This is a genomic window from Streptomyces sp. NPDC043878, from assembly GCF_056435735.1.
The window spans coordinates 1-49,447 of record NZ_JBWKDW010000030.1 but is presented as its reverse complement, the minus strand read 5'-3'; the positions used below and the strand labels follow the sequence as shown (position 1 = coordinate 49,447).

39 protein-coding genes, 3 tRNA genes and 2 pseudogenes are annotated in these 49,447 nt (G+C 70.7%); 24 read left to right on the top strand and 20 right to left on the bottom strand.

Annotated elements, in window-relative coordinates:
* On the bottom strand, positions 1 to 564 hold a 564-nt coding region (locus tag AC07AZ_RS32410), incomplete at its 3' end, for a TetR/AcrR family transcriptional regulator (protein ID WP_478854114.1).
* Positions 565 to 851: 287 nt separating this feature from the next.
* On the opposite strand from AC07AZ_RS32410, the gene AC07AZ_RS32405 reads away from it, so the two are divergent.
* From AC07AZ_RS32405 to AC07AZ_RS32380, 6 genes are all read left to right on the top strand, one after another.
* A complete protein-coding gene (locus AC07AZ_RS32405; protein ID WP_478854112.1) occupies positions 852 to 1,862 on the top strand; it encodes an alpha/beta fold hydrolase in 1,011 nt (336 codons plus the stop codon).
* Between the two features lie 335 nt (positions 1,863 to 2,197).
* A complete protein-coding gene (locus tag AC07AZ_RS32400; protein ID WP_478854110.1) occupies positions 2,198 to 3,013 on the top strand; it encodes an oxidoreductase in 816 nt (271 codons plus the stop codon).
* 52 nt (positions 3,014 to 3,065) lie between these two features.
* Entirely contained in the window at positions 3,066 to 3,917 is an 852-nt protein-coding gene (locus AC07AZ_RS32395) for an alpha/beta fold hydrolase (protein WP_478854108.1), read from the top strand.
* Between the two features lie 162 nt (positions 3,918 to 4,079).
* Positions 4,080 to 5,246 carry a low temperature requirement protein A gene (locus AC07AZ_RS32390; RefSeq protein WP_478854106.1) on the top strand — a complete coding sequence of 389 codons (1,167 nt, stop codon included), beginning with the start codon at positions 4,080 to 4,082 and terminating at the stop codon, positions 5,244 to 5,246.
* 205 nt (positions 5,247 to 5,451) lie between these two features.
* Positions 5,452 to 6,285 carry an enoyl-CoA hydratase/isomerase family protein gene (locus AC07AZ_RS32385; protein ID WP_478854104.1) on the top strand — a complete coding sequence of 278 codons (834 nt, stop codon included), beginning with the start codon at positions 5,452 to 5,454 and terminating at the stop codon, positions 6,283 to 6,285.
* A gap of 153 nt (positions 6,286 to 6,438) precedes the next feature.
* A complete protein-coding gene (locus AC07AZ_RS32380; RefSeq protein WP_478854102.1) occupies positions 6,439 to 7,137 on the top strand; it encodes an SDR family oxidoreductase in 699 nt (232 codons plus the stop codon).
* A gap of 47 nt (positions 7,138 to 7,184) precedes the next feature.
* Here AC07AZ_RS32380 and AC07AZ_RS32375 read toward each other — a convergent pair whose 3' ends face one another.
* Complete coding sequence (locus tag AC07AZ_RS32375) at positions 7,185 to 8,648, bottom strand: benzaldehyde dehydrogenase (RefSeq protein WP_478854100.1); 1,464 nt, start codon at positions 8,646 to 8,648, stop codon at positions 7,185 to 7,187.
* 137 nt (positions 8,649 to 8,785) lie between these two features.
* Here AC07AZ_RS32375 and AC07AZ_RS32370 point away from each other — a divergent pair, with 137 nt between their 5' ends.
* A complete protein-coding gene (locus AC07AZ_RS32370; RefSeq protein WP_478854098.1) occupies positions 8,786 to 11,230 on the top strand; it encodes a SpoIIE family protein phosphatase in 2,445 nt (814 codons plus the stop codon).
* A 178-nt stretch (positions 11,231 to 11,408) separates the two neighbouring features.
* On the opposite strand, the gene AC07AZ_RS32365 is transcribed toward AC07AZ_RS32370, so the two are convergent.
* The 5 genes from AC07AZ_RS32365 to AC07AZ_RS32345 form a co-directional block, all read right to left on the bottom strand.
* Positions 11,409 to 12,278: a helix-turn-helix domain-containing protein gene (locus AC07AZ_RS32365; protein WP_478854096.1), complete on the bottom strand. Its 870-nt coding sequence runs from the start codon at positions 12,276 to 12,278 to the stop codon at positions 11,409 to 11,411.
* Positions 12,279 to 12,381: 103 nt separating this feature from the next.
* Entirely contained in the window at positions 12,382 to 12,720 is a 339-nt protein-coding gene (locus AC07AZ_RS32360; RefSeq protein WP_478854094.1) for a MoaF-related domain-containing protein, read from the bottom strand.
* Between the two features lie 36 nt (positions 12,721 to 12,756).
* A complete protein-coding gene (locus AC07AZ_RS32355) occupies positions 12,757 to 13,458 on the bottom strand; it encodes a type 1 glutamine amidotransferase domain-containing protein (RefSeq protein WP_478854092.1) in 702 nt (233 codons plus the stop codon).
* A gap of 26 nt (positions 13,459 to 13,484) precedes the next feature.
* Positions 13,485 to 13,874: a nuclear transport factor 2 family protein gene (locus tag AC07AZ_RS32350; RefSeq protein WP_478854090.1), complete on the bottom strand. Its 390-nt coding sequence runs from the start codon at positions 13,872 to 13,874 to the stop codon at positions 13,485 to 13,487.
* 45 nt (positions 13,875 to 13,919) lie between these two features.
* Positions 13,920 to 14,519, bottom strand: coding sequence for a flavodoxin family protein (locus AC07AZ_RS32345; RefSeq protein ID WP_478854088.1), 600 nt, complete (start codon positions 14,517 to 14,519; stop codon positions 13,920 to 13,922).
* A 796-nt stretch (positions 14,520 to 15,315) separates the two neighbouring features.
* Between AC07AZ_RS32345 and AC07AZ_RS32340 the strand changes: the two are divergent.
* The 3 genes and pseudogenes from AC07AZ_RS32340 to AC07AZ_RS32330 form a co-directional block, all read left to right on the top strand.
* Positions 15,316 to 15,528 (top strand): annotated as a pseudogene (locus AC07AZ_RS32340) (IMP dehydrogenase); the annotation flags it as partial.
* 80 nt (positions 15,529 to 15,608) lie between these two features.
* Positions 15,609 to 15,980: a DUF2255 family protein gene (locus AC07AZ_RS32335; protein WP_478854086.1), complete on the top strand. Its 372-nt coding sequence runs from the start codon at positions 15,609 to 15,611 to the stop codon at positions 15,978 to 15,980.
* A gap of 34 nt (positions 15,981 to 16,014) precedes the next feature.
* On the top strand, positions 16,015 to 17,601 hold the full coding sequence (locus AC07AZ_RS32330; RefSeq protein ID WP_478854084.1) for a Na+/H+ antiporter: 1,587 nt from the start codon (positions 16,015 to 16,017) through the stop codon (positions 17,599 to 17,601).
* Positions 17,602 to 17,605: 4 nt separating this feature from the next.
* Here AC07AZ_RS32330 and AC07AZ_RS32325 read toward each other — a convergent pair whose 3' ends face one another.
* From AC07AZ_RS32325 to AC07AZ_RS32315, 3 genes are all read right to left on the bottom strand, one after another.
* On the bottom strand, positions 17,606 to 18,013 hold the full coding sequence (locus tag AC07AZ_RS32325; protein ID WP_478854082.1) for a PIN domain-containing protein: 408 nt from the start codon (positions 18,011 to 18,013) through the stop codon (positions 17,606 to 17,608).
* Complete coding sequence (locus AC07AZ_RS32320) at positions 18,010 to 18,243, bottom strand: type II toxin-antitoxin system VapB family antitoxin (RefSeq protein ID WP_175263413.1); 234 nt, start codon at positions 18,241 to 18,243, stop codon at positions 18,010 to 18,012. The genes AC07AZ_RS32325 and AC07AZ_RS32320 overlap by 4 nt, the downstream gene beginning before the upstream one ends.
* A 344-nt stretch (positions 18,244 to 18,587) precedes the next feature.
* The gene (locus AC07AZ_RS32315; RefSeq protein WP_478854079.1) at positions 18,588 to 20,165 is read right to left on the bottom strand and encodes a glycoside hydrolase family 32 protein; all 1,578 of its coding nucleotides are present in this window, start codon (positions 20,163 to 20,165) and stop codon (positions 18,588 to 18,590) included.
* A gap of 12 nt (positions 20,166 to 20,177) precedes the next feature.
* Here AC07AZ_RS32315 and AC07AZ_RS32310 point away from each other — a divergent pair.
* The 4 genes and pseudogenes from AC07AZ_RS32310 to AC07AZ_RS32295 form a co-directional block, all read left to right on the top strand.
* A pseudogene (locus tag AC07AZ_RS32310) lies at positions 20,178 to 21,047 on the top strand (extracellular solute-binding protein); the annotation flags it as partial.
* Positions 21,044 to 22,039 carry a carbohydrate ABC transporter permease gene (locus AC07AZ_RS32305; protein ID WP_478854077.1) on the top strand — a complete coding sequence of 332 codons (996 nt, stop codon included), beginning with the start codon at positions 21,044 to 21,046 and terminating at the stop codon, positions 22,037 to 22,039. The pseudogene AC07AZ_RS32310 and the gene AC07AZ_RS32305, both read left to right, overlap by 4 nt.
* 65 nt (positions 22,040 to 22,104) lie before the next feature.
* Positions 22,105 to 22,965: a carbohydrate ABC transporter permease gene (locus AC07AZ_RS32300; protein WP_478854075.1), complete on the top strand. Its 861-nt coding sequence runs from the start codon at positions 22,105 to 22,107 to the stop codon at positions 22,963 to 22,965.
* A 5-nt stretch (positions 22,966 to 22,970) separates the two neighbouring features.
* On the top strand, positions 22,971 to 24,371 hold the full coding sequence (locus tag AC07AZ_RS32295; protein ID WP_478854223.1) for a glycoside hydrolase family 32 protein: 1,401 nt from the start codon (positions 22,971 to 22,973) through the stop codon (positions 24,369 to 24,371).
* Here the strand turns inward: AC07AZ_RS32295 and AC07AZ_RS32290 are convergent.
* Positions 24,334 to 25,398, bottom strand: coding sequence for a LacI family DNA-binding transcriptional regulator (locus tag AC07AZ_RS32290; RefSeq protein WP_478854073.1), 1,065 nt, complete (start codon positions 25,396 to 25,398; stop codon positions 24,334 to 24,336). The two genes, AC07AZ_RS32295 and AC07AZ_RS32290, sit on opposite strands and share 38 nt — an antisense overlap.
* Positions 25,399 to 25,862: 464 nt before the next feature.
* Between AC07AZ_RS32290 and AC07AZ_RS32285 the strand changes: the two genes are divergently transcribed.
* From AC07AZ_RS32285 to AC07AZ_RS32270, 4 genes are all read left to right on the top strand, one after another.
* A complete protein-coding gene (locus AC07AZ_RS32285) occupies positions 25,863 to 26,768 on the top strand; it encodes an NADP-dependent oxidoreductase (RefSeq protein ID WP_478854071.1) in 906 nt (301 codons plus the stop codon).
* 79 nt (positions 26,769 to 26,847) lie between these two features.
* On the top strand, positions 26,848 to 27,909 hold the full coding sequence (locus tag AC07AZ_RS32280) for an alkene reductase (RefSeq protein ID WP_478854069.1): 1,062 nt from the start codon (positions 26,848 to 26,850) through the stop codon (positions 27,907 to 27,909).
* Between the two features lie 11 nt (positions 27,910 to 27,920).
* On the top strand, positions 27,921 to 28,400 hold the full coding sequence (locus tag AC07AZ_RS32275) for a MarR family winged helix-turn-helix transcriptional regulator (RefSeq protein WP_478854067.1): 480 nt from the start codon (positions 27,921 to 27,923) through the stop codon (positions 28,398 to 28,400).
* Between the two features lie 538 nt (positions 28,401 to 28,938).
* Positions 28,939 to 29,847 carry an SDR family oxidoreductase gene (locus AC07AZ_RS32270; RefSeq protein WP_478854065.1) on the top strand — a complete coding sequence of 303 codons (909 nt, stop codon included), beginning with the start codon at positions 28,939 to 28,941 and terminating at the stop codon, positions 29,845 to 29,847.
* A 1,218-nt stretch (positions 29,848 to 31,065) separates the two neighbouring features.
* Here the strand turns inward: AC07AZ_RS32270 and AC07AZ_RS32265 are convergent.
* Positions 31,066 to 32,130 carry a hypothetical protein gene (locus tag AC07AZ_RS32265; protein ID WP_478854063.1) on the bottom strand — a complete coding sequence of 355 codons (1,065 nt, stop codon included), beginning with the start codon at positions 32,128 to 32,130 and terminating at the stop codon, positions 31,066 to 31,068.
* 89 nt (positions 32,131 to 32,219) lie between these two features.
* Positions 32,220 to 32,399, bottom strand: a complete 180-nt coding sequence (locus tag AC07AZ_RS32260) for a hypothetical protein (RefSeq protein ID WP_478854061.1) — start codon at positions 32,397 to 32,399, stop codon at positions 32,220 to 32,222.
* Between the two features lie 202 nt (positions 32,400 to 32,601).
* On the opposite strand from AC07AZ_RS32260, the gene AC07AZ_RS32255 reads away from it, so the two are divergent.
* A complete protein-coding gene (locus tag AC07AZ_RS32255; RefSeq protein WP_478854059.1) occupies positions 32,602 to 35,283 on the top strand; it encodes a tetratricopeptide repeat protein in 2,682 nt (893 codons plus the stop codon).
* A 101-nt stretch (positions 35,284 to 35,384) separates the two neighbouring features.
* Complete coding sequence (locus tag AC07AZ_RS32250; RefSeq protein ID WP_478854057.1) at positions 35,385 to 35,516, top strand: hypothetical protein; 132 nt, start codon at positions 35,385 to 35,387, stop codon at positions 35,514 to 35,516.
* A gap of 778 nt (positions 35,517 to 36,294) precedes the next feature.
* Here AC07AZ_RS32250 and AC07AZ_RS32245 read toward each other — a convergent pair.
* The 3 genes from AC07AZ_RS32245 to AC07AZ_RS32235 form a co-directional block, all read right to left on the bottom strand.
* Positions 36,295 to 36,368: transfer RNA gene (locus AC07AZ_RS32245), tRNA-Ile, on the bottom strand.
* Between the two features lie 166 nt (positions 36,369 to 36,534).
* Positions 36,535 to 36,607: transfer RNA gene (locus tag AC07AZ_RS32240), tRNA-Asn, on the bottom strand.
* 5 nt (positions 36,608 to 36,612) lie between these two features.
* Positions 36,613 to 36,685, bottom strand: a tRNA-Asn gene (locus AC07AZ_RS32235).
* Between the two features lie 154 nt (positions 36,686 to 36,839).
* Between AC07AZ_RS32235 and AC07AZ_RS32230 the strand changes: the two genes are divergently transcribed.
* From AC07AZ_RS32230 to AC07AZ_RS32215, 4 genes are all read left to right on the top strand, one after another.
* Complete coding sequence (locus AC07AZ_RS32230) at positions 36,840 to 37,145, top strand: YtxH domain-containing protein (RefSeq protein ID WP_478854221.1); 306 nt, start codon at positions 36,840 to 36,842, stop codon at positions 37,143 to 37,145.
* A 193-nt stretch (positions 37,146 to 37,338) separates the two neighbouring features.
* Complete coding sequence (locus tag AC07AZ_RS32225) at positions 37,339 to 38,793, top strand: FGGY family carbohydrate kinase (RefSeq protein WP_478854055.1); 1,455 nt, start codon at positions 37,339 to 37,341, stop codon at positions 38,791 to 38,793.
* A 508-nt stretch (positions 38,794 to 39,301) separates the two neighbouring features.
* Positions 39,302 to 41,035 (top strand): ABC transporter ATP-binding protein, encoded by a 1,734-nt coding sequence (locus tag AC07AZ_RS32220; RefSeq protein WP_478854053.1) that lies wholly within the window; start codon positions 39,302 to 39,304, stop codon positions 41,033 to 41,035.
* On the top strand, positions 41,035 to 42,963 hold the full coding sequence (locus tag AC07AZ_RS32215; protein ID WP_478854051.1) for an ABC transporter ATP-binding protein: 1,929 nt from the start codon (positions 41,035 to 41,037) through the stop codon (positions 42,961 to 42,963). Before AC07AZ_RS32220 ends, AC07AZ_RS32215 begins: the two co-directional genes overlap by 1 nt.
* A 50-nt stretch (positions 42,964 to 43,013) precedes the next feature.
* On the opposite strand, the gene AC07AZ_RS32210 is transcribed toward AC07AZ_RS32215, so the two are convergent.
* From AC07AZ_RS32210 to AC07AZ_RS32195, 4 genes are all read right to left on the bottom strand, one after another.
* Positions 43,014 to 44,147, bottom strand: coding sequence for an RNA polymerase sigma factor (locus AC07AZ_RS32210; RefSeq protein ID WP_478854049.1), 1,134 nt, complete (start codon positions 44,145 to 44,147; stop codon positions 43,014 to 43,016).
* 311 nt (positions 44,148 to 44,458) lie between these two features.
* The gene (dnaG, locus tag AC07AZ_RS32205) at positions 44,459 to 46,360 is read right to left on the bottom strand and encodes a DNA primase (RefSeq protein ID WP_478854047.1); all 1,902 of its coding nucleotides are present in this window, start codon (positions 46,358 to 46,360) and stop codon (positions 44,459 to 44,461) included.
* Positions 46,361 to 46,398: 38 nt separating this feature from the next.
* The gene (locus AC07AZ_RS32200; protein ID WP_478854045.1) at positions 46,399 to 47,664 is read right to left on the bottom strand and encodes an NAD(P)/FAD-dependent oxidoreductase; all 1,266 of its coding nucleotides are present in this window, start codon (positions 47,662 to 47,664) and stop codon (positions 46,399 to 46,401) included.
* A 161-nt stretch (positions 47,665 to 47,825) separates the two neighbouring features.
* Positions 47,826 to 49,151, bottom strand: coding sequence for a deoxyguanosinetriphosphate triphosphohydrolase (locus AC07AZ_RS32195; RefSeq protein ID WP_478854043.1), 1,326 nt, complete (start codon positions 49,149 to 49,151; stop codon positions 47,826 to 47,828).
* Between the last annotated feature and the right edge of the window lie 296 nt (positions 49,152 to 49,447).

Here is a 49,447-nt window from a genome sequence, read left to right as displayed (position 1 = left end):
CGCGCCGTGCAGGAGTGTGTCGATGACGAGCGCGGCCAGCGCGTCCGGGTCCTGCGCGGCTGGATCCTGGTCGGCGCCCGGCCTGTCGAGGGCTTCGCTCAGGAGGGCGTAGTACACCTGCCGCGTCCAGTCCAGGTCCGCGTCCGGGGCGAGGAGTCCCTCGTTCCGTGCTCGTGTCAGGAGTTCGACGGTGTAGGTGTCGATCTCTTCCCAGAGGGCGGCCGCGGCGCTGGTGTGGGGCGTGGCGTGACTGAGGGTGAAGCGCCAGGTGTTCTTGACCCGCAGGACATTCGCGGTCACCCGGTACAGGGCCACGAGTGCGGGAGCGGCACTGGGTCGGGCTTCCTCGATGGCGTCGAGGAGCTGCTGCTTCGCGGAGACGGCGAGCGCCTCCAGCAGCGCCTGCCGGTTCGCGAACCGGCGGTGCACCGTGATCCTGGTCAGCCCCGCCGCCTCGGCGATCTGCTCCATGGAGGCGCCGGCGTCCTGGGCGAGGACCCGCTCGGCCGCCTCCAGAATCGCGCGCACACTGCGCTCGGCATCTGCCCGCAGTGCTCGGCCCATGTCTGTCTCCTGCCTCGTTCGCCATCTGGTCCCTAGTAGAGGATACGTGAACGCTACGGGTTCCTTATTACTTGATTCATAGGTGTTGCTTCTAAGCTCCAAGGTGATACTTTGATGATACGGATAAGGGGTCGCGCCGCACTGGCGAGCACGGGCACCGGTGTGGCCGCCGCTCGCGACCAGGGCTCCCCGATGTCCGACGCCACTGCCTGGCGGAGCCGTGTGAAGCGCACGGCAGGTTCGCCCCGCCGGAGCATCACTCCGGCACTGACACCCAAGGAATTGTCATGCCCTCGACCAAACTGCACACCCGTATCTCCCGGCGCACCGCCGTGGCGGTGGCGACCATGTCGGTCCTCGCTGCCGTCGCCGGCGCGACGCCGAGCGTGGCGACCGCCGTGAGTGACAGCTCGGGCGCCGCGCGTCCGGCGGTCACCCGGACACAGAGCCCCGGGAGCGCCAGCACCGCCCCCAACCTGCGCGTCAAGGCCGCCAACGGCGTCACCTACCAGTACCGCCGCTTCGGCCACCCCGGCACCGGCAGCGTGCCGCTGGTCTTCTTCCAGCACTTCCGCGGCACCCTCGACAGCTGGGACCCCAAGCTCATCGACACCATCGCCGCCGAGCGCGAGGTCATCCTCGTGGACAACGTCGGCGTCGGCGGCTCCACCGGCACCACCGCCAGCACCGTCCAGCAGATGGCCCTGGACGCCATCGACTTCATCGACGCCCTCAAGCTGCCCCGCTACGACGTGCTCGGCTTCTCCCTCGGCGGCGAGGTCGCCCAGGAGGTCGCCCTGCGCCGCCCCTGGCAGGTCCGCCGCGTCGTCCTGGCCGCCACCGGCCCCCAGGGCGGGGTGGACCAGCGCGCATCCGACCCCAAAATCCTCCAGCGGACCCTGAAGGACAACCCGGGCCCCGAGGACTACCTCTTCCTGTTCTTCAAGAACACCGCCTCCAGCCAGGCCGCGGGAGGCGAGTTCCTGCAGCGCCTCGGGCAGCGCACCACCGACCACGACGCCCCCTCCAGCCTCGCCACCCGCGACCGCCAGCTCACCGCGTGGTCCGAGTGGGGCATCCCCGACAAGGCCAAGTTCGTCCGCCTCCACGCCCTCTTCCAGCCCACCCTGGTCGCCGACGGCGAGAGCGACATCCTCATGCCCGCCAAGAACTCCCGCCTGCTGGCCAAGTACCTCCCCGACGCCCAGCTGCACATCTACCCGGACGCCGGTCACGGCTTCCTCTACCAGTACGCCGTCAAGTTCGGCACCGAGGTGAACACCTTCCTCGACCGCTGACAGCCCCTCCGCCGCGAGACGGTCGCCGACGCCGCCGGGAGCGGTGACTGCAGACCGGTCTCATGCCCGCTGCCCCGCCGGAGCCGAGCCCGGTGGGGCATCGGCGTGTGACGGGCCGCCGACGCCGTGACCCTCCGTAAGAGATACGTGAACGCTACGGATGCTTTTTTAATTGATGCTTCTATGTTGCCTCTTATCTAGAAGCTGATACATTGGTGAAACCGATTAAGGGTTGCAGGGACGGCGACGGACCTCAATGTGACCGGCGTCCGCGTCAGGCACCGCGACCCCCACACCCCCGTAAGACGAAGCAGTCCATGAGTCAGGAGCCCACAATGGCGACAACACGTCCGGTAGCCCTCGTGACGGGTGCGTCCTCCGGTATCGGAAAGGCGGCCGCCCTCGCACTGGTGGCGGCGGGATACGAGGTGGTCGGCACCAGCCGCAACACCGCGCACGTCACCCCCCTCAAGGGCGTGACCCTCCTCGACCTCGACGTGACCAGCGACGCGTCGGTGACCGCCGCGGTCGGCGAGGTGATCGAGAAGTTCGGGCGGATCGACGTCCTGGTCAACAACGCCGGCATCGGCTCGGCGGGCGCCGCCGAGGAGAGCTCCGCCGCGCAGGCGCAGGGCCTGTTCGACATCAACGTCTTCGGCGTCATCCGCATGACGAACGCCGTCCTGCCCCACATGCGTGCCCAGCGCAGCGGACGGATCGTCAACATCTCGTCCATCGTCGGCTTCATGCCGCAGCCCTACATGGCGGTCTACGCCGCCTCCAAGCACGCCGTCGAGGGCTACTCGGAGTCGGTCGACCACGAGCTCCGCGAGTACGGCGTGCGGTCCCTGCTCGTCGAACCCGCCTGGACCAACACGGCGTTCGACGCGGCCAGCGTGCGGCCCGACCGGCCTCTGGACGTCTACGCCAAGCAGCGCCACGTCTTCGAGGAGTACATGGCCGGCGCGGTCAAGGACGGCGACGACCCCGCCGTCGTGGCCAAGGAGATCGTCGCGGCGGCGACCGACGCCAAGCCGAAGCTGCGCTACACCGCCGGAGCCATGACCGGGCGCGTCCGCACCATGCGCCGCATCGTCCCCACCCGCATGTTCGACCAGCAGTTGCGCAAGATGAACCGGCTGCCCGCCTGACGACTCCCAGAAGACACCCACGAGACACATCGACAGGAAAGCGAAGCCCGCCATGAGCACCTATCTGGCAGACGCGGCCGAGGACCTCACCGTGGAAGGCCCCTCCGCGACGTTCACCTACCGGCGCGTCGGCCCCCGGGGCGGCATCCCGCTGGTCCTGCTGAACCGGGTCCGGGGCACCCTCGACTGGTGGGACCCGGAGTTCCTGGACCACCTCGCCGCAGCCCATGACGTGATCGTGTTCGACAACGTCGGCACCGGATACACCACCGGCACCCCGCGCGACTCCGTCGAGGGACTCGCCGACGGCACCGTCGAGTTCGTCGAGGCCCTCGGCCTCACGCAGGTCGACCTGCTCGGCTGGACGCTGGGCGGCACCGTCGCCCAGCACATCGCCCGCACCCGGCCCGACCTGGTCCGCAGGCTGGTCGTGGCCGCCGCCAACCCCGGCGGCACGGTGCCCGGCGCTCCCGACCCGGACCCGAAGGTGCGGGCCACCATGACCAAGCCCGAGGTCACCGGGGACGACCTGGTGTTCCTGTTCTTCCCGGAGACGGACACCGGGCGCGCCGCCGGGTACGCGCATCTCGCCAGGGTGGCCACGCGACCGGCCACCGGGCTCCCCGAGGTGTCCGAGGCGGCTGCCATGGGCCAGATCACCGCCATCGGGAAGGACGCGGCGATTCCCTTCGAGCAGGTGCGGGCGGACCTGGCGAGCATCAGGCAGCCCGTCCTGTACGCGACCGGCATGCGGGATGTGATGATCCCCCCGCTGGCCGCCTACACCGCCGTCCAGCACCTCCCCAACGCCACCCTCGTCGCCTACAGCGACGCCGGCCACGCCTTCCTCTTCCAGCACGCCAGGGATTTCGCCGCCCAGGTGACGGCCTTCCTCGCCGGCTGACCAGCGGCACGAAGCCCGGCAGCACGGACGCCGGAACGCCTGCCCGGTCATGGCCGAGGCTCCGTTCCGCATCCCCGGATGACGTATCCGTGCGCGGTTCCGTCGGCGGCCGGCCGGGAGCTGCGAGACCTCGCCCTGCAACCGTGAAACCGAGGAGACACCGTGGAGTTGACCAGCGATCCGGCGCGCCGGGAGGTCACGCCGCTGGAGTTGTTCTTCGACCTGGTCTACGTCTTCGCCATCGGTCAGCTGTCGCATCAGCTGCTGGCCCACCCGACGTGGACCGGTGCCGCCCAGACGCTCGTGCTCTACCTCGCCGTCTACGCGGCGTGGGCCTACACCACCTGGGCGGTCACCCTCGTCCCGGCCGAGGACCCGCGGACCCGGCGGATGCTGCTGACGGTCATGCTCGTCGGGCTGTTCATGAACGCCGCGATCCCGCGAGCCTTCGATGACGCCGGGTGGGTCTTCGTCGTCACGTTCCTGCTGATTCACCTCGGCCGGACGGTATGGCTGCTCAGGGTGGGCCTCGACGAGGTCAACCAGGAGCACTTCCGCCGCGTTCTGGTCTGGTTCGTGGCGGCCGCGCCTCTCTGGCTGACCGGCGCGGCGGTCGGTGGTGGCGCGCGGCTGGCGTGGTGGGCCGCTGCGACCCTGGTCGAGCTGGTGGGTACCTGGACGGCGCATCCCCTGCCCGGCCGCAGGCTGGAGTCCCGGCAGGTCGGCTTCGCCGGCGGGCACCTGCTGGAACGCGGCCGCCTGTTCATGATCATCGCGTTGGGCGAGACGGTCATGACCACCGGCACCGCGCTCACCGCGGCCCCCTACGAGCCGATGACCCTGCTGACCGCCGGTGTGGCGCTGACCGGCACGATCGCGTTGTTCTGGCTGTTCTTCGGCCGCTCCGAGCGCGTCGTGCGCCACTACGAGCGGACCGAGGACCCGATGCGGGCCGGGCGCAGCGGTGTCATCAGCCTCATGGTCTCCGTCGCCGGGTTGATCGCGGTCGCCGTGGCCGATGAACGCGTCATCGCGCACCCGGTGGAGCACGCCGGCATCACCACGAACCTGCTGCTGTTCGGGGGGCCTGCCCTCTTCATCGCCACGCAGACCTGGCACGGGGCGACCCTGTTCGACGACCTGCACTGGTCACGGCTGCTCGCGTTGTCCGCTCTCGTCGTCGCAGGCATGCTCACGCCGATGGCCCCGGCGTACCTGGCGGCCGTGGTCGCCGCCGCGATCGTCGTCGCACTGGCCGCGTTCGAGGGACGCCGTCCGGCCGGCGACGCGCGTGCGAAGCCGACCCTCCCAGGCCGCCCACACGGCTGACCCGGTCACCTGTCCTCGACGCGTGCGGCCGGTCTGCCGGTCGCCACAGCGCCTCGGCAGCCCGCCCGCCGAGGCCGGCATGCAGGCAGCAGCCGACTCCCTTGCCGACTGACGAAAACCGACCTGAAAACCGACTTGGAACAGATTTCCCCCTCCCCCCAATTCGCCCCTCAGCACTCTCAACACTTCAGCACTGGAGCACACCATGACGCAGCACAGCATGTTCAGCATCGAGGCCGTGGCGCCGAAGATCCGCAAGGTCACCTTCTCGAATCCGCCGGTGAACGTCGTCGGCGCGGACACCGTTACCCAACTGGTCGACGTCGTCGATGAGCTGAGGCGGGACGAGCAGGTCCAGGTCGTCATCTTCGACAGCGGTACGCCCGGATACTTCTTCAACCACGCCGATCTCGGCCAGGTGCCCGAACTCCTGGCGCTGAACAGCGCCGACGGGACTCCCACGTGGGTCGACCTGGTCACGAGCCTGACCAGTGCCCCGTTCATCAGCATCGCCTCCATCCGCGGGCGCACGCGGGGCGGCGGGGACGAGATCACCCTGGCCTTCGACCTGCGCTACGCCAGCCGCGAGGAGGCGTTCTTCTGCCAGCCCGAGGTCGCGATCGGCATCGTCCCCGGCGGTGGCGGCAGCGACCGTCTGGCCCGGCTGCTGGGGCGGGACCGCGCCCTCGAAGCGATCCTCACCAGCCAGGACTTCGACGCCGATACGGCCGAGCGGTACGGGTGGGTGACCCGGACCGTCGCCGACGCCGAACTCGACGACCTCGTGAGCGGCGTGGCGGCGCGCATCGCCTCGTTCGACAAGCAGTCCGTCCTGGCCGCCAAGGCACAGATCAACCGGTCGACCCTGCCGCCCGTGGCCGATCTGCGCGCGTCCTGGGCGGAGTTCGCGGAATCGGTCAACTGGCCGGGATTCCAGGCGCGCGTGCCGCAGCTGGGAAAGGCCATCGCCGAGGTCGGCCTTGAGGAGATCGAGCGGAACCTGGGCCACTACGCGGGTCTCATCAACGAACAGGCATAAGCACCGTTCCTCTCGCGATGACGCCCGTTTCACGTCGCCTCCCTCCGTACGGAGACCGGCGAGAAGCACGTCGGCGGAACACCGGCCTCCCGTCTCGACCGGCCCTTCTTTCCCCCCATTCACCACGCGCGCCAAAGCACCAGGAGCATTCTCATGGACCTCTCCGCCAGCACCGTTCTCGTCACCGGAGCCAACCGCGGCCTCGGCCGCGCCCTGGCCGCAGAGCTGCTCGGCCGCGGTGCCACCGTCTACGCCGGTGCCCGCAACCCCGACCAGGTGGACCTGCCCGGCGTCAGGCCGATCGCGCTCGACATCACCGACCCCGCCTCCGTGGCGGCCGCCGCCAAGGCCACCGGTGACGTCACCGTCCTGATCAACAACGCCGGCATATCCACCGGCGGCGACCTGCTCACCGGCGACCTGGACGACATCCGCCGGGACATGGACACCAACTTCTTCGGCACCCTCTCGGTGGTCCGGGCCTTCGCACCCCAGATCGCGGCGGGCGGCGGCGGTGCCGTCCTGAACATCCTGTCCGCCCTGTCCTGGTTCAGCTTCCCGGAGGCCGGCGCCTACTGCGCCGCCAAGTCCGCCCAGTGGTCGCTCACCAACGCCCTGCGCCTCCAGCTCGCCGACCAGGGAATCCGGGTGGCCGGACTGCACGTCGGCTACATGGACACCGACATGACCAGCACGGTCACCGCGCCCAAGACCGCCCCCGCCGACGTCGCCCGTCTCGCCGCCGACGGCATCGCCGAGGGCGCCTACGAGATCGTCGTGGACGACATCAGCCGCCAGGTGCAGGCCGGGCTGGCGGGAGGCGTCACCGCCCTGTACCCGCAGCTGCCCTGACGAGCAGTCGACGGGCACGCCGATGAGTGAGACCAACGTCCCCTCTTTCAGACCGCCTCGGGCACCGTCATCCAGCGCCACTGGGTGAACTGCTCCAGGTTGGCGGTGCCGCCGACGCGGGAGCCGTTGCCCGATGCCCCCATCCCGCCGAAGGGGGCGTTCGCGGCGTCCTTGGCGGAGACGTCGTTGAGGTGCACCATGCCGGTGCGCAACTGCTCGGCGATGGCCGCCGCCCGCGGCACCGAACGGGAGTGCACAGCCGCCGTCAGGCCGTATTCGGTGTCGTTGGCGATCTCGACGGCCTCCGTGTCGGTACGGAACGCGACGACGGGGGCGACGGGCCCGAAGATCTCCTCGGTGAAGGCGGGCATGGTCCGCTCGACGTGATCCAGGACGGTGGGCGGGTAGAACAGCCCGTCGCGGCGTCCGCCGGCCAGCACCCGTGCCCCTGCGGCCACGCTCTCGTCCACGATGCGTTCGATCCTCGCGGCCTGGCGCTCGTTGATCACGGGACCGAGGGCCACGCCCTCCTCTCGGGGGTCGCCGACCCGCAGCGCCTCGGCCTGCCCGACCAGTGCCTCGGTGTACGGCTCCACGAGGTCGGCGTGCACCAGATGACGTCCGGCGGCGACGCAGGCCTGCCCCTGATAGCCGAAGGAACTCATCGCCCCGGCTGCCGCGGCGGCGTCGACGTCCGCGTCGTCGAGCACGACGATCGAGTTCTTGCCGCCCAGTTCCAGAGCCACCCGCTTGAGCCCGTCGCCCGCGGCGCGGGCGACCGCCCGTCCTGCCTCGGTGGAGCCGGTGAACACGACCATGGCGACGTGGGGATCAGCCACGACCGCCTCACCGGTGCCGGGTCCCCCGGGCAGGACGTGGAGCAGCCCCTCGGGCAGTCCGGCGTCCTCGAACAGCCGCGCCACGACGACGCCGCCGGACACCGGTGTGTGGGGATCGGGCTTGAGCAGGACGGCGTTGCCCAGCACAAGCGCGGGCGCGAGGGCCCGCATGGCGAACAGCAGGGGGGCGTTCCAGGGGTTGATGACGCCGACTACCCCCAGCGGTACCCGCCATGCGTAACTGGCCTGACCGGGCATCGACGGGCTCAGGATCTCGCCCCGGGGCAGCGACGCGAGCCCGACGGCCTGCGCCAGCTGGCTGAGTCCGGCCGCGATCTCGTAGTCGCCCTTCGCCGGGACGCCTCCGGACTCCCTGACGATCCACTCGCGGATCGCCCCGCTGTTGTCGCGCAGTGTCCGGGCGGCGCGGAGCAGGACCTCGGCGCGCTCCTGGGGTGCCGTCTCGGCCCAGGCCCGCTGAGCCCGGGCGGCCAGGAGCCCGGCCCGGGCGACATCCGCGGGCGCCGCCACGCCCACCTCCGCCAGCCGCTTGCCCGTGGCGGGTTCGTTCACCGACTGGGCCCCGCCCTCGGACTGCCGCCAGCCGCCGCTGTAGATCTTCCCGGTCCACTCGGTCGCGTCCGGCCACGCTCCCTCGCCGGTGACAGTCATGGCACGCCCTTCCGTCATCGACACATTGATACCCCTTTTTTGTGCATATACCTTTATAAAGCGTATATGTTCAACCACTCTCCCGGTTGCTCCCGGCCAGCCAGGGACGCACGGTGGGAAGACCAAGGTGAGGGCGGATGAACGTGATGACGGGTTCGGAAGCCGCCGACGACGACGGGGCGGTGTGCCGGCCGGACGGCCTCATCGACGAGTCGGCCACGGCCAGAGCCACCGTGGGTCCGGACGGCGTCGTGACCGGGTGGAGCGAGGGTGCACGGCGGCTGCTCGGATACCGGCCCGCGGAGGTCGTCGGCCGGCCCGCTGCGCCGCTGCTCGCCGGGGAGCCGCCCGCCGAGACGCTGCGCTCCCTGCGAACGCTGCCGAGGTGGAACGGGACGGCGACCCTCCTGCACCGGGACGGCCACCGCCTCGCGGTGAACCTGCTGGCCCAGCGCCGGGCGCCCGACTCCGGGGACGACGGGGGCGGCGAGTGGCTCCTGGTCTCCCCGCTGGCCCGGCCGTCGTCGCCTCTCCAGGACGACGCACTGGTGATGTGGGCGTTCACCCGGTCGCCGTCCACGACGGCGCTCTACGACACCGGCCTGCGGCTGCGGCGCGCGAACGCGGACATGGAACGTGTGATCGGCCTGCCCGAAGCGGCGATGCAGGGGTTGCGTGTGTCGGAGATCGTGGTCGACCCGGAGGGCGACCGGACGGAACAGTGCATGCGGCGGGCGCTGGAGACCGGCGAACAGCAGCACCTGCAGCAGATCCTGCGCCTGGCGGGCCACGAGCGCGAGAGCATCTGGACGACGTCACTCACCCCTGTGCGGGACGCCGGGGGAACGGTACGGGGAGTGCTCCTCTCCGCACACGACATGACCGAGGAGCACCTGGCCCGGGGACGTCTGGCCCTGCTCAACGAAGCCAGCATCCGCATCGGCAGCACTCTGGACCTCGCCCGGACCGCTCAGGAACTCGCCGACGTGGCCATCCCCCAGCTCGCGGACTTCGTCACCGTCGACCTGCTCCCCGCCATCGAAGGCGGCGACGACCCGCGCGCCGGCTCACCGCCCAGCCCCGTCATGCTGCGCCGTGTCGCCTACCAGTCCGTCCTGGAGGGCTCCCCCGAGGTCGTGGTGGAGCGCGGAACGGTGGCCGCGTACCCGGACGATTCGACGGCGGCCAGGTGCCTGACCAGCGGCCGGCCGCTGATCGAGAACGTGACCGCTTCTTCGATGGACCGGGTGGCGAGCCAGACCCCGGACCGGGCCGAGCGGATGCGACAGTACGGCTTCCACTCGGTGCTGGCCGTGCCGATGCGCGCCCGGGGCATCACTCTCGGCGTGGCCACCTTCTCCCGCCACCGGCGCCCGGAACCCTTCGAGCAGGACGACCTGCTCCTGGGCGAGGAGATCACCGCGAGGGCCGCCGTCTGCATCGACAACGCCCGCCGCTACACCCGCGAGCGCCACACCTCCCTCACCTTGCAGAGCAGTCTCCTGCCGCAGCGGCTGCCCCCGCAGGCCGCCGTCGACGTCGCCTCCCGTTACCTGCCCTCCAGCACGCAGGCCGGCGTCGGCGGCGACTGGTTCGACGTGATCCCGTTGTCCGGCGCCCGGGTGGCGCTCGTCGTCGGCGACGTCGTCGGCCACGGCATCCAGGCCTCGGCCACCATGGGACGGCTGCGCACCGCCGTGCGCACCCTGGCCGATGTCGACCTCCCGCCCGACGAGCTGCTGACCCACCTGGACGACCTGGTCATCCACCTGTCCGCTGAGGCCGAAAGCGCGGCCGGCACCACCGCCGACCTCGGCGCGACCTGCCTGTACGCCGTCTACGACCCGGTCTCCCGGCGCTGCACCCTGGCTCGCGCGGGTCACCCCGTACCCGCGGTGGTGACCCCGGACGGCGCCGTGGAATTCCCCGACCTCCCCGCGGACCCGCCGCTGGGGCTGGGCGGCCTGCCCTTCGAAGCCACCGAGATCGAACTGCCCGAAGGCAGCCTCCTCGCGCTGTACACCGACGGTCTCATCGAGGACCGTGGCCGCGACATCGACGAAGGCCTCGACGCGCTGCGCGAGGTCCTGGCCCGGCCGGCTTCGTCCTTGGAGAGCACCTGCGACGCCGTACTCCGGACGCTTCTCCCGGACCGCCCCGCCGACGACGTGGCGCTGCTGATAGCCCGCACCCGCGCCCTGGACGCGGCCCATGTCGCCACCTGGGACGTGCCGCCCGATCCCTCAGCGGTCGCCGAGGCCCGTAAGAACACCTGCCGGCAGCTGGCCACCTGGGGCCTGGACGAGGCCGCCTTCGTCACCGAACTGGTCGTCAGCGAACTCGTCACCAACGCCATCCGCTACGGCGGCGCCCCCATCCAGCTCCGGCTCATCCGCGACCGCAACCTCATCTGCGAGGTCTCCGACGCCAGCAACACCGCCCCCCACCTGCGCCGCGCCCGCACCTTCGACGAAGGCGGCCGCGGCCTGCTCCTGGTCGCCCACCTCACCCAGGGCTGGGGGACCCGCCAGACGTACACCGGCAAAACAATCTGGGCCGAACAGGCCCTCCCCCTCACCTGACGGCGGAGCGGATCAGGTCCGCACGGTGCATCACGGGCGCGCGGGGGCGGGGCAGGCCGGCGTGCGGGGCAGCGCGCCGGTGAACGCTGTCGGTCCGGCTGCCTTGCCGGGCCCGGCGTGCCTGGCACGGCCACGTTGTCGAACATCCCCGTGCGCCCACGGCCGGCCCCGAACTCTCTCAGGCGGAGCTGCCGCTGGTCGTGTGGCTGGGCTCGGCGGCCCAGGACGCCAGCAGGCGCAGGCTGTCGTGGGTCGGCGTGCCGGATTCCGCGGTCCACACGATGATCTGCAGGTCAGGGCCTGCCGCCCAGGTGACGGCGTTCCAGTCGAGGTGCAGGTCTCCGACCACGGGGTGGCGCAGGTGCTTGCTCCCGGTGTCCCGGACGGCGACGTCGTGGGCGCCCCACCAGTGGCGGAACCGGTCGTCCCGGACCGAGAGTTCGCCGACCAGAGCGGCGAGCCGCGCGTCCCCGGGGTTGTTCGTGTTGTGCATCCGCAGCTGGGCGATGGCTAGCCGGGTGACGCCCTCCCAGTCCGCGTACAGCTCGCGCATCGCGGGATCGGTGATGAGGAGTCTCATGTAGTACCGCTGCTTCTCGGGGATCTTCGCGAAGTCGGTGATCAGGGCGGCGCCCATGGCGTTCCAGGCGACGATCTCGGTGCGCGGTCCGATCACGAAGGCGGGGGTGTGCGCCATGTCGTCGAGCATGCGCTGCAACTGGGGCTGGACCCTGGGCCGCGGCTGTCGGCGGGGCGGGCGGTATTCGTCCTTGGCCGCGAGCTCGTACAGGTAGACGCGCTGGTCGGCGTCCAGGTGCAGCACCCGGGCCAGGGACTCCAGCACGGACGGCGAGGGCTGGATACGGCCCTGTTCGAGGCGGGCGTAGTAGTCGGTGCTGATGGCCGCGAGTACGGCGATCTCCTCACGGCGCAGGCCCGCGACGCGACGCGGGCCGCCGTCGGGCAGGCCGACGGCGGCCGGGTCGAGCTCGGCACGGCGTGCCTTGAGGAATTCCCCCAGATCACGGCGGTGAGGATCTCGGTTCATGCCATCACCCTGACATCGCGGAGCAGTGTTGTCAGGGGGAGGGATCTGTCCCTGGAAGCCTCACCGCCCGGATGACGCGCGACCTGCGGCCGTCACCACGGGTTCAGCGGACGCGGCTCCACTTTCCGTGGAGCTGGACGAATTCGCCACCGATGACGGAGCTGGCCATGCAGGTCCCCTGGGTGTAGTCCTCGATGTGAGTGACGTGGTCACCGGCGTCGGGTTCGGTCCAGCGCACGACGTACAGGCCGTCGCGGAGCTGGGTGGTGGTGTACTCCATCGTCTGCTTCCGGCCCTCGATGGCACCGCCCGTCACCTCGAAGGTGACCTGGGTCGCCGAGTCGAAGGTGATCTCCACCGTGAAGTGGCCGAGCGGCGTGTCCGGACCGAGGTCCGCCAGCCAGGTCTGCCCCACGCTGGGCAGGGTCACGTTGCCGTCCATCCGTACTACCTCCTTCTTGAGCTGCGGTGCGGGGTGTCAGCCGAGGGCCTTGACGACTTCCTGGGCGAGCGGGACGGCCGAGGCGGGGTTCTGGCCGGTGATGAGGGTGCGGTCCACCTCGAGGTGGGGGGCGAAGTTCTCCTCGCCCTTGTGGTAGTCCGCGCCCACGTCCGCGACGAGACGGTCCTGGAGCAGCCACTTCGCCCGGTTGGCGAGACCGTTCTGGATCTCCTCGGAGTTGGACAGTCCGGTCAGGCGGTAACCGGCGAAGGGGGACCTGCCGTCGGCGTCCACGGTGGACAGCAGGGCGGCCGGGCCGTGGCACACGAGTGACACGATCCTGCCGGAGGCGAGCCAGTCGCTCAGCAGCGTGCCGGCCGCGGGGTCGTCGGACAGGTCCTCCATCGGGCCCCAGCCGCCGGGGACGAAGACGGCGTCGTAGTCGTCGATCCGGACGTCCTCGATGCGGATCGGGTTCGCCAGTTCGGTGGCCTCGCGCAGGGCGGTCCTCATCTGCTCGGCGCCCTCCTCGCCGCCGTTGAAGTCGGGCGTCAGGCTGAGCGCGTCGGCGGTCGGCGGAACGCCGCCCGGGGTGGCCACGGTGATCTCGTAGCCGGCTTCCTTGAAGACGCCGTACGGACCGATGGCCTCCTCGGCCCAGAAGCCGGACGGCTGCTCGAACCCGTCGGCCAGGGTCCAGTGGTCGGCTGCGGTGACGAGGAAGAGGATCTTCGCCATGGGTTTCTCCCTGGAAGTCAGTGCGGTCAGCGGTTCGCGGCCTGCTGGACGACGTGGCTGTCGGCGGCCTGGATCAGGCGGGTGAGCTTGCCGCCACCGACCGTCCACAGGTGGATGAAGCGCGCGTCCGACTCCAGGCCGGACTTGGACACGGCGTGGTAGTGGCCGCGGACGAAGACGTGGTCACCGGAGCCGTAGAACTCCTCGGCCACCGCGCCGAAGGAGCTGAATTCGGGCGCGAGCCGGCCGAAGAAGTCGGCCCCGGCACTCGCCCAGGTCTTGTAGACGCCGCCGTACGGGAAGCCGGGGGTGATGTCCCAGACGACGTCGGGGTCGATGACCTCGGCGGCCACGTCCGGAGCCATGCCGGAGTCGTAGAGCCGACGGACGAGAGCGACGTTCGGGGAGTCGGACATGATGCTGCTCCATTTCGGGTCGGGCTTGCGGGTCGGTTCTCGGGTTCAGGCGGCGAGGGTGGCGCGGCCGGCGCGGAAGAACGCGGTCTGCTGCGCGACGCGGGCACCGAGGCCCTCGGCGGTGGCGATGTCGGACTTGTGGACGGCCTCCGGGCCGGCGTCGACCGGGGTCTGGGCACCTGCGCCGACGAAGTAGCCGAGACGGTTGATGTCGTCCTCGCTGCCTTCGGTGGAGGCCCAGCCCGGCTGCACGCCGAGGCTGACCCAGTGCATGCCGTGCTGGGCGGCCATGGTGAAGAAGTAGCCCAGGGTCGAGGACTTGTCGCCGTTCTTGGCACCGGAGTTGGTGAAGCCGGCGGCTATCTTGTCGGCCCAGGTCTGGGTGTACCAGCGCTTACTGCTGGCCTCGGCGAAGGTGTGGAAGGCGGCGGAGGCGGTGCCCATGTAGGTGGGGGCACCGAAGATGATCGCGTCGGCGGCGTCCAACTGCGCCCACTGCTCGTCGGTGATCGTGTCCACGGGGATGGAGATCACCTCGGCACCGGCTGCCGCGGCACCGCGCGCCACGGCCTCGGCCATGACAGCGGTGTGGCCGTAGCCGGAGTGGAACGCGACGGCGACCGTGGGGCGGGAGGTGGAAGACATGGCGGTATTGCTCCTCGAAAAGGATTGCGCGAACCGTGCTCCGGAAGCATGGCACGCAATTCGGCTGCGAAGGTAGGAAGGATCTGTCCCTGGTCGGGTTCTGCCCCTGGTCGGATTCCGGTCCAGGCCGGGTTCTGCCCCTGGTCGGATTCCGTTCCAGGCCGGGAGGAAGAAGTGGGCGCCGGAAATGCCAGTGGATTTTCACACCGGGATCCCTCTGCCGTTTCTCTGTACTCGCGTGAAAGTAGACCGCACCCCTCAGCTGACGGTGTCGCACTCGGAGTCGTCATGCTGGGTCGCCGCCCAGGAACAGAGGAAGCGCAGGCCCCCCGTAGGCGCGCGAGTCGGGTTCGGGCAGACCGACCGTGCGGGGGCTGGGCTTCGGTGGGTAGGAGGGTTTTGTCCCTGGTTACTTCCGCCGCGGGGTGGGATTCTCCTGTGTGCGGGCCGCGGGCGGTGACAGAGCGAGAGACCGGCAATTGTCCTTCTCAGGCCGTCGACGCTTCTGTATACCCCCTTGGCCATCGTCGAGGAAGCGGGCGAATTCGGGTGACACCGCTGCCCTGGCAGCAGCGCCACAGCGACGCACGAAGAGAATCACGATGGAACTCCTGAAGCGGCCGCCGACCGGCAGGGGCCACCCACCGGCGCGAAGGTAAAAGGGGCGCCAAAGCCACCCCCACCCGAGAAACGCATCAGGAGAAAAGACATGCGAGCAACTGTGATTCACGCCCCCGGCGACATCCGGGTGGAGGACGTCCCCGAGCCCAATATGGTCAAGCCGACGGACGCGGTGATCGACGGCCAGGAACTGTTCTTCTCCCACGTCGGCCTGCGCGGCGGCCCCGCACCCGTGCGCCGCTACCTGCCCGACCTCATCGACCGCGTCCTGTCCGGCCGCATCAACCCCGGCAAGGTCTTCGACCGCACCCTCTCCCTCGACCAGGTCGCCGAAGGCTACAAGGCCTTGGACGAACGCCGCGCCGTCAAGACCCTCCTCACGCCCTGACCGCACCCCCCTGTGACCGGCCGCGCCTGTCGCGCTCACGAGAGCACACCCCACTGACCGTTCGCAGAGGAGGCAAGCCCATGACGACCTGGACGAACGACGAGCTGACCCGGATCGGGCACGCCGAGGAACTTCGGATCGCCCCCTCGCGCGGCGACGGAACGCCGCGCGCACCCGTGCCGGTCTGGGTCGTCCGCGACGGCGACGACCTCTACGTCCGCTCCTTCCGCGGCAGTGCCGGCGCCTGGTACCGCGCGGCCCGGTCCCGCCACGAGGGCCGTATCCGCTCGGGCGGCGTCGACAGGGAAGTCACTTTCGTCGAGGTCACCGACCCCGGCGTGAACGACCGCGTCGACACCGCCTACCGCACCAAGTACGGCCGGTACGGAGCAAGTTACGTCAATCCCATGGTGGCGTCGCGGGACACGACCCTGAAGCTCGTACCCCGCTGAACGGCAGCACTTTCACCCCTCCAGGAGAAGCACCTTGCTCGGTCTCGAACTCGTCGTGGTCCTGGGCGTGGCCGTGCTGGTGGGCAACGCCGTGGGGCAGCGCCTCAGCATCGCCCCGCCGGTCGTCCTACTCGTGACGGGTGTGCTCCTGGGGTTCGTCCCGGCTGTACGGGAGGCGCAACTACCCCCGGAAGTCGTGCTGTTGCTCTTCCTTCCGGTCCTGCTGTACTGGGAGAGCCTGACCACCTCCCTGCGGGAGATCCGCACCAACCTACGCGGCATCCTGCAGCTGAGCACCGTACTCGTCATCCTCACGGCCTGGGCCGTCGCCGCGGCCGGGCATGCCCTCGGCCTGCCACGGGGACCGGCGTGGGTGCTCGGCGCGGCCATGGCGCCCACGGACGCGACGGCGGTCGGTGTCCTGGCCCGCGCCCTGCCGCGCCGCCAGGTCACCGTCCTGCGCGCGGAGAGCCTGGTCAACGACGGCACGGCCCTGGTCGTCTACGGTCTCGCCGTCGGCATCACGGTCGGCGGGGAACACCTCAGCGTCCCGCACGTCGGCGGGCTGTTCCTGCTCGCCTACGGTGGCGGAGCCGCGGTAGGCGTGGCGGTCGCGTGGGTCAACACGAACCTGCGGCGCCGCCTGACCGATCCCCTGCTGGGCAACCTGGTCATGATCCTGGCGCCCTTCACCGCCTACCTGCTCGCCGAACTCGTCGAAGCCTCCGGCGTCCTCGCGGTGGTCGTCAGCGGCCTGATCATGTCCCAGGTCGCCCCGCACATCATCCAGGCCGAACACCGCACGCAGGCACTGGCGTTCTGGCCGCTGGCCACCTTCATCATCAATGGGGCGCTGTTCGTCCTGGTAGGGGTGGAACTGCAGTACGCCGTCCGCGACCTGGGCCGCGCCGACCTCCAGGACGCGCTGATCGCGGTCGGTGTCATCTGCGTGGTGCTCGTCGCCGTGCGCTTCGCGTTCCTGTACGCCTCCACGTACCTCGTCCGCGCGCTCGACCGCCGCCCCCAGCAGCGCAGGCTCCGCGTAGGTCACCGCACCCGGGTGGTCAACGGGCTGGCCGGCTTCCGGGGCGCGGTCTCGCTCGCGATGGTGCTCTCGGTGCCGCAGACACTCGACTCGGGCGAGCCGTTCCCCGACCGCAGCTTCATCGTCTTCGTCACCTCCGGCGTCATCCTCGTGACGCTGGTGGTGCAAGGCCTGCTGCTGCCGGTGGCGGTGCGCTGGGCGAAGCTGCCACCCGACACCGCGGTCGACGACGAACACGACCTCGCCGAGACCACCGCCATCGAAGAGGCGATCAAGGCGATGCCCCGACTCGCCGCCGACCTGCGGAGCGATCCGAAGATCGTCGAGTGGCTGCGGCAGGAGTACGAGGCCCACCTGGCGTCCGTCCGGGCCCGGAGCGCGGGCGCCCACGACGACCCCGCGGTGCTCCAGCACCAGGACTACCTCGCGCTGCGCCTGGCCCTCATCGCCAACAAACGCGCCACCGTCGTACGGCTGCGCGACGAGCGCCGGATCGACGACACCGTACTGCGCCGCCAGCAGGCCGCCCTCGACAGCGAAGAGATCCGCCTGTCGGGAGGCGCGGCGGTCGAATGACTGATCAGGCTCGTACGTCTCGCTGCTGAAGTTCCTTGAGTACTCCGGCGACCGTCGCGAAGTCGTTGTCCACATGGAGGACGGTGTGCCCGTGGTGGACCGCGGTCGCACACACCAACAGGTCGATCGCTCCTGCCGCACGATGCTGGCCCTGCTGAGTCAGCTTGTACTGGGCGGTATCGACCCAACGCCAGGCATTCCCCGGAACGGGAGAGAGCAGGCAGAGTGCGTCCAACTCCTCCGCGAGGTCGTCCCGGTGGGACGGACTGGTTGCCGAGTAGAGAAATTCGGCGCGTGTCGGCTCGCAGAGATGGAACACCCCCGCGGCGATGTGCCCCTCCCAGGGCGCCAAAGCCCCGGGGGTGCGGAACAGGTGCCACAGTGCGGAGGTGTCGAGCAGATACGTGATCACTCGAAGGCCTCGCGTCGGGCACGCTTGCCCGCGTCATGCGCCGCCGCAGCCTGCTCGAACTCGCCACGTGCACCGCGCGCGGCCAGTTTCTCGGCAGCATCGAGGCGCTTGATCCGGGCCACGTAGTCCCGCAGGGCCGCGTTGACCGTCTCCTTCTTCGTCGTGGCGCCCATCAGCCGCATAGCCTCAGCGAGCGCCTCGTCATCGAGATCAATTTGCGTGACGGACATCCGGCACCTCCAGCATCCACGATGTATGCCATCAAGATACATCGCCAACATCGAGGGCTGTCAGCACCCAAGAGCAGCCGCCGGAGGCGGCGTGCTTCCCCTCGTACCGTGGAGACCGCGACAGCGGGGGAAGCACAGGGCAGCGGGCTTCCCTCGCCATGCGATGATGCTCGACTCCGAGTACGGGGTGGAGCATCATCCCTGGCTGCAAGGGGCGAACGTGGCCACCAGACGGCGCGCCGACCTGATCCGCCGGACAGGCCCTGGCTCGCCTCGGTGCAGAAGGCCCTGGCGCGCCGGTCGTCGGCGGCCTCTCGGCCCGCCCCGGCCACCTCCCCGTCGGATCAGACCGTGAACTCCCGGATCACCACGTTCCGGAACACCGCCTGCCCGTCGATCGTGAACAGCGCCAGTGCGGTGTCGGACGGGTCGGGGAAGGCCTCGGTCGAGTGCACGTACCGGCCGTCGCCGACGAACATCTCGACGGACGTGCGGTCGACGAGGATCCGCAGGCGGACCGTGCCGGCGGACAGGTCGAACGGCGTGCGGCTCTCCTGCCAGCGGCCGGAGGTGTCGGGGCTCACGGTGTAACCGCGGTTGACGAAGGCGTAGTCGCCGTAGACCCCCGCGTCGATGTGCCGCCCACCGTCCGGCGACCGCCGCAACTGGAGTCCGGCGCCCACCAGTTGGTCCCAGGTGATCTCACAGGTCAGCTCGTAGGCGGTACCCGTGTAGTCGAGCGGTCGGATGCCGTCGACCGCGATGTCGCCGAGGTCCACCGTGCGCGACACATGGTCGTCCAGGGCCGCCACCGGCTGGGACACCAGGTAGTACGTACCCGACGCGTGCTTCAGTCGTACCTCGCGGACGATCGAGTCGGTGCCGTTGAAGCCGTCGCACTCGATGGTGGGCGTGGTGTTCGCGTAGTCCCAGTGGTTCATCCAGCCGATCGCATACCGCGCGTCAGGGTCCAGGACCCCGCGCGCGTCACGTTTGTCGAAGGTGACCGCCGCGTACCAGTCCCAGCCGTGGTCCAGCCACTGGGGATCGGACGCGTCGGCGGTGAAGGCCGTACCGTCGAAGGAACCCGTCCAGTACGCGAACGTGCTCGGCAGCCCGGAGCCCTTGCCGTTGGCGCTGACGCCCAGCACCCACTTCCAGGTCCCGTCGTCCGCCCTGATCCGGAACAGGTCGGGGCACTCCAGGACGCCGATGCCGCCCTTGACGAAGCCGCCGACGTACGTCCACGCCTTGAGGTCGGTGGAGTGGTAGAAACCCACTTTGTCGTTCTCGGCGAGCGCCATCACCCACCGCCCGCGCTCCTCGTCGCGGATCACCTTGGGGTCACGGAAGTCCCGTACGCCGGGGTTGGGGAGGACCGGAGCGGTGCCGTGGTTCGTGAAGGTGCGGCCGTCATCCGTCGAGTAGTACAGGTACTGGGCCTGGGTGACCTCGTCGGGCGCCATGGTGGCGAGGACGATCACCGCGCCCGCGCCGAAGCCCGCCGTGTCGTCCGTGTCGACCACCGCCGAGCCGGACCAGACATCGCCGTTCGGAGTCGTGTCCTTCGGCACGGCGATGCCCCGGTCGGTGAAGGAGACCAGGTCGGTGCTGGTGGCCAGGCGCCAGGCGGTGCCGGCCGTCGTGCCGCTCGTCGAGTAGTCGGGGTTGTAGAGGTAGTAGTAGTGGTACTCGCCGTCGATCCAGATCGGGCGCTGCGGGTCGTTCATCCACTGGTCGGGGACCGTGAAGTGGTACTCGGCGCGGTAGCTGCCCGTGCACGCGGCCGTCGCCTCGCGGGGCACCGCCACCGCCGGTCTCACGAGGTCCGGCAGCAGAACACCGGCGGCGCCGACGGCCGAGGCCGTCAGCAGCGACCGCCTGGACAGTGTCTCCCCCGGGCCGAGCGAACTCCTCTTCATGCCACGCATCGTGCCGGCCTCCCCGACGACGACTGGACCCACGACGACTTCACCGCGCTGCTGCGAGCGATGAAACGCAGCAACGGCGACCGGTTCACCCCGTACTTCTGGACCAACCGGCTGTGGGGCGGAGTGGTCCCCTGGCTCTTCGCCAACGACACCAACCTCCTCACCGAGTCCAAGGCCCCCGGCGGCGACTGGCTCTGGAACTCCTTCTATCCCGAGGCACAGCGGCTCGGCCGGGGCGGCGGCTACCGGTGGACGACACCCCTGGCCGACTCCGACCGCGTCGCGGAGGTCTACGACTACCTCTCCTCCCTCGTCCAGGAGGACCTGTGCACCCGGCCGGAGGGCGGCGACGGCCGCAACCTCGTCGGCGTCTTCTCCACCGGCCGCGTCGGTGCCACGCCCGCGGGCGGTTTCTGGGCGGGCGGCCTGCATCAGGCGGGCATGAAACGGACCGACTACGACGTGCGGTACTTCCCGCGCCGGCGTACCCGGCGTCACCAGTTCGGCGCCGCCGGGTACGCGATGCTGCGCACGTCGACGATGCGGGACGAGGCCTGGGAGTTCATCAAGTACACCGCCCGCAAGGACGTGATGACCCAGCTCTTCGCGGCCAACCAGACCACTCCGGCCCGCCGCTCCATGGTCGACGAGGCCCGCTACCGGGAGACCGGCCCGGCCCACTGGCGGGTCTTCTACGACACCCTCGACAAGATCCCCACCACCGGCCCGATCCCGGCCCCGCCGCAGGTCAACGAGGTCGAGCAGCTGCTGATCAAGCACACCGGAACCGCCCTGGCGAGCCCCGGCGCGGTGCGTCCCGCGCTGCGCCGGCTGCAGGGGGACCTGGAGCAGGCCATGGAGCGTGAAGTGTGACGAACACCGAGATCAGGCCCGTGGGGCCGGAGCCCGCCCGCACCCGCAGGAGCCGCAGGCACCGCGGGACCGGTCAGACCCGCGAGGCATCCGCGTCCACGGCCGCCACCACCATCCGCACCCGGGGCACCCGCCTCCTCGCCGTACTGTTCCTCGCGCCCACCGTCGTCGGCATCGTCGTCTTCACGGTCCTGCCGATCGTCGGCTCGGTCGTCCTCAGCTTCTTCCAGTGGGACGTGATCGACGACCCGCGGTGGGCCGGAGCGGCCAACTACCGGGAGATCCTGACCGATTCGACGGTCCTCGTCTCCTTCCGCAACACGCTCGTCTTCATGGTGCTAGCGGTCGCGCTCCAGTTGCTGATCGCGCTCGCGCTGGCGATCGCGGTGAACGGCCGGATGCCCAAGTGGCTGCGGTCCGTGTTCCGTTCGGCGTTCTTCTTCCCGCTGGTGCTGTCCGCCGCGTCCCTCTCGGTGGTGATGAAGTACCTGTTCAACCAGGACTTCGGCCCCGTGAACTGGCTGCTCGGCACGGTCGGAATCCCCTCGGTCCCCTGGCTGACCTCGGAGAACGGGGAGATGGCGGCCGTGGTCCTGGCGTACGTCTGGCAGCAGTTCGGCTTCTCGTTCCTGCTGTTCGTCGGCGGCCTGAACACCATCCCGAAAGAGGTGCACGAGGCGGCTTCGCTGGACGGCGCGAGCGGGGTGCGCAAACACCTCGCCATCACCCTGCCGCTGCTGTCGCCCACGCTCCTTGTGGCGTCCGTGGTCGGCATCATCAACGCCCTCCAGGTCTTCGAGCAGCCGTACGTCCTCACGGCGGGCGGTCCCGGCGACTCGACGCGCACGGTCGTGATGGCCATCTACGAGACGGCCTTCGAGCAGCTCCGCTTCGGCGAGGCGTCCGCCGTGGGCGTCCTGCTCTTCGCCCTGGTCATGGCGGTCACCGCACTCCAGTTCCGGCTCAGCCGGCGTTACGTCCACTACCAGTGAGCCGGGTGAGTCAGTTGAGTACGAGTTCCCTCCCGGGTTCGGCAACGGGTCCGGCATCGGCTTCGATGCCGGGTCCCCGCACGAGCCCCACCGCGTCACGCGTACGGCACGGCCTGGCGCCCTGGGGCCGGATCGCGGGCCTGGCGCTGTGCGCCCTGTTGACGCTCGGCCCGGTCATCTGGACGGTGTCGACGTCACTGCGCACGCCGGCGGAGTCCTTCGACCTGCCGCCGGAGATCATCCCCACGGACCCCACCGTCGACGCCTACCGCGGGGTCTTCGACCAGATCGACTTCTGGCTGTACGCACTGAACTCCACCCTGGTGACCGCGCTTATCGCGGTCGGCCAGATGATCACCGCGGGCCTGGCGGGCTATGCCTTCGCCCGCCTCGAATTCCGCTTCAAGAAGCCGCTGTTCGCGCTGGTCCTGGCCACGATGATGGTGCCGTTGCAGGTCACGATGGTCCCGGTCTTCCTGGAACTGAAGACGATGGGTCTGACCGACACCCTGCTCGGCCTCATCGTCCCGGCCTTCCCGACGGCGTTCGGCACCTTCCTGATGCGCCAGTACTTCCTGGGCATGCCGAAGGACCTGGGCGAGGCGGCGGTGATCGACGGCGCGGGTCCCTGGCGCGTCTTCCGGTCGGTCTACGCCCCCTTGGCGGCTCCCGGTCTCGCGATCGTCGGCGTGCTGGCCTTCAACTACCACTGGAACGAGTTCTTCCGGCCGCTGATCCTCGAAACCTCCACCGAGAACCTCACGCTGCCCCTGGGCCTGGTCTCCCTCCAGGGCAACCTCGGCACCGGCTCGATCTCCGTCGTCCTCGCCGGAGTCGTCCTCTCCATGATCCCCGCCGTCGTCGTGTTCGTCGTCGGCCAGCGCCCTCTGCGTGAGGGCATCACATCCGCAGGAGTCGATCGTTGAGTTCCGTGAGCCGGTCGACCGACGCCAACAGCCCGCGTTTCAGGGTCCGCCCGCCGGCCAACTGGATGAACGACCCGAACGGCCCGTTCCGCTGGGGCGATCGGTACCACCTCTTCTACCAGTACAACCCCGACGCCCCCGTGCACACGAACGTTCACTGGGGCCACGCCTCCAGCCCCGACCTCGCCCACTGGGACGACCACGGGATCGCCCTGCGCCCCACGCCCGACGGCCCGGACGAGGCGGGCTGCTGGTCCGGCTGCGTGGTGGACGACGGTGGTGTACCGACAGCGGTGTACTCCGGGATCGGCCACGACCACCAGGGCCTGAGCTCGATCTGTCTCGCCGTGACCGAGGACGACGGCCTCCGGAGGTGGAAGCAACTGCCGGTGCCGGTGGTCGCCGGCCCACCACCCGGCCTGGACGTGACGATGTTCCGGGACCCTTTTGTCTTCCGCTTCGCCGGACGCCGCTGGGCGCTGATGGGCGCCGGCCACGCCGACGGCACCCCGTCCGTCCTGGTGTACGACTGTGAGGACCTGTACGACTGGCGGTTCGCCGGGGTCCTGCTGGACGGCCGGGACCCGGCGGCGGCCCGCGCCTTCGGCAGGCGGGCTATCGGCTGGGAGTGCCCGCAGTTGTGGGCGACCCCCGGGGGCGACTGGGTGCTGGCGGTGGCCCTGTGGGACGGCGACCCGCTGAACACCGCGTACGTCACGGGCCGTCTGGTGGAGCGGGCGGACGGTGGACCGCGGTTCGCGGCCGGTACGGGCGGCGGCCCGCTGGACCTCGGCCGTGACTTCTACGCCCCCTCCGTCCTCCAGGACACGGAGTCCGGCCGCGCCCTGCTCTGGGGCTGGTCCTGGGAGTCACGCCCGCCCGAGGAGGTGGACCGCGCGGGCTGGTCCGGCGTCCTCACGGCACCCCGGGTGATGGACACCCACGAGGACGGCACGCTACGGGTCGTACCGGCTCCGGAGCTCGAACTACTGCGAGCGGCCGTCCCGTTCACGGCCGCACCAGGACCGCGCCGGCCACTCCCCCTCGCGTACGACCTGCTGGTGACCGCCCGTTCAGCGGCGACCGTGAGTCTGCTGCGGGCCGCGTCCGGGGCCGAACTGACCGTGCGACTCGACCCGGCGTCCGGCACGGTGACCCTGGACCGCACGGCCTGGCCACGCTCCCGCCCGGACGGCACGGCCCCCCTGGTCCTGCCGGCCCCACCGGGCGAGACCCTCACCGTACGGATCCTCGTGGACGGCTCCCTGCTGGAACTGTTCGCGGGTGACCGGGCGACGGCCACGGAACGGGTGTACCGACGGGACGACGACATCGCGGAGCTGGCCGTGCCGGGGACGGACGTCGAGGTCACGGGCTGGGAACTGGTCCCACCGAACCCCGCGTGACGACGGGGCACTCCAGCCGCCGGGTGGTGACCGGCGGCGCGGTCCCGCTGTCGATGGCGTCCAGGAGCAGGCGGACGGCCGTCTCTCCCATCGCGCGATGGGGCAGAGCGACCGTGGTGAGGGGCGGGCTGAGGAAAGCCGCCATGTGTTCCTGGTCGTCATAGCCGACGACGGACAGCTCGGCGGGCACGTCGAGGCCCAGGCGCGCGGCGGCGTGGAGGACGCCCGCGGCGACCCGGTCGTTGTAACAGACGATCCCCGTGGGCCGCCGGTGGGCGGGAACACCGTCCAGCAGCCGCAGCGCGCCCTGGTACCCGGCGGCGATCTCCCCTCCCGTCCGCACGATCCAGTCCTTCTCGGCGGTCAGCCCCACCGTCCGCAGCGCGTCCCGGAAGCCGCGCAGCCGTTCCGCGGTCGCGATGTCGTCCAGACCGCCCACCAGGGCGACACGGCGGTGGCCCGCGTCGAGAAGGACGCGCGCGGCGCTGCGGCCACCGGCCCGCTCGGCGGGGATGACGGCCGGGAGGGAGCCGTCCTCGGGGAGGCAGTTGGCGAACACGGCGAACGTGCGGTGCAGCCCTTCCGGGACTCGGGCGCGGCGCAACGACAGCGCGGCGTAGATGATCCCGTCGACCCTCCGGTCGAGCAGTTCGGCGACAGCCGCGTCCTCGGCGGCCGGGTCCTGCCCGGAGTCGACGGTGAGCACCAGGTGCTCACTGCTCCACGCCATGTCCATGGCCCCGCGCAGCAGCCGCCCGGCGAACGGCGAGGTGGCGATCTCGTCCGTGACCAGACCGATCACGGCGGTACGACGTCGGCGCAGGCCACGGGCGACCGCGTTCGGCCGGTAGCCGAGCTGTTCGGCCGCCTTGCGGATCTTCTCCTGCGTCTCGGCGGAGAGGTTGCCCTGGGCACGCCCGTTGAAGACGAAGGACACGGCCGTGTGCGACACCCCGGCAAGCCGGGCGACATCCCGCGAGGTCGCCCGCTCGGCCCCGCCACCCCGCGTCTTCTCGACCCCGCCCATGCCTCGTCCCCGCCGACTCTGCCTGATCAGGCAGAGCCTACCCGCGGGAGATGGTGCGGAGCCCGCCGCCGCAGACCAGACCGGGCCGTACGGGGCGCCAGGCCTCCTGCTGGAACAGCCGGACACCGAGCCGTCGGCTCGACTGGAGGAGAGGACGCGGAGCTGGAGGCCGTCCGGCGGCCAACCACGAGCCGGCCCGGGCTCCGGGCCGGAAAGAAGCCGCACACCGCCAGCCAGGGCCCGACCGGCCCGTCTTCCAGCTTCCAGTCGATGCAGCCCTTGGCCGCGCAAGGCGCGCTCCGGCGGGCGCCTCCCGCTCGACCGCCGCCCCGAGGAGACCGACACGACCGCGACCGATCCTGCGCAGCCCGAGCGACAGCAAATACTTGGCTAGCCACATGTTTGCTGTTACGTTGGTTATGTGTCCAGCCACCTAAATGGGTGGCGGCACGAGAGGAGTCGTCATGAAGGCCATCCTGTTCGACCGCTTCGGAGGCACGGACGTGCTGCACGAGGCGGACATCGAGGTCCCGCAGCCCGGCCCCGGGCAGATCCGCGTCCGCGTCAGGGCGGCCGGGCTGAACGCGCTGGACGGCAAGATCCGCTCCGGGGCGCTGGAAGCCGTGTTCCCCACGCCGCTGCCCTCCGTCCCCGGTGCCGAGCTCGCCGGCGTGGTGGACGCCCTGGGCGAGGGCGTGCGGGACGTGCAGGTGGGCGATGAGGTGCTGGGCTGGTCGGACACCGGCTCGTACGCCCAGTACGCGCTGGCCACCACCGTGGCTCCCAAGCCCGCCGGCCTCGACTGGCAGCACGCGGTCGCGCTGCCGGTGGCGGGCGAGACGGCCGAGCGGGTCCTGAACCTGCTGGGCGTCGCCGCCGGGGAGACCGTACTGATGCACGGCGCGGCCGGAGCGGTCGGCACCCTCGCGGTCCAGCTCGCCACGGCCCGCGGAGCGCGTGTCATCGGCACCGCCGGACCCGGCAATCAGGAATATCTCGCCTCGCTCGGCGCCACCGCGACCGTTTACGGCGAGGGCCTGGTCGAGCGGGTCCGGGCGCTCGCCCCCGACGGCGTGGACGCGGTGTTCGACCTGGCCGGGAAGGGAGCCCTGGAGGACTCCATCACCCTGCGCGGCGGCACCGAGCGCATCGTCACCATCGCCGACTTCCGCGCGCAGCAGCTCGGCATCACCTTCGCCAGCGGTGGCCAGGAACGCTCGGCCGCCCGCCTGGCCGCCCTGGCCCAGGACGCCGCGACCGGCAAGGTCGTCACCACCGTCACCGCCTACCCGCTCGCCCAGGCCGCCACGGCCCAGCAGGTCAGCGACGCCGGGCATGTCCGGGGCAAGCTCGTCCTCACCCTCGACTGATCACGCCCGCCTCTCCTTCCACCACGCCCCCGCTTTCCCGGTCACCACCTGTTCATCAGCTGCACCGAAGGGCCCCTTCATGCTGAACTCCCTGTGGACACCGACCACCGTCGGTGCCATTTCCCTCCCGCACCGCCTGGTCATGGCCCCGATGACCCGTGACCGCTCCACACCTGAAGGCGTACCGACCGAGCTGAACGCCGAGTACTACGCTCAGCGGGCCTCGCACGCGCTCATCATCACCGAGGGAACCCAGCCCTCCGCCGACGGCCAGGGCTACCTCCTCACCCCCGGCATCCACCATGACGAGCAGATCGCCGGATGGCGCAAGGTCACCGACGCCGTGCACGCTGCCGACGGCCGGATCGTCATCCAGCTGATGCACACCGGACGTATCGCCCACCCCGACAACACCCCCCACGGGCGCCGGCCGGTCGCTCCTTCGGCGATCCGGCCACAGGGCGTGATGTTCACGGCGTCCGGGCCCCAGGAGATGCCGACACCCCGCGCTCTGTCGACGCGGGAGGTCGCGGCGACCGTCGAGGACTTCCGCCGTGCCGCCGCGGCTGCCGTAGCGGCAGGCGCCGACGGCGTGGAGATCCACGGCGCCAACGGCTACCTGGTGCACCAGTTCCTGTCCGACAACACCAACCAGCGCACTGATGGCTACGGCGGCTCGATCGAGGGCCGCATCCGCTTCGCCGTCGAGGTCGCCGCTGCCGTGGCCGACGAGATCGGCGCCGACCGCACCGGCCTGCGCATCTCCCCCGGCAACCCCTACAACGACATCGCCGAGTCCGACACCGCCAAGCTGTATCCGGCGCTCCTGCGCGCCCTCAGCCCGCTCGGCCTCGCCTACCTCCACGTGCTGCACGCGGGCGACGAGGAGCTGCTGGGCACCCTGCGCGCACTGTGGCCGACCACGCTGATCCTCAACCGGGCCGGCACCGACCTGCCCACCCGCGCCAGGGACATCGACCACGGCACGGCCGACCTCGTCTCCGTCGGCGCCCTCGCGCTCGCCAACCCGGACCTGGTCGAGCGGCTACGCTCTGACGCGCCGCTGAACACCCCCGACCCGGCGACCTTCTACGGCGGCGGAGTGGCCGGCTACACCGACTACCCCACCCACACCGTCTGAGGAACCGCATCATGCCCGCCCCCACACCCCGCACCCCCAGCACGGCCAGCGAGGGGCCGATGAGCTACGCGATCTTCCAGCTCGCCCGCGCTCACCGCGCCCGCGCCGCCGCCATGCTCCGCGAGATGGACCTGCACCCCGGACAGGAACTGCTGCTGATGCAACTCCTCGACCGGGACGGCCAGACCCAGTCCGAACTGCTCGAAAGCGTCGGCCTGGACCACTCCACCGTCTCCAAGTCCCTACGCCGCATGCAGGACGCCGGCCTGCTCAACCGCGCGCCGGCCGAACACGACCGGCGCGTCATGGTCGTCCACCTCACCGACAAGGGCCGTGCCATGCGCGAGCCCCTGGCAGCCATGTGGCGGGCCCTGGAGGAGACCTCCGCGCTGAACCTGTCGGCGCAGCAGGCAGAGTCCTTCGTCCGCACCGCCTACGCCATCGCCGACGCGATCAACAGCCGTGCCGTTCCGCGGGAAGAGTCCGAGTAACTCCCCTCGGCTCGCACCCCGGTTCCGGCCTGGAGTGCGCATCGTTTCCGGCGTTCCTGCGAAGCGGCCACTACGGCAGGGCACTCGGCTCACGAAGGCCCGTGCTGAACGGAGCCGGGCTCCCCGCCTGTCGCAAGAAGCACCGTGAGCCGAGCCGTCGGATGTGGCGGAACCCGCCCACTGCCCCCGTACATCAGGGAGAACGGGGTGAGTGGGGCCCCAGCGCCCGGGGCAAGCGCGAGCTGTCCGGGTTGTAAGCAGGACGGAACTCATTCGGGGGCAGGGCAACACCCCGCGAGGCCGGCGAGCCCTTCCCCGCCGCCGGCCGGCCACACATCGAGGACGGCCGCATCAGCCGCGTCCGGGCCGCCTTCGACCTCCGCAAGCTCCGGCAGGCGCCGGTGACCCGCGCCGCGGAACAGCCCACCACAGGCCTGCCCCCTGAGCGACCCGGGCAGGACGTCGCCCACGTCCGCGGCCACCACTGCCCCGCCCGCCCCATCCCCCCGCTACTGACCTGATGGAAAGTGAGACCCCCATGACCACCACCCTCCCCGTCCTCGTCGTCGGCGCCACCGGCTCCCTCGGGGGCAAGGTCGTCGACGAACTGCTCAAGCGCGGTAAGAACGTCCGCGCCCTGGTCCGGCCGACCACCGACGCGAGCAGGCTCGAAAGCCAGGGTGTCGAGATCGCCCGCGGCGACATGCTCGACCTCGACTCGCTCGTCGCCGCCATGAACGGCGCCGATGCCGTCATCACCACCGCTGCCGGCTACACCCGCGGCGGCAAGAACGCGCACGACATCGACACCGTCGGCAACGCCAACCTCGCCGAGGCCGCCCACCGCACCGGCATCCGGCGGTTCGTCCTGACCAGCATCCTCACCAGCGACCAGACGCCCCAGGTCCCGCACTTCTGGCACAAGAAGCTCGCCGAGGACAAGCTCGAACAGCTCGGCGTCCCGTTCGTCGCACTGCGGCCGGGGGCCTTCCTCGACCAGATCGCGACCATGGCGGGCAACCCGATCGACAAGGGCCGCCTGACGTGGATCGGCAAGACCACCGTCCCGCTGACCTTCGTCCACACCTCCGACCTCGGGGCGTACCTGGCGGCCGCCGTTGACGCCGAGGCAGACAACGGTGAGCGCATCGACATCGGCTGGGACCGTCCGGTCAGCATGCGCGAGATGGCCGACCTGATGGGCAACCGGACCGGAAAGGAGATCAGGGTACGGGCCGTCCCCTCCGTCGTCGCCCGCGCCGCAGGAGCCGTCGCCGGACGTTTCATGCCCCTGGTCAAGGACATGGCCGCGATGTTCAGCTGGTTCGACAGCGGCCGCTACGTCGCCGACCCCCGCCGCCAGGAGCAGCTGTTCGGCCCCGCCCCCACCGCCGAGGACGTCCTCGGCCGGTACACCGACGAGCTGGGCACGGCGCAGCACCGGTGACCGGCCCGCATGCCGGTCCGGCCGCCCGAGCGGGGCCCGACAGATGAGTGGGAGGAGGAACCGCTCTGACGGATCGCCGTACATTCCTGCCGCACCCGGAAGGGGACCTGCCGGGCCGACTCCAGCCTGGCTTCACCTGAACTGGCAAACCCACGGCACCTGCTGCGGTGGCAACGGTTGACGACCAGGAGTTCTCCAGAGGGGCGACTGTGGCGCGAGGCCAGCCGAGAGGGTCGAGTGACCCATCGGGGCCGTTTCCCCTTCGGGCCGCCCGCCGCGCCGGTATCAGCACTGCCTCCGCCGCCGGCCCGGTACTCAACTGTCCGCCCTGTGGATGGCTGCCCCAGCCGCGCAACCATCGAATGGGGCAACGAACCGACCCCGAGACACCGTCGGCCCTCACACGCCTGCGCCGTCCCGGCCCCTGTACGGCCCCTGGGTCCTGGCATCGGCCCTCAAGGCATTCGCCCAGGCCGCGAGCGACACCCTCGATCATCTACTCAGCCGCAGGTCAGAGGGGTTGGAGCTGCCCCGAGCACCGCCCGACTCCAAACCCGCGAGCAACGGATCCGGTCCGTTCAGGCAAAGTTGACGATCCGACACCCAAAAAAAGAACGTTTCCGCAGGTCAGAAGCCTGCACAGGTGGGGCGGGTGGGACTCGAACCCACGGCCGACGGGTTATGAGTCCTTTGAGGATCTTGGCGGGCCTTGCCGCTCAATGCCGATCCTTGGCATTTTACCAGGTCAGATGAGGTGAGCGGTGTCCGCGCTTCTCGGCCCTTGTCAGTCTGTTCCCGTCCTTGCGTCCTCAACGCGTCCCCACAGGACGGGGCCGGAGACACTGGACGGTCATTGCGCCGGCTCAGGAGCGGGGCTCGAACCCACCCGCAGCGGATTCCTTTTCCCACGTGCAGAGACTCCGCCCCGGGTATCAGGGTGAAGCCTCCATGACCGTTCTTGTCCAGGTCCGGCCCCAGAAGTGGCGCTGGGACCGGGACCGGAACAGTGCCCGGGGGCTACTGGCCCCTGCTGCCGACTCAGACCGGGACGGCCAGGAGGACCAAGCCCAGGCCGAGGACGGCCAGCCCGCACCAGGAGGCGGCCGCCTCACCTTGCTGCTCGACAGACGACCGGCTGCGGACCAGCAGACTCCACCGACGCCCACACCATCAGGGGACAACAGAACAGGATCGGTTGAATACTCATGAACCGCCCTCTCAATGCTCCAGGGGCAGGCCCGACAGGGCGCCGTCAGCCCACGGGGCGAGATTGGTGGGCAGCCCGGCGATGAGGGCGGTGAGCCGCTCGATCACGCGGACGGCATCGAGGTCGTAGTCCGGCTGACCCCCGGTTCCGCCGTCCTGTGTGTCGGCCGGCTGGTCCCTGAGCACAGTGAGGACGTCCCGTCCCTGGATCGACCACTCCATCACCTCTGCGGCCAGCATCGCCTCGATGGTCTGCTCGGTGACCAGTGCCTCGGCGAAGTCCGGCCGCAGCGTTTCGACTTCGAGGGCGTATCGAGTGCGCCGGCCGCGCCTGCTGCGCAGCGCGACCCGAATGGACGGGAAGGCGGTGTCCAGGTGCACGGCACAGACGGTCACATGGTGCTGCTGCCAGGCTCGGAAGGGCGCGAAAGGTTCGGGCTCGAAGGCGTCTGCGATCGTGAATCTCACGCCTCCATGGGTGCCGGACATCACGGCGAAGTGGTCGCGGAGTCCGGCCTGGGGCGGGCTGTTCAAGACCTCGGCCGGGGTGGTGGACAGCTGTTGCAGGGGCCCGGGCTTCCAGCGCCCGGCGAGAGCCGGCAGACGGTCTCGGAAGGCCCAGCCACGAGCACGCGCGAACGTGCCACGCTCGGCGACGGTGACGGCCTTGGCCGGGCGTCGCCGGAAGCCCGGCACGGCGTAGTAGACGGCGGTCAGAGCGCCGTACTCGGCCACGGCGACCAGCCAGTGCACCCATTGGACCGTCCAACCTGCGCAGAAGAGACCGGCCGCCGCCAGGAAGTACGGAGAGAAGCACTGCAGAGGTGTCCCGCCTGCCCGATGCCGGGAGGTCCATACGGTGTCATCGCCCCCCGGCAGCCGGCCCGGGGCCGGTGCGCGGTTGAGGGACACGGCCGCCACCAGGTTGACCAGACCGAACGCCAGGGCGATCGGAACGGCGGCAAGGCAGGCGGTCGCCCAGTCGCCTCCTCGCGCGTCGATGATACGGAACCAGATGGCCAACAAAGCGCCCAGCAGCGCGACGGGCAGACACCCCAGACCCGAGTACGCAAGCATCGTCTTCCCCCTTCGGGCCGGATGTGCGGGACACCAGCGTGGTGATCAACCAGAATCGCCCGCCCGGTTCTCCGCTACGGCTTTGCTCGTTACGACCGCTGCTTGCGCCGTGCCGACATCAGACCGATCACTCCGACGATCGCGAGAGGGGCCGCGACGAGGGTGATGACCGGTGCCCCGCCGATGAGGCCGACGGCGTTGCCGAGGACCCCGATGAGGACCAGTGCCCTCCATCCGGCGAGGTTGCCGCCTGTCTGTTCCTGCGCCATGTCGCTTCCTCCGCCTTGCCGGATCCGATGGGTGGGCAACGTACTTCGCCACCGACCCGCCCCGCTGCGCGCAGACCTCCCCCAGGTGACATCAGGGCAGGTCGGACGGGGCGGGAGAACGGTACGGGAAGTCCCCGGACCGGGCCGGACCGGGGGACGGAACCGGTCCCGTAATCCGGGCGTTCCGCCTAGAGTTGCTGAGATGGAAGAGCCGGAGCCCCCGGAGTCGGAGGAGTCACCGAGAGCGGCGTTCGCTGCTGCGCTGAAGCGGCTTCGACGCCAAGTGCCGGATCTGTCGGACGAGGTGCTGGCCCGGCGAGCGAGCCGTACGGCGCTGCCGTCCGGGCGCCGCGCCAGCGTCAACGCCCGCAGGCTCGGTGAGTGGCTGAGCGGGCGGTCGGTGCCCCGTGACTTCCATGCCGTCCTCGCCCTCGTGCGCGCCGTCGAGTCGTTGGCAGGCCTGGCTGATCCGCGGTCCTCGATCGCCGGCTGGGAGCGGCTGTGGCGCGCGGCGTACGACGACCGCGCCCCTGCGGTGCCCGCGCCGCGTATCGCCGCCGACCGGGCCGGAGGCACTGCGGACGAGGTGGTCATCGGTCGGCCGCCGAGCGACGCGGCCTCGTTGCGGGAGCGGGCGGCCCTGTCGAGTGCGATCGACGTGGCGCTGCGGGACGACGCAGTCCGGGAGGTCATCCTCACGGGGGCGGGCGGAGTGGGGAAGTCGCAACTCGCCGCAGCCGCCTTCCACCGGTCCAGGCAGCCCGGCGGGGTACGAGTGTGGGTGCCCGCCTCATCCCGTCAGTCCGTGCTCACGGCGTACGCGCGCGCGTGGCGGGTGGTCTCGGGCGGGGAAGGCGGAAATGGGTGGGACGACGAGACGCAGGCCGACCTCTTCGTCGCATGGCTGCGTACGACGACGCGGCCATGGCTTGTCGTACTGGACGACGTCGACGAACCGGTGGACCTGCGGGGCCTTAGGCCGGTTGGCGACCACGGCAAGAGCATGGTGACAACCCGTCGGCGGGACGCGGCGGTGATCCGTTCGTCCTCCCGGATCGTGCAGGTCGGAACCTTCGCGCCCAAAGAGGCCGTCGACTACCTCCGCTCACGGCTCGCGGCCGACGAAGGCGGGGACGACGAAGGGGAGCTGCACGCGCTGGCGGAAAGGCTCGGCCGCTTCCCGCTCGCGCTGTCCCAGGCGGCGGCGTTCCTCATCGACACCGGCATGCCCCTGACCACGTACCGTCAACTCCTGGAGGACCAACGGCAGACGCTCTCCGATCTGCTGCCGGCAACCTCGCCGGCCGACGAACACGGCGAAACCGTGGCCACCGCCTGGCAGCTCGCCCTGGACCGGGCGCAGACTCTCGCGCCCGCCGGAAGCGCCAAGGCCACCCTGGAACTTCTGTCGATGCTCGCACCGGACGGCATCACGGAGGCGGTGTTGCACACGACGGCGGCCCGCCGGTGGATCGTCCAAGGAGCGGACGACCACCGTGACACAGGCTGCGGACCGGCAGAGCCCGGCGAACGGGCCGTGCTCCTGTCGCTGCGCGCTCTGCACCGGCTCAGCCTGGTGACGCACGACCCGTCCCGCACGCCCGCGTCGGTCGAGGTGCACGCCCTCGTGCAGCGCGCGGCCCGTGAGAGCGTGCCGGAGCAGGTTCTGTCGCGCCTTGCCGTGGCAGCCGCCGACGCCGTCGAGGAGCTCTGGTCGTCCACGGCGGAGAGCGCATACGAGCCCGAGACGGAGGCAGCCCTGTACCGCAGCGTCGAAGTCCTGCGCCGGACGACGGGCGGCGACCTGTTGTGGGACGGCCGCATGCACCCTGTCCTGCGCCGGATCGGCCCCTATCTGGCCGGACTCGGCCGCGACGCGGCGGCGCGGGACGTCTGCCAGGAGCTGCTGGACTTGGCGCGGCCCCGCCTCGGGGACGAGCACCGCGATGTGCTGTACCTGCGCTGCCGGGCCGCCCTGGCCGCCGGCGAGCTGGGCGACGCGGCGTCGGCACGCACATCACTGGAGCACATCCGGCGGGACGCCGAGCGGATCCTGGGCCCGAGGGACCCGGACACCCTGACGGTACGGCTGCACGAGGCCCGCTTCCGGATGGAAGAGGGCGCGGTGGCCGCCGCCCTGAACGACTTCACCGAACTCGCCGACCAGGCAGCCGAAGGCCTCGGCACGGGCCATCCCCTGGTACTCGACGCGCGAAGCCACGCTGCGCTCTGCCGTGGCCTGGCGGGCGACGCCGTCGGCGCGCGGGACGCCTGCGCCGCCCTCGTCGAGATGCTGGGACAGCGGCACGGCCCCGGCCATCTGCTCACGCTGAGCGCCCTCACCGATCTGGGCAGGTGGACCGGCGAGGCGGGCGACACGCATGCGGCGGTCGACATCTACCTGCGGGCGGTGGCACGGTTGGAGTCCGCCGTCGGCCGCCTTCACCAGGACACCCTCATCGCCCGGCACAACCTCGCGTACTGGCGGGGACTGGCGGGCCAACACGAGCCCGCGGTCGAGGAGTTCACCGCCGCGGCCGAGGACGCCGAGCGCGCGCTCGGCGCCGACCATCCGACCACTCTCACCTACCGCGTCAACCTGAGCTTCTGGCGCGGCCTCGCCGGCGAGCCTGCCATGGCGCTCGCAGAGTTGGCCGAACTGCAGCCCAGGGTCGACAGCGTGCTCGGCGCCGACCACCCACGTGCGCTGCGGACCCGCCAGCAACGCGCCGAACTCCTGGAACGCTCGGGCGACAGGGGCGGGGCTGCCACCCTGCTCACCTCGCTGCTGGCCGACATGATCCGTGTCCAGGGCAGCGGCCACCCGCGTACACGCGAGGCCGCGGAGGCGCTGGCCCGCTGCGGGGAGCGGGAGATCCGGTGAGGTTCGTCGGTCTCCGTCAAGTCCTCGTATCCGCCTCGCCGAGACAGCCGGCGGGGAGGAACCGCAGGGCGTCCACCTTCCTGCCGAGGAAGGAGGTCGACGTGCAGGAGAAGCGCAGCGGACTGTTCATCGCCGCTTTCCTGACCGCCATCGCCTGCCTGGCGACCGGGGGCATCCTGTTGTGGCTCTTCGTGGACCGGGTGCTCGCCTTGCACCCCTGCTCATCGCCGTAGTCAGCGGTACCTTGCGTCGGGAGCTTGCCCATGAGCTTTCTGACGGAGCCGTGGTGTCACCCCGGGGACCTTGCTGCCTCCCTCCTGGGCAGTCGCCGGAGACGGGCCCGAGCCTCCATCAGGCCCGGAGCCGTTCAGGGCAGCACACGAGAGACCGAGTGCCCTTCTGGGGGCCACTGCACATGCGGGGCCGTTTTCAGAGGCCCACACGACCGGTTCCACAGAAAGGCCATCGCCGCGTTCATGGGGCGACCGGGCGTGTTGCCCGGCACGGACGTGCCCCGACGACACACCCTGGACGGGTCCCTTCCAGATGGATGCCAGTCGCCACGCTTGCAGGTGAGTGAGTTCGGCGGTTCCATCGGGCCGTTTTCAGTCCGGGCAGTTTCCGCCTGATGCGCACCAGCCCCTCACTCCCCGGTGCCGATGCGATCGGGCTCCTCCAAGGCGAGGTCGAACCCGGTCAGCAGTCCCGCACGGAAGCCTCTCGGCCGGCCGGACAGGAGCCCGCGGGCAGTGCTCCGTAGACCTCGCCGAAACCTTGTGTCCCCAGCACGTCCCCAGGGATCACGAAACGAAGCCGAGCAGCTGCTGTCGGCTCGTCTGCCCGAACCCTGATCATCGGCATTACCGCAGGTCAGCACAGTGCCTGCCCGGCGGGGCAGCAAGAGCCTCACCGCGCTCCGAAGCCACGAGCAGCGGATTCAGTCCGTTGAGCGACAGTTGACGCCCCGACACCCAAAAATGAACGTTTCCGCAGGTCAGAAGCCTGCACAGGTGGGGCGGGTGGGACTCGAACCCACGGCCGACGGATTATGAGTCCGCTGCTCTAACCGGCTGAGCTACCGCCCCATAGCGGCGTGTCGCGTACATGTGTGCGCGCCGTCTGCCGCAGCATAGCCGCTCATACGATCTCCTGCTTCGGATGGTCGACTTCGCACGCCCAGGAGGACTGCCCTGCACAGCGGGCGGTTCCAGGGATATGAAAAAGGACCCCGACGGGGTCCCCTTCACCATGCTCCCCCGACTGGACTCGAACCAGTAACCTGCCGGTTAACAGCCGGCTGCTCTGCCAATTGAGCTACGGAGGACCGAGCTCCCCCGACTGGACTCGAACCAGTAACCTGCCGGTTAACAGCCGGCTGCTCTGCCAATTGAGCTACGGAGGAATGCTTGGCTGCATCGAACGTACCTACCTGGGTATTCGCCAGGGGGCGGACGCTCGCTGCGACACATACATTAGCGCAAGCAGGGGGGTGCTCCGCCAATCGGTTCCCCCGGCACCAGCCGCACCGAAGACCTACGAAGGGAAGGGTGGCCGCCATGCGCTACCGGCTCACGTTCGTCGCCGGACTCGCTCTGGGTTACGTGCTCGGCACGAAGGCCGGACGCGAGCGCTACGAGCAGCTGAAGAAGTCCGCACGTCAGGTCGCGCAGAATCCCGCCGTCCGCAACAGCGCGGAGACGGCGGCGCAGCAGGGCCGCCAGTACGCCGGCAAGGCGTACCACGCGGTCAGCGAGAAGGTCGGTGACCGCGTCCCCGCCTCGGTCGCCGACCGGGTCCGGTCCCTGCGGCGCCACAACGGCAACGCCGGCGTCGAGGACGACTGGGGCACCAGCAACACGTAAAGCCCTTCAGCGGTAGCGCTCGTACCGTCGCGACACCCGCACTCCCCATGCCCCGCATGGCATGGGGAGTGCTCCGTTTCGCCGCGCCGGAGGTCCCGCCGCGGCGGGCGGACGCGGTGTGCGGGGGCGCCTGTGTGCCCGTGCGGTGCCGTCCCGGCGCGGTCACTGCCGTTCGTGCGGCAGAATTTTGGCCATGGGGATAGTCGCCGGGTTGGACAGTTCGCCCGAATTCACTCGTATCGTCGTTTGTGACGCGGACACCGGAGCCGTGCTCCGGCAGGGATACGCGCCGCATCCGCTCGAGGGCGCCGAGGCCGGTGGGCGGCCTGCCGATGTCGATCCGCAGGCCTGGCTGCTGTCCCTCGGTGAGGCCGCCGGGGGCGGGCTCCTCGAAGGCGTGCAGGCCATCGGGGTGTCCGCGCAGCAGAACGCGGTCGTACCGCTGGACTCGCAGGGCAACACCGTGCGGCCGGCGATGGTCGGCGGGGACCGGCGGGCGCAGGTCGCGGCGGCCGATCTGGTCGACGCGCTCGGCGGGCGTGAGGCGTGGGCGCAGGCGGTGGGCTGCGTACCGCAGGCCGCGCAGCCGGTGACCAAGCTGCGCTGGCTGGCCAAGAACGAACCCGACGCCGCCGCGCGGACCACCGTCCTGCTCCAGGCGCACGACTGGCTGGTCTGGCAGCTCCTCGGGCGGCCCGCGCGCAGAACCACCGACCGGGGTGGCGCCTCCGGCACCGGCTACTGGTCGGCGGCCACCGGCGGTTACCGGCCGGACCTGGTCGAGCTGGCGCTCGGTCACCAGGCCATGCTGCCCGAGGTGATCGGCCCGTCCGACGCGGCCGGTACGACCCCCGAGGGCCTGCTGATCTCCGCGGGCACCGGCGAGACGATGGCCGCCGCCTTCGGGCTCGGGCTGGGTTTCGGCGACGCGGTGGTGTCGCTCGGGGCCTCCGGATCGGTGATGGCCGTCCACCCCGAGGCGCTCGTCGACCAGAGCGGGATGATCACCGCGCTGGCGGACGCGACCGGCATGCACCTGCCCGTCGTCACGACGCTGAACGCCGTACGGGCGCTGCGCGGGACCGCCGAGCTGCTGGGGCTGCCGGACCTGGACAGCCTGTCCGAACTGGCGATGAAGTCGACGCCGGGCTCGCACGGGCTCGTCCTGCTGCCCTACCTGGAGGGTGAGCGGACGCCGAATCTCCCGCACACCGCCGGAACGCTGGCGGGTCTGCGCCGGGAGTCGATGCGGGCGGAGCACCTGGCGCGGGCGGCGTTCGAGGGCATGCTGTGCGGGCTCGCGGACGCGCTCGACGTGCTGCGCGGCCGGGGTGTCGCGGTGCGGCGGATCTTCCTGCTGGGGGCGGCCGCCGAACTGCCCGCCGTACAGGCCGCGGCGCCCGCGCTGTTCGGCGCGCAGGTCGTGGTGCCGCAGCCCGCGGACTACGCGGCGATCGGCGCGGCCCGGCAGGCGGCCTGGGCGCTGGGTGTGTCGCAGGGCACACTCGACCCGCGGACCCCGCCGGCCTGGCAGGGCGCGGCGGCGCAGGTTCTGGACCCCGGCGAGGACCTCGCCGTGGGGCAGGCGGTGCGCCAGCAGTACGTGTCGGTGCGGGAGCAGACCCATCCGGGAGCGTTCCGCGCGTAGGCGGCCACCGGGTGGACGCGCCGGGTGACGGCCCGGGTGGACGCGCCGGGTGACGGCCCGCGCGGAGGGGTGGGATCCTCCAGGCCGACGGCCCGTGGGGAGGGGGATCCCTCCAGGCCCGACAGCCGGCGCGAGCCGCGTGCGCGGGCGGCGGGGCGGTGCGGAACCGCGGGCCAGGACCGCGGAGCCAAGGCCGCAGGCTCGCGGGCCAGGACCGCGGAAAATCACGCCTCACGCGGCACACGTCACGCCTCCCCCGGCAGACATCACGCCGCACACACCACGCGCCTCACACGCCACGCCTCACGCGGCACACGCCACGCCTCCCCCGGCAGGGATCACGCCCCCCACGGCACGGCTCACGCCTCCCCGGCAGGGGATCCCGCATCCCCCGGCCGGAAGAAGCACTGCTGTCGGCTTAATCGGTTGAGGTAACACGGGTGGAGTGTCCGACGATAGGGGCCAGGGGCAACCACCCGCCCTCTTCGCCGACTCCGAGAGACGTAGCGTGCTCATACGACTTCTGCGGACCTGTCTCAGGCCCTACAGGAAACCCATCGCCCTGCTGGTGCTGCTGCAGTTCCTGCAGACCTGCGCCACCCTCTACCTGCCCACGCTCAACGCGCACATCATCGACAGCGGTGTCGTCAAGGGAGACACCGGCTACATCCTCTCGTTCGGCGCCCTGATGATCGGCATCTCGATGGCGCAGGTCGTCTGCAACATCGGTGCCGTCTACTACGGCGCGCGGACCGCGTCGGCGCTGGGCCGGGACCTGCGGGCCGCCGTGTTCGACCGTGTGCAGTCGTTCTCGGCGCGCGAGGTCGGCCAGTTCGGCGCGCCCACGCTGATCACCCGGACCACGAACGACGTCCAGCAGATCCAGATGCTCACCCTGATGACGTTCACCCTGCTGGTGTCCGCCCCGATCATGTGTGTGGGCGGGATCATCCTGGCCCTCGGCCTGGACGTGCCGCTGTCCGGGGTGCTGGTCGCGGTCGTGCCGGTGCTCGGCGTCTCCGTGACGCTGATCGTGCGCCGGCTGCGCCCGCTGTTCCGCTCCATGCAGGTGCGTCTGGACACCGTCAACCGGGTGCTGCGTGAGCAGATCACCGGCAACCGGGTGATCCGCGCGTTCGTCCGGGACGACTACGAGAAGGACCGGTTCCGGAAGTCCAACACGGAGCTCACCCAGGTCGCGCTGGGCACCGGCAACCTGCTGGCGCTGATGTTCCCCATCGTCATGACGGTGGTGAACCTGTCGTCGGTCGCCGTGGTGTGGTTCGGCGCGCACCGCATCGACAGCGGCCAGATGCAGATCGGCGACCTGACCGCGTTTCTCGCGTACCTCATGCAGATCGTGATGTCCGTCATGATGGCCACCTTCATGTTCATGATGGTGCCGCGCGCGGAGGTGTGCGCCGAGCGCGTGCAGGAGGTGCTGGACACCTCCTCCAGCGTGGTCCCGCCCACCGCCCCCGTCCGGGAGCTGCGCCGGCACGGGCACCTGGAGCTGCGCGGGGCCGGGTTCCGCTACCCGGGTGCCGAGGAACCGGTGCTGAAGGGGGTCGACCTGGTGGCCCGGCCGGGCGAGACCACGGCCGTCATCGGTTCGACCGGCAGCGGCAAGTCCACCCTGCTGGGCCTGGTGCCCCGGCTGTTCGACGCCACCGACGGCGAGGTGCTGGTCGACGGGGAGGACGTGGCGGGCATCGACCCGAAGCTGCTGGCGAGGACGGTCGGCCTGGTGCCGCAGAAGCCGTACCTGTTCGCGGGCACGGTCGCCACCAACCTGCGGTACGGCAACCCGGACGCCACCGACGAGGAGCTGTGGCACGCGCTGGAGGTGGCGCAGGCCAAGGGCTTCGTCGAGGGGCTGGAGAACGGGCTCGACTCGCCCATCGCGCAGGGCGGCGGCAACGTCTCCGGCGGGCAGCGCCAGCGGCTGGCCATCGCCCGTACGCTCGTGCAGCGCCCGGAGATCTACCTCTTCGACGACTCCTTCTCCGCGCTGGACTACGCGACGGACGCGGCCCTGCGGGCGGCGCTGTCCCGGGAGACCGCCGAGGCGACCGTCGTCATCGTCGCGCAGCGCGTGGCGACCATCCGGGACGCCGACCGGATCGTCGTCCTCGACGAGGGCCGGGTCGTCGGCACCGGCCGGCACCACGAGCTCATGGCGGACAACGAGACCTACCGGGAGATCGTGCTCTCCCAGCTGACGGAAGCGGAGGCCGCCTGATGGCCGGGCCGATGGGGCGGATGATGGCCGGGGGCGGCCCCGACCAGCGTTCGATGGACTTCAAGGTGTCGGGCAAACGCCTGATCGCCCGGTTCAAACCGGAACGCGTCACGATCTACGGGCTGTTGATCTGTGTGGTCGTCAGCGTGGGTCTCAGCGTGATCGGGCCGAAGATCCTCGGCAAGGCCACCGACCTGGTCTTCGCGGGCATCGTCGGACGGCAGATGCCGGCCGGGATCACCAAGGAGCAGGCGCTGCAGTCGATGCGGGACCGGGGCGAGGGCTCGGTCGCCGACATGCTCCGCAGCACCGACTTCACACCGGGCAAGGGCATCGACTTCGGCGCGGTCGGGGACGTGCTGCTGCTCGCGCTCGGTACGTTCCTGGTCGCCGGACTGCTGATGGCGGTGGCGACGCGCCTGGTGAACCGGGCGGTGAACCGGACCATGTTCCGGATGCGCGAGGACGTGCAGACGAAACTGTCGCGGCTGCCGCTGTCGTACTTCGACAAGCGGCAGCGCGGTGAGGTGCTGAGCCGGGCGACGAACGACATCGACAACATCGGGCAGACGCTCCAGCAGTCGATGGGCCAGCTGATCAACTCGGTGCTCACCATCGTCGGTGTGCTCGTGGTGATGTTCTGGGTGTCGTGGCTGCTGGCGCTGGTCGCGCTGGTGACCGTACCCCTGTCGTTCGTCGTCGCCACCCGGATCGGCAAGCGGTCGCAGCCGCACTTCGTGCAGCAGTGGCGCACCACCGGCAGACTCAACGCCCACATCGAGGAGATGTACACCGGGCACGCGCTGGTGAAGGTGTTCGGGCGGCAGGAGGAGTCGGCGGCGCAGTTCGCCGAGGAGAACGACAGGCTGTACGAGGCCGGGTTCAAGGCCCAGTTCAACAGTGGGATCATGCAGCCGCTGATGCTGTTCGTGTCGAACATCAACTACGTGCTGGTGGCGGTCGTCGGCGGGCTGCGGGTGGCGTCCGGCGCGCTGTCCATCGGTGACGTGCAGGCGTTCATCCAGTACTCGCGGCAGTTCTCGATGCCGTTGACCCAGGTCGCGTCGATGGCGAACCTGGTGCAGTCGGGTGTCGCGTCGGCGGAGCGGATCTTCGAAGTGCTGGACGCGGAGGAGCAGTCGGCCGACCCGGTGCCGGGTGTCCGGCCCGGGGAACTGCGCGGACTGGTGGCGCTGGAGCACGTCTCCTTCCGCTACGAGCCCGAGAAGCCGCTGATCGAGGACCTGTCGCTGCGGGTGGAACCGGGACACACGGTCGCGATCGTCGGCCCGACCGGAGCCGGCAAGACGACCCTGGTGAACCTGCTCATGCGGTTCTACGACGTCTCCGGGGGGCGTATCACCCTCGACGGCGTCGACATCGCGCAGATGTCCCGGGACGAACTCCGCGCCGGCGTCGGCATGGTGCTGCAGGACACCTGGCTGTTCGGCGGCACGATCGCGGAGAACATCGCCTACGGCGCCTCGCGCGAGGTCACGCGCGGGGAGATCGAGGAGGCGGCGCGGGCGGCGCACGCGGACCGGTTCGTGCGGACACTGCCGGAGGGCTACGACACGGTCATCGACGACGAGGGCACGGGCGTCAGCGCGGGTGAGAAGCAACTGATCACCATCGCGCGGGCGTTCCTGTCCGACCCGGTGATCCTGGTGCTCGACGAGGCGACCAGCTCCGTCGACACCCGGACCGAGGTGCTGATCCAGAAGGCGATGGCGAAGCTCGCGCACGGGCGGACGTCCTTCGTGATCGCGCACCGGTTGTCGACGATCCGGGACGCGGACACGATCCTCGTCATGGAGAACGGCGCGATCGTCGAGCAGGGGACGCACACGGACCTGCTCGCGGCCGACGGGGCGTACGCGCGGCTGTACAAGGCGCAGTTCGCGCAGGCGGTCGCCGAGGTCGACTGAGCCCCGTGGCATTCGGGCGGGGGCCGCTGACGGTCGAGCGGCCCCCGCACTCAGTCCAGGTAGCCCCGCAGCTGGTCCGCGAAGGCGTGGTCGCGGAGCTTGTTGAGGGTCTTCGACTCGATCTGCCGTATGCGCTCCCGGGTGACGCCGAAGATGCGGCCGATCTCCTCCAGGGTGCGGGGGCGGCCGTCGACGAGTCCGTAGCGGAGCTGGACGACCTTGCGCTCACGCTCGCCGAGGGTGGAGAGCACCGCCTCCAGGTGTTCCCTGAGCAGCAGGAACGCGGCCGACTCCACCGGGGAGGCCGCGTCGCCGTCCTCGATGAGGTCACCGAGGGCGACGTCGTCCTCCTCGCCGACCGGCGCGTGCAGGGAGACCGGTTCCTGGGCGAGGCGCAGGACCTCGCTGACGCGCTCGGGGAGCAGGTCGAGGTGGGCGGCGACCTCCTCGGGGGTCGGCTCGTAGCCGCGTTCCTGGAGCATCCGGCGCTGGACGCGGACGACGCGGTTGATGAGTTCGACGACGTGGACCGGGACGCGGATGGTGCGGGCCTGGTCGGCGAGCGCGCGGGACATGGCCTGCCGGATCCACCAGGTGGCGTACGTGGAGAACTTGTAGCCGCGGGCGTAGTCGAACTTCTCCACCGCGCGGATGAGGCCCAGGTTGCCCTCCTGGACCAGGTCGAGCATGGTCAGGCCGCGGCCGACGTACCGTTTGGCGACGGAGACGACCAGCCGCAGGTTCGCCTCGATGAGACGGCGCTTCGCCATCCGTCCCAGGACGATCAGCCGGTCCAGGTCCAGGGCGAGGCCGCTGTCCAGGTCGGGCGTGCTGGTGAGCTTCTCCTCGGCGAACAGACCGGCCTCGACCCGGCGGGCCAGGTCGACCTCCTCGGCCGCGGTGAGCAGCGGGATGCGGCCGATCTCCCGCAGGTACTGGCGGAACAGGTCCGAGGAGGGGGCACCGGTGTCGGCGCGGACCCGGGCGGGCTCGGGCGGTTCGACGGGCTCGGGGGTCTCGGCGTCCGCGTCGTCCAGCGCCTCGGCGGGCGGGGTGTCCGGTTCCGTCTCGGGGTGGAGCGCGGCGCGGTTCTGCGGGGGCACCGCGCCGAGGACGTCGGTTTCCGCGTCGGGTTCCGTGCCGTTCGCCGGGCTGTCGGTCTGGGTCAGGGTCTGGGTCTGCACGGGGGGCGACCTCCAGGATGATCGCTGCTGAGGTGTGCGGCAGCGCTGCTTCGGGGACGGAGTCGGCGGCCTCGCCGCAATCCGGCCCGTACGCGATGAGCGGAACCGCGGGGATGTGGGATCCGTGGGGGGACGGATCGGCCGCGCTCCGAGGACTCAGGCACCGGAACCCAGTGTGGAGTACGACACATCGCTGCCACGAGGGGCGTGCGGCGACTTTTTGAGTCCGGTCCGTGACCGGGTGGTTACCGGCGACGCGAGTCCGGGTGCCTCGCACGGCCCTGATCTGGGACGATCCGCGCGGGCACGCCTCAGAGCGCGGCCGCGCCCTGGACGCGGAGGGCCTGGTCGTACTGCTGGAGGACCCACAGTTCGTTCTGGACGGCGGCCAGTTGGGCCGGGTCGCCGTTGCTGCCGAGGCGGGCGAGGGCGCTCTGGATGTCGCGGACGCGGCGCTCGACGGCACGGCGGCGGACGGTGACCAACTGGTCGCCGGCGTAGGCCTCGTCGACCGTCTTGCGCATGATCGCCTCGACCGCCAGCTCCGTGACCATCGCGCGGACCGTGTCGTCGGGGGCGGCCTCCCGGACGCGGACCAGGTACTCCTGCGGGTCCTGCGTGCCCAACTCGGCGCCGCCCGCCTCCTGGACGGCCTCGCGCACGGACGCGTAGACGGGGGCGGTGAACTCGTCGACGCCGTACGCGTCGAAGGCCGGGGAGACCAGGTCGGGGCGCTGGAGGGCGAGCTTGAGGAGTTCGCGTTCGGTGGCGTAGACCGGGTTGCGGAGGTTCAGCGCCGGGCCGGACGCGGTGGCCCGGCGGCCGGCGTCGTACTGCCGGGAGTCGTGGGAGGCGGGCGCCGGGCCCTTGCCGCCGCGGTCGCGGGCCCAGCGGGCCAGCTGGGCGACCCGCTTGACGACGAACTGCGTGTCGAGGATGCCGAGCATGCCGGCGAGCTGCACCGCGACCTCGTGCTGGGCGCCGGTGTTCTTGATGCGGGCGACGATCGGGGCCGCCTCGTCGAGGGCGGCGGCGCGGCCGGCGGGGGTGTCGAGGTCGTAGCGGACGACGATCTGGCGCAGGGCGAACTCGAACAGCGGGGTGCGGGGTTCGACCAGGTCGGCGACCGCCTCGTCGCCCTTGGCGAGCCGCAGGTCGCAGGGGTCCATGTTGTCCGGCGCGATCGCGATGTACGTCTCGGCGGCGAACTTCTGGTCGTCCTCGAAGGCGCGCAGGGCCGCCTTCTGGCCGGCCGCGTCACCGTCGAAGGTGAAGATCACGCGGGCGCTGCCGTTGTCCATCAGCAGACGGCGGAGGATCTTGATGTGGTCGGTGCCGAAGGCGGTGCCGCAGGTCGCGATGGCGGTGGTCACACCGGCGAGGTGGCAGGCCATGACGTCGGTGTAGCCCTCGACCACGACCGCGCGGCTGGACTTGGCGATGTCCTTCTTCGCCAGGTCGATGCCGTAGAGCACCTGGGACTTGCGGTAGATCGCGGTGTCGGGGGTGTTGAGGTACTTCGGGCCGTTGTCCGACTCGTACAGCTTGCGGGCGCCGAAGCCGACGACCTCGCCGCCGATATCGCGGATGGGCCACATCAGCCGGCCGCGGAAGCGGTCGATCGGGCCGCGGCGGCCCTCCTGGGAGAGGCCGGACAGGAGGAGTTCCTTGTCGGTGAAGCCCTTGCCGCGGAGGTGGCGGGTGAGGTGGTCCCAGCCCTGCGGGCTGTAGCCGACGCCGAAGTGCGCGGCGGCGGCCTGGTCGAAGCCGCGCTCGGCGAGGAACTTCCGGCCGGTCTCGGCCTCCGCGGAGGCGTCGAGCTGCTCCTCGTACCACTGGGCGGCGGCCTTGTGGGCCTCGACCAGGCGGATGCGCTCGCCGCGCTGGTGGGCGGGGTTGTACCCGCCCTCCTCGTACCGCAGGGTGATGCCGGCCTGGGCGGCGAGGCGCTCGACGGACTCGGAGAACGTGAGGTGGTCGACCTTCATCACGAACGTGATGGTGTCGCCGCCCTCCTGGCAGCCGAAGCAGTGGAAGAGTCCCTTGCTCGGGCTGACCTGGAAGGACGGCGACTTCTCGTCGTGGAAGGGGCACAGGCCCTTCAGGTTTCCGCCGCCCGCGTTGCGCAGCTGGAGGTACTCCGAGACGACGGCGTCGATCGGGACCGCGTCCCGTACCGCCTTCACGTCCTCGTCGTTGATCCGTCCTGCCACGAGGTGATTCTACGGGGCGGGACTGACAGCAGTGACGGTCAGGACGTCAGGTCGCCCAGCGGAACGTGCGGGTCCGCCAGTGCGTCCGTGTCCAGTGGGGCCCCGGAGCGGATCAGCTGCTGGATGGGCTCTGTGACGTCCCACACGTTCACGTTCATCCCGGCCAGCACACGGCCCTGCTTCACCCAGAACGCGATGAACTCCCGCTTGCCCGCGTCCCCCCGGATCACCACTTCGTCGTACGACCCCGGGGGCGCCCAGCCGGAGTACTCCAGCCCCACGTCGTACTGGTCGGAGAAGAAGTAGGGCACGCGGTCGTAGACGAGGTCGTGGCCGAGCATCGCGCGGGCCGCCGCCGGGCCGCCGTTGAGGGCGTTGGCCCAGTGCTCGACGCGCAGCCGGGTACCGAACAGGGCGTGGTGGAAGGAGGCCGCGTCACCGGCCGCGTGGATGTCGGGGTCGGAGGTGCGCAGCCGCTCGTCGACGGCGATGCCGCCGCCGTGCGCCCGGTCGGCGAGCTCCAGGCCGGCCGCCTCCGCGAGGGCGGTGCGCGGGGCGGCGCCGACCGCCGCGAGGACGTCGTGCGCGGGGTGCTCCTCGCCGTCGTCGGTCCGGGCGGCAAGGACCATGCCGTCCTGTCCGACGATCTCCGTCAGCCTCGCGCCGAAGTGGAAGCGGACGCCGTGCTCGCGGTGCAGCTCGGCGAACAGGTTCCCGAGCTCCGGGCCGAGGACGCCGTGCAGCGGGGTCGGTTCGGGCTCGACGACGGTGACCTCGGCGCCGTACTCGCGGGCCGCCGCCGCGACCTCCAGGCCGATCCAGCCGGCGCCGGCGATCACCAGGTGGCCGTTGTCCCGGCCGAGGGTGGCCAGGACGCCCTTGAGCCGCTCGGCGTGCGCGAGGCGGCGCAGGTGGTGGACGCCCGCGAGGTCCGTGCCGGGGATGTCCAGGCGGCGGGGCTCCGCTCCGGTCGCGATCAGCAGCTTGTCGTAGTGGACGAGCGTGCCGTCCTCGCCGAAGCGGACCGTCTTCGCGGCGCGGTCGACGGCGTCGACGGTCTGCCCGAGGTGCAGCTCGATGTCGTTGCGGGCGTACCAGGCGGGCTCGTGCACGAAGACGCTGTCACGCCCCTCCTTGCCGAGCAGGTAGCCCTTGGACAGCGGCGGCCGCTCGTAGGGGTGGTCGCGTTCGTCGCAGATCAGTATCACGCGTCCGGTGAAGCCCTCCGTTCGGAGCGTCTCGGCCGCTTTCGCGCCGGCCAGGCCGCCTCCGATGATGACGAATGTCTGATCCGCGTCGACCACTTGATGCCTCCTCGTAAGGGTGCCGCCACATGCGAGCGTCCCGCACGCAGCGTGATGCGGGAAGAGGGAGTGGCCCGATCAGGCCACGGAGGGTCACATTCGGACCCCTTGGGGGCCACAGAGGTGTCCCGTGTGACACGAGTGCCCCGAACGGGCCCGGGTCATGGGCGCCCGCGCAGATGGGCGTGGAGCGAACGGGCCGAGGCGTCGGTGAGGGACGCGATCTGGTCGACGATCACCCGCTTGCGCGACCGGTCGTCGCCGGCCTGGTCGAACAGGGCACGGAACTGGGGGTCCAGCCCGTCCGGCGCGCGGGCGGTCAGCGCCTCGGCCAGCTCCGCGACCACGATCCGCTGGTCCGCGCGCAGCAGTTCCTGCTCGGCACGCTGCATGACGTACCGGTCCGCGACCGCCTTGAGGACCGCGCACTCCAGGCGGGCCGCACGCGGTACGACGAGTTCGGCGCCGTAGCGGGTGAGCCGGCCGCCGCCGTACGCGGCGCGCGTGGCGCTCTCCGCGGCCAGGCAGAACCGGCCGATGAGCTGGCTGGTGGCGTCCTTGAGGCGGGCCTGCGCGACGGCCGACCCGTCGTATCCGTGCGGCCACCACTCCTGGTCCTGCAGACGGTCGAGGGCCTCGGCGAGTTCGGCGGGGTCGGTGTCGGCGGGCACGTAACGGCCGACGGCGACGGCGAAGACCTCCTGACGCTCCGGCTCCGCGTGCAGGCAGCCGGGGTCCACGTGACCGGCGTGCAGGCCGTCCTCCACGTCGTGCACCGAGTAGGCCACGTCGTCGGACCAGTCCATGACCTGCGCCTCGAAGGTGATACGGCTGCCGGGAGCGTCCTTGCGGACCCAGTCGAACACCGGCCGGTCGTCCTCGTACACGCCGAACTTCCGCGAGCCGGGCTCGGTGGGGTGCGCGCCGCGGGGCCAGGGGTACTTGGTGGCGGCGTCCAGGGCGGCGCGGGTCAGGTTGAGGCCCACGCTGACGAGGTCGCCCGTCTCCGACGACGTCACGAACCGCTTGGGTTCGATCCGGGTCAGCAGGCGCAGCGACTGGGCGTTGCCCTCGAAGCCGCCGCAGTCCTCCGCGAACTCGTTGAGCGCCTGCTCGCCGTTGTGCCCGAAGGGCGGGTGGCCGAGGTCGTGGGACAGACAGGCCGCCTCCACGAGATCGGGATCGCAGCCCAGCGCGGCGCCGAGCTCGCGGCCGACCTGGGCGCACTCCAGGGAGTGGGTCAGGCGGGTGCGGGGGCTGGCGTCCCAGACACGGCTGCGGGTGCCGGGGGTCACGACCTGGGTCTTGCCGGCGAGTCTTCTCAGCGCGGATGAGTGCAGGATCCGGGCGCGGTCGCGCTGGAAGGCGGTGCGGCCGGGGCGTTTGTCGGGCTCGGTGGCCCAGCGGTCGACTGACGTCGGGTCGTAGCCGGGGGGTGGGGACTGGGGCTCGTAGGGCTGGGGGGTGGCGGGTGCGGTGCCTTCCATGTCTCGACAGTAGGGGGCGGGGTGCCCTGCGGGCGGCTTGGGGGGGTTTTGGGGGCGTGCGGCGGGCTTGGGGCGTTGCGGAGGTTCCCGCGGTCCTGAGCGGGGGTGGGGTGGGATCCGTTGAGGGGTTGGTGCGGGTGCGTGGGGGTTTTGCGCAGTTCCCCGCGCCCCTGACGAGGTGGGTTGGGGGATCCGTCGACGGTCTGTGCCGGTCCGTCGGGGGCTTTCGCGCAGTTCCCCGCACCCCCGACGACGTGGGTCGGGGGATCCGTCGACGGTCTGTGCCGGTCCGTCGG

Coding starts and splice junctions, on each gene's coding strand:
- AC07AZ_RS32215 (WP_478854051.1), top strand. CDS start 41,035: ATGGCCGGGCCGATGGGGCGGATGATGGCCGGGGGCGGCCCCGACCAG.
- AC07AZ_RS32370 (WP_478854098.1), top strand. CDS start 8,786: ATGAACGTGATGACGGGTTCGGAAGCCGCCGACGACGACGGGGCGGTG.
- AC07AZ_RS32385 (WP_478854104.1), top strand. CDS start 5,452: ATGACGCAGCACAGCATGTTCAGCATCGAGGCCGTGGCGCCGAAGATC.
- AC07AZ_RS32335 (WP_478854086.1), top strand. CDS start 15,609: ATGACGACCTGGACGAACGACGAGCTGACCCGGATCGGGCACGCCGAG.
- AC07AZ_RS32400 (WP_478854110.1), top strand. CDS start 2,198: ATGGCGACAACACGTCCGGTAGCCCTCGTGACGGGTGCGTCCTCCGGT.
- AC07AZ_RS32380 (WP_478854102.1), top strand. CDS start 6,439: ATGGACCTCTCCGCCAGCACCGTTCTCGTCACCGGAGCCAACCGCGGC.
- AC07AZ_RS32375 (WP_478854100.1), bottom strand. CDS start 8,648: ATGACTGTCACCGGCGAGGGAGCGTGGCCGGACGCGACCGAGTGGACC.
- AC07AZ_RS32365 (WP_478854096.1), bottom strand. CDS start 12,278: ATGAACCGAGATCCTCACCGCCGTGATCTGGGGGAATTCCTCAAGGCA.
- AC07AZ_RS32225 (WP_478854055.1), top strand. CDS start 37,339: ATGGGGATAGTCGCCGGGTTGGACAGTTCGCCCGAATTCACTCGTATC.
- AC07AZ_RS32255 (WP_478854059.1), top strand. CDS start 32,602: ATGGAAGAGCCGGAGCCCCCGGAGTCGGAGGAGTCACCGAGAGCGGCG.
- AC07AZ_RS32265 (WP_478854063.1), bottom strand. CDS start 32,130: ATGCTTGCGTACTCGGGTCTGGGGTGTCTGCCCGTCGCGCTGCTGGGC.
- AC07AZ_RS32360 (WP_478854094.1), bottom strand. CDS start 12,720: ATGGACGGCAACGTGACCCTGCCCAGCGTGGGGCAGACCTGGCTGGCG.
- AC07AZ_RS32350 (WP_478854090.1), bottom strand. CDS start 13,874: ATGTCCGACTCCCCGAACGTCGCTCTCGTCCGTCGGCTCTACGACTCC.
- AC07AZ_RS32260 (WP_478854061.1), bottom strand. CDS start 32,399: ATGGCGCAGGAACAGACAGGCGGCAACCTCGCCGGATGGAGGGCACTG.
- AC07AZ_RS32195 (WP_478854043.1), bottom strand. CDS start 49,151: ATGGAAGGCACCGCACCCGCCACCCCCCAGCCCTACGAGCCCCAGTCC.
- AC07AZ_RS32230 (WP_478854221.1), top strand. CDS start 36,840: ATGCGCTACCGGCTCACGTTCGTCGCCGGACTCGCTCTGGGTTACGTG.
- AC07AZ_RS32395 (WP_478854108.1), top strand. CDS start 3,066: ATGAGCACCTATCTGGCAGACGCGGCCGAGGACCTCACCGTGGAAGGC.
- AC07AZ_RS32290 (WP_478854073.1), bottom strand. CDS start 25,398: ATGGGCGGGGTCGAGAAGACGCGGGGTGGCGGGGCCGAGCGGGCGACC.
- AC07AZ_RS32270 (WP_478854065.1), top strand. CDS start 28,939: ATGACCACCACCCTCCCCGTCCTCGTCGTCGGCGCCACCGGCTCCCTC.
- AC07AZ_RS32345 (WP_478854088.1), bottom strand. CDS start 14,519: ATGTCTTCCACCTCCCGCCCCACGGTCGCCGTCGCGTTCCACTCCGGC.
- AC07AZ_RS32280 (WP_478854069.1), top strand. CDS start 26,848: ATGCTGAACTCCCTGTGGACACCGACCACCGTCGGTGCCATTTCCCTC.
- AC07AZ_RS32320 (WP_175263413.1), bottom strand. CDS start 18,243: ATGTCCGTCACGCAAATTGATCTCGATGACGAGGCGCTCGCTGAGGCT.
- AC07AZ_RS32275 (WP_478854067.1), top strand. CDS start 27,921: ATGCCCGCCCCCACACCCCGCACCCCCAGCACGGCCAGCGAGGGGCCG.
- AC07AZ_RS32300 (WP_478854075.1), top strand. CDS start 22,105: ATGCCGGGTCCCCGCACGAGCCCCACCGCGTCACGCGTACGGCACGGC.
- AC07AZ_RS32355 (WP_478854092.1), bottom strand. CDS start 13,458: ATGGCGAAGATCCTCTTCCTCGTCACCGCAGCCGACCACTGGACCCTG.
- AC07AZ_RS32405 (WP_478854112.1), top strand. CDS start 852: ATGCCCTCGACCAAACTGCACACCCGTATCTCCCGGCGCACCGCCGTG.
- AC07AZ_RS32285 (WP_478854071.1), top strand. CDS start 25,863: ATGAAGGCCATCCTGTTCGACCGCTTCGGAGGCACGGACGTGCTGCAC.
- AC07AZ_RS32315 (WP_478854079.1), bottom strand. CDS start 20,165: ATGAAGAGGAGTTCGCTCGGCCCGGGGGAGACACTGTCCAGGCGGTCG.